Consider the following 55,648-nt stretch of genomic DNA (forward strand, 5'->3'; position numbering starts at 1 on the left):
ACGGGCCGCACGGGCGTCGCCCGCCGACTCGGCACAGCCGGCCCGCCTGCGGGCGGCCGTGGGCGGCCGTCCTCGGCAGGCACGGCACTCCGGCCGGTCGGGCACGGGCGCGCCCACGCAAGAAGACCGCCGAAGCCGGTAGACGTACTCACCAGCTCTCGGCGGTCACATTCACAGGCACTCGCTAAGCGGGCGCTGATCACGACGCTCACGGTGGCCTGAGGGGCTGCCTCACCCCGCTAGGGCATCATGGGGGAGACCGGCCCGCGCACCACGCGTCAAGGGCGCCTACGGCGTCGCTACGCGATCGAGCGAGCTCGACCCTTGACCCGTGCCACTCGGGCCTGAGGGCGGCACCTATCGGGGTGAGGCAGCAGTGTGGTCGGACAGTCGCCGCTCCTACCAGGCTGGCCGGATTCTGGCCGTACGGCACCATCAGACGACACCAAACAACCGCCGCCGTCAGACACAACATGCCCAGCTCACACCGGATAGCACTAGGCCACCGAACGCCCCGGCGCATGCTTGTAAACAGAAGGTCGTCGGTTCGAGCCCGACTGGCGGCTCCACACCACAAGAGGCTCCTCACCAGCGTAATCGCCGGTGAAGAGCCTCTCTTGTGTCGTTACTGGATACGGGTCATGGTGGACTTGTAGCCCCCGCCGCCCGGATAGACCCATTCGCTGTCCATGGAGTTGCCGTCGGCGTCGAAGGTGCCGCGCATGTAGGCCGGTGAACCTTTCTCGCCTCCCCAGATGGTGAGGGTGTCGCCGTCGATCTCGTAGACGTAGTCGAGGGTGTTGCCGTGGTTGTCGTAGAACCGGGACCATACGTCCTCGCTGGGTTGCTCGCGGGACACACCCAACCACATGGTGTCCTCGTACCCATCGACGAAGAGCAGACCAACGGGGCCCGTCACCGCGCAGACCGGGGACGCTACCCAGCAACGTCGCGCAGTCACCGCCATAGACCAACGGGAAACGGCCACCAGCTACCGCCCCGGAAACACGTGACCCAAGGGCCCCGACCATGGCAAACAGCGCCGCCTCATCGACCAGTGAAATCCTCAACCCGCGGCCGGCGCCCGGACCAGGCAACACCAAATCATCACCCAACACCACCGGGTGCGCACCAAAAACCTCAACCACGCCAGCATCACGCAACACTCTCGCCGCCAAGAGCGCGCGCCGTTCTCGGGTGGTGCGGCCAACCGCGCGACGCGGTTCCGGCAGCTCTTGAGCATTACTCAATAGGCTGCCTAGTGCGTTATTTGCTGGACTCGCATTGACCGTCAAGGGGTTTACCTGACAGGGGGCGAGAGTTAGGTTTGTCAGGGGACACACTGGTACGTGCCTCCCAAGGAAGACCGGCTCTCGGCTGCGCCGATCGCTGATGTGTCATGGAAGCTTGGGGCCTTCCAGGGCGTAGGTCACGCGGGGAGGCGCGCCGCACATCCGCTGGGTGCGGTCGAGGGCACCAGGTACGGGGGTGCCTATGGTGTTGTTGGCTTTTGCGCTTACGCCGCTACTGCTGCTGATGTTGCTCGGCATGGGATGGCTCGAACAGCACCTCCTCGGTGACGACCAGACGCGACATTGACGAGGTGTGAGCCAGCTCAGGTGCCGGCGGGAACGCTTGTGCGTAGGTCGAGAAGTTGTTGGGTGTGCTCGGGTACGTGGTTCTCGGCGAGACCATCGATGAGGCCGGCTAGGGGGACCGGCTGGTCCAGCGCGAGCGTGTTGTTGGACAGGAGGAGTGTGGGCACCAGGACCGAGGCTGCCTTGTCGTTCAGCTGATCGGCGATGTCGCAGAGGATAGCGGCTTGGCTCCGGACGTGTTCGATCAGGTCCGCTCTGGCGGAGTGCTCGGCGATGATCCGGTCGAGGTTCCAGGTGTCGAGGGCGATCCGGTTGTCGAACGTGGGGCGCGAGCCCAAGACGACCCCCAGTGCAGTCGCGGCGATCGCGGCGTCGACGCTGAGGATGTGGGCCAGGATCTGATCGGCGTTCCATCCTCCGTCGGCGGCGTCGCCGAGGTCGGGGGTCGCGGCCGCATCGAGCAGTCGCTCGTAGGCAGCGCGGAGTGCTGTCGTCTCCACTGTGTGCGTCCTTGTCAGTCGTGTCGTGTCGAGCGGGAGTCTCGGTCTGCTGCCTCGGCGACGCGTTTGATCTTCGCCAGGCGTCGATCCCAGTCGGCCGCGAGCGCGGCCATCCACCGCGCGGTCGCGTCGAGTGCCGCGGGTTGCACCGCGTACCGGGCCTCGCGTCCGACCCGGCTCGCGGAGGCCAGCCCAGCAGCGTCGAGGACGGCGAGGTGCTTGACCACGGCCTGTCGCGAGATGGGCAGGCGTTCGGCGAGCGTCGTCGCGGTGGCCTCGCCCTGTGCGGCGAGCAGGTCGAGCACCTTGCGCCGCGTGGGGTCCGCCAGTGCGGCGAGGACGTGGTCGACCTCCTCGCCGGCACTGCGAGGTTCTTCGGTCATGCGGCCAGCTGTTCGGCGCGCGTCTTGAGCGCGTCGAAGCACTGCGGCCAGCCGGCGGTGTGGTCCTTGATCACGTTGCGACGGTTCTCGTCGGACGTGGGCAGGGCTGCGAACCCGCTCTCCACGACGCGGAGCCGCGTCTTGTCGCCTTCGCGGCTCAACGTGAACTCCACGAGGGTGCTGTTGTCCTCGCGCAGCTCCTCGCCAGGGAACGCGCTGACCCAGCGGTACGCCACGTACGTCGGCGGCTCCACCTTCTCCACCCGTACGGGGAAGTCGCCGTGCTCGGTGTGCCTCGCCACCGCCGACTCACCTTCCTTGGCCACCGCGCCGGACGGGTTCGTCTCGTCGGTCGCCCAGAACCCGGGTTCGGCCACCAGTGACCAGACCCGCTCGAGTGGTGCCGCTATCAGCGTGTCGCGTTCGATCCGATCTACGTCCATGAGGACTCCTTCATTCAGCGTCCGATGTGCAACTCCATAGTTGCACCTCGCATAGCGATGTGCAACCCCAGGGTTGCACTGGCCGGCAAGGCGGGACCTTCGGCCCTATGGCAGGAAGGCGGTACGGCGGGACGATGCGTGCGCCTCTGGTCGGAAGGGCTCTGGTAGATGCGCGATTCAGCTGGGTTCGAAGTCCTCGGGTCCGATGAGTGCTTGCGACTGCTCGGCTCCGTCCCGGTCGGCCGTGTCGTCTTCACCGAGAACGCTCTGCCTGCGGTGCACCCGGTGAACTTCCTCGTCCACGCAGGTGCCGTGATCATCCGCTCCGGTAACGACCGGAGCATCACAGCGGGTGTCGACGGGGCCGTGGTGGCGTTCGAGGTCGACGACATCGACGTCGACAACCGCACGGGATGGAACGTCACCGCGGTGGGGCGGGCGAGCGTGGTGAGCGACAGCGCAATGATCGGTGAGCTCTCGTCACTCCCCTTTCATCCCTGGGCTCCCGACTGCGCATGCTTCATTCGCATCCAGATAGAACGTGTCACCGGCCGGCGTATCGACGAGGCGACGGAATGATCTACCAGTTCTCGAACTGCCGGGCGTGCGGGAATATCGCACAGCTGACTGGGTAGCTGTGCTCCCGGACGCAACTCCACGAGTGAGGGTGAATAGCCGTGGGCAAGAATATGACGGATACGATCCGCCCGAAGGTGCGGCAACCAAGTGTTCAGCCGTTGCGCGCCAGCCAGCTTGCACAGCGACGGACCAAGCAGGCTGTACGGGTGATGCAGGGGAAGTCACCGAAGCCGTGGACTCGTTGGAGCGCCGGGATGACCTTGGGCATCGGGCTCCTGCTCGGCTTCGTGCTGGGTCGCTACATCGTGCGGATGTCGGACCGCTCGGCGGACGCCGAGTGAAGGTGGGACGTACGAGGCAACCGACGAACGCTACGAGAACGCCAGCTTGTCCGGCGTGATCGGGAGGTCGCGTACTCGCACTCCGGTGGCGTGCCGTACGGCGTTGCCGATCGCCGCCGCGGTGCCGACGATGCCGATCTTGCCGATGCCCTTGGTGCCCGTGGCGTTCACGAACTCGTCTTCCTCGTCGAGCCAGTCGATCTCGATCGACTCGACGTCCGCACAGGTCGGAATGTGGCCATGGAGAGGCCCATGGTCGGTCGCGTAGCACGCGCGCTGGCTCGACGACGGCCGAGCCCCAGGAGCTGATGCCGGACGAACCGCCGGCGACTGTGGGCGTTCGTCGAGGAGCAGCGTGCAGGCGCCGCACTGCCCATGATCACAGCCCCTTCTTCGCCGACGTGACGTCCAGGTGGTGGCGTAGCGTATCGAGCAATGTCGTCCTGGTGTCCACAGCCAGCTCGTGCGGCCGCCCGTCGACCCGCAATGTGATGCTGCGTCTCACCTGGCCTCCCGAGACAGCTCAGCGATGCGGCTTCCCTCGGCGGCCGGGCCCAAACGTGCGCCCAACTGGTCGCGCTCGCCGCGATCATCGGCGGTGCGCGCATGTTCGTCATGGTGATGGAGCACCTCGCGGGCCGGGAGCGATCGAATCCGTTTGACGGGGTCCCTGGCGGGTAACCCGAACGTCGAGAAGGCGTGTTTGGGAACGCTCACCACATTCGTCGGAGAAGGGGTAGGACATGACCGTTCAGCCGGGTTCGGCAGGCGCGGTGGAGCGCAGCCAGGAGAGCTCGCTCGCCGACGTCGTCACGACCATTCTCGACAAGGGTGTGGTCGTCGACGTCTTCGCCCGCGTCTCGCTCGTCGGTATCGAGCTGCTGCGCGTCGACGCACGGGTCGTCGTCGCGAGCGTGGATACGTACCTGCGCTTCGCCGAGGCGGCCAACCGTCTCGAGCTCGGGCAGGACGAACCTCGAGATCTGCCGGACGTCGTGGAAGACGTGGCGGAGTCCGGCTCGAAAGGCAAGAGCCGGGGCGCGATCGAGGCCGGTGCCGAGAAGCTGGACGACTGGTTGCGGTCGGACGGACAGCAAGAGCGCAGTGCCGACCGTGGGAGGAGGTCGCAATGAGTGCCGAAGCGCAGACCTTGTGGGTGTACGGCGTCGTGCCTGTCCCGGTGGATGCCTCGCTCGATGATCTCGAGAGGCACGACGATCTTCCCGATGTGCGACTGGTCGAGTCCGGTGAGTTGGCCGCCATCGTGGGTGACGCCCCCGACGATGACGCGAAGGCGACGCGGAACCAGGCACTCGCTCACGCCCGAGTGCTCGAGACGGCCGTACGCGATGCGCCTGTGGTGCCCTTCCGGTTCGGCATGATGGCATCCGGCGGCGAGCAGCAGGTGAGCAGCGAGCTACTCGATGCCCGTCACGACGAGCTGGCACAGCTCCTCGAACGGGTCGAAGACCGGCTGCAGATGACGTTGAAGGTGTACTACCACGAGGATGCCGTCCTCCGCGAGATCGTTGCCAACGAGCCGGAGATCGCGCGGCTCCGGGAGGCTGCACAGCAGGGCTCGGAGGAGGCGACGAAGGACGTGCGGATACGTCTGGGCGAGATCGTGAACACCGCCGTCGAGCAGCGCCGCGAGCGCGACAGTGCCGAGCTGCTCGAACACCTCAAACCCGTGTCGCTCGCGGGCGTGGTCGAACCGCTCGAGCTGGAGTTCATGGTGCTCAACGCTCCATTCCTCGTGGAGCGCGACCGGCTGAGTGAGTTCGAGGCCGCCGTCGAGGAGGCAGCCGAGGAACGTCGGGAACGCATGCGCTTCCGGCTGCTCGGTCCGATGCCGGCGTACAACTTCATCGACGTGGAGCGACCGGCGTGGGTCTGATCAAGGAGATCGTGTTGCTGCCCGTCGCACCGGTGCGCTTCACCCTGTGGGTCTCGGAGAAGGTCGCGGACCAGGTCGATCAGGAGCGGCTCAGTGCAGGTGCGGGCGCGGAGCAACTCCACGCGATCGAGGAAGCACGCGCGCAGGGCGAGCTGGACGACGAGCGGGCCGAAGAGCTCGAGGGCAAGGTGATCGAGGAGCAGATCGGCGGGTTACCGGCCACCGAGCAGGACGAGGGAGCCGACCGTGGCTGAGAAGAGGCAGGGACAGCGTACGTCGCAGAAGCGGCAACAGGAGTCTGGCGGCGAGAAGAACCGGACGTCCGAACGCCGCTCGACCCGGCGGCCGTCCGGCGCACAGCTCGCGAAGAGCGCGCGTGACGAGTTGGCCGAGATCACCGGGTTCAGTGCGGAGTCCGTGACGTCGCTCGAGCAGGTCGACGACGACACCTGGAAGGTGCGGGTCGAGCTGCTCGAGGTCGAGCGGGTGCCCGATACCGACGACGTGCTCGGCAGCTACGAGGTGCAGCTCGACGGGGACGGCGGTCTCCTCGGGTACCGAAGGGTCCGCCGTTACCCCAGGAGCCACGCGGGTGAGGACGACGCGGTTGGAGGCACTCCATGACGAGCACGGGGCCCGCCGATGCAGCTGGTGCCGGACAACTGACGCCCGCAGGATCGGCGTCGGCACCGAGCAGGTCGGAGAACGGCACCAACCTGGCCGACGTGCTCGAGCGGGTACTCGACAAGGGCGTTGTCATCGTCGGTGACATCCGGGTGAACCTGCTCGACATCGAGCTGCTGACCATCAAGCTGCGTCTGGTCGTCGCCGGCGTGGACACCGCACGGCGGATGGGCATCGACTGGTGGGAGACCGATCCGTGGTTGGCCGGACGCGATGACGACGACGACCGCAGGTCGTTGAGGGAACGCGTCGGGCAGCTCGAACGCCAGCTGGAGTCGGCGGGCCGCGGCGGCGACCGTGCCCTCGAGGAAGAGGAGGCGACGGGTGACCGCTGACACCGAGGTCGACACGGACAGGGACGTCGCACTCGTCGAGGTACTCGACCGCGCGCTCGGCGCAGGCGTGGTGATCACCGGCGACGTCACACTGTCGCTCGCCGACATCGACCTGGTGTACGTGAGTCTCCGCCTACTGGTCGGCTCCGTGCCGACGGTACGCGGCCAGATGGAGCCACCGTGATCTACGTCTACGGTATCGGCGAGTCGTCGAGCGGAGCTCCTGCGCTACCGGGCCTCGACGACGCACCGCTGCAGGTTCTCGACCGTGCGGGCGTCGCCGCCGTCTACAGCCGTCATGCCGCTCTGCACCTGAGCGTCGCGGCCGAGCTCGTGTTCGCGCACGAACGCGTCGTCGAGGCGATGCTGGCGCGTGGGTCGGTGCTGCCGCTGCGCTTCGGGACCCGGCTCGACAGCGAGGAGCGCCTCGCGCGCGAGCTCGCCCAGCGGCGGGACGAGCTGGTAGACGGACTGCGCCGGGTGCGCGGACGTGTGGAGGTCGGTGTGCGCATCCTCCGCGAGCGATCGCACCCGGCCGACGCCGAGGACCGGGTGCGGAGTGGCCGCGATTACCTGCTCTCCCGTGCGGCCGAACAGCGTCGCGCGAGCGAGGTGACGCGCGATCTCCACGAACCGCTCGCCGAGCGCGCGGACGCCAGTGTGCTGCGGGAGTATCCCGCGCCGCCGGACGTCATGGTCGGCACCTATCTGCTGCCTGCGGACCGTGCCACTGACTTCTCGGCGTACGCGGAGGCGCTCGGTACGCGCCACGCGGACATGCGTGCTCACGTCACCGGGCCGTGGCCGCCGTACAACTTCGTCAGTGAGGGGACCCGATGAGAGTGGACGCGAATGGAGAGGACACCGCACGCGGCCTCGCACAGCTCGTGCTTACGCTGATCGAGCTGCTGCGACAACTGATGGAACGACAGGCGATCCGCAGAGTCGAAGCGGGTGGTCTGAGCGACGAGCAGATCGAGCGGCTCGGTCAGGCACTGATGGGACTCGAAGAGCGGGTGGACGACCTCAAGGAGGAGTTCGGTCTCGACGACGAGGACCTGAACCTCAACCTCGGTCCGCTCGGGAACCTCCTCTGACGGATACGAGCAGGAGTCGACGATGGAACGGACGGGTACGTACATCTACGGTGTGGGCAAGGTGATCCCTTCCGGATCGCTCCACGGGTTGCGCGGGGTTGCAGGTGCCGAGGTGCGGACGCTCGAGCACCGTGGGCTCGCGGCCGCCGTGAGCGACGTAGACCTGGACGAGTTCGGCGCGGAGGGTCTGCGGCGGAACCTGGAGAACCTCGACTGGGTCGCCAACGTCGCGTGGGCACACGACGAGGTCGTCAAGGCGGTAGCGGCGCGCGCGGCCGTGGCACCGCTGCGCATGGTGATCGTCTGCCTCGGCGACGACAGCGTTCGCGCCAAGCTGGACGAGATGTACGACGACATCCAGGCGATCCTGTCCCGGATCGAACATCGAGTCGAGTGGGGCGTCAAGGCGTTCCTCGACGACGGACCGAGGCGTGCCGATCGTACGCAGGTCGAGTCCGGCGCTGCCTATCTGCGGAGGCGTAGCACCGAGCTCGAGTCGCACGGGACGACAGAAACAGCGGCCGCGGAGGTGGCCGACGGGTTGCATGCCGCGCTCGACGTGGAGGCGTTCGCGAGTCGGCGGCATCCGCCGCAAGACAAGACGCTGAGCAGACACCGGGGGCGGATGATCCTCAACGGCTCATACCTCGCCGGTACGGGCGAGGGCGGTGCGTGGGAGGACAGGATCGAGTACCTGCGTCAGCAACACCCCGACGTGCGGCTCCGACTCACCGGTCCCTGGCCGCCGTACTCGTTCGCCGAGCTGGACTAGCCGGTGGCAGCCTGGGCACTGGCCGCCGGAGGTGTATGCATTACGGGCCCTGGGTAGAAGCGGATCCCATGGGACGGCGAGATGGTGACGGCGAGCTGAAGGTCGGTCGGCGCCGGGTCGGCATCGGCAACCCGGGGAAGGTGCTGTTCCGCGACGTCGGTGTCACCAAGCGCGACCTCGCTGCCTACTACCGTGACGTCGCCGCGGTGATGCTGCCGCATATCCGCGGGAAGCCGTTGGCACTGCACAGGTTCCCCGACGGGATCGATGCAGACGGGTTCTTCCAGAAGCAGCTGCCCGCGAGTGCACCCGAGTGGCTCGGCCGGGTCACCGTACCCCGCGAACGTGGCGGCGAGATCACCATGACCCTGTGCGAGGACGCGGCGTCGCTCGTCTACCTTGCCGATCAGGCCGTGGTGGCCATTCACCCGTGGCTGACGACGACGGAGGACCTGTGGCTGCCGGACCGCATGGTCTTCGACCTCGATCCTCCAGGCGACGACTTCGTTGTGGTGCAGCGCGCCGCGCTCGAACTGCGTGACCTGCTCGACGACCTCGGGCTGCCGTCGTTCGTCATGACGACGGGGTCGCGCGGTCTGCACGTCGTCGTACCGTTGCGCCTTGTGGAGGACATCGACGACGTGCGCGACTTCGCCAGGCAGGTCGCGGACCTGCTGGCGGGACGTCATCCCGAGCAGCTGACCACGGAGGTGCGCAAGGAGAAGCGAGCCGGTCGGCTGTTCTTGGACGTGCTGCGTAACGCGTACGGACAACACGCTGTGGCGCCCTACTCGGTGCGTGCGCTGGTAGGTGCTCCAGTGGCCATGCCGCTGCGCTGGAACGAGGTGGCGGACGACCAGCTGACACCGCGGCGATGGGGCGTCCGCGACGTCGAGAAGCGATTGGCCGACGATGGTGCTCCGTGGCACGGCATGCGAAGGCGTGCACACACGCTCGGACCGGCCCGTAGCCGGTTGGCAGCCGTCAGGGACTGAGGGAGGACGCCTGCTCCGGCAGCACCTCGTTCGCGTAGAAGTCGAAGAATGCTTCTTGTTCGTTGCCGATCTGCTGTACGTAGAGCTCGTCGAAGCCGGCGTCGGCGTACTGCCGGATCGCATCCAGGTGTTCCTTCGGGTCAGGGCCGCACGGCATCGCCTGCCTGGCCATCTCGGGCGTGACGAGGCTGGCGGCTTGCTGGAAGTGTCGCGGGTCGGGTAGTTCCTGCCCGAGCTCTCCCGGCAGCAGGGCGTTCTGCCGTTGCGCCGAGGCAGACGAGCACCGTCGGCTGCAACAAGGCGAACTCGGCGAGCGGCCAGGGCCGGCATGCCGTGACCTCACTCGTGTCGGGGCGCGCTCGTGGATTCGGCGTTTGCCCACGTGTCTCGCCGAACTTGAAGGGCTTCACCACGTTCGTGCGGTACGTGCGCGCAGGGTCGATGCCTGCCTCGGCGAGTCCTCGCACCAACAACCCACCCGCGGACCGGCGCGCTCGTGCAGAGCGCAGCCCTTGCAGTCCTGGGCGGCGTCGCGGAGCTCACGGAGTCCCGCACCGGACGGTACGTACTCGCTGGCATCACGCATGGCTGCCCGATTCCGTGCGCTAGCTCAGACCTGGCGGGGACGGTCGGGAGCGGCCGGATGCGGCCGGGTAGGTGCCATTGTCTTCGCCGCGGTGAGCTTCGCACCCAGGTCGAGCAGCTCGTCCCTGCTGCACCGTTGTCGCAGTCGGCGGAAGAGATCGCCTTCCTCCTCCTCGATGTGGTGCCGTACGTCGCTGAACACTGAGTCGAGCAACGAGTCGAACTCAGGGTCGGTGGCTGCCACACCCTCCAGCTGCTTCAGCAGCCTCTCGGCGTTCGCGTGTTCCTCGATCTCGTGGTCGGCGATCTTGTTGCCGTCGTCGAGCACCGCTCGCGCCGTGGGGTAGAGGTGCTCTTCCTCCGCGACGGAGTGCCGGATCAGCTCTGCGGTCATCAGGTTTGCGAGCTGTCGCCGTTGCTCAGGGGTTCCCTCCCCTGACTCCAGGCGGCCGAAGATGGCCTCGATCTCGCGATGGTCCTCGATCAGCAGGTTCACCATGTCCTTGCCCTCGGTGCCCATCGACGTTCCTTCCTCCCGTCGAGTACGTCCATGTCGCTGCTGTGGTCGAGCAAGTCCGGGTCATCAGCCTGGTAGGTGGTGCCGCATCGGGGGCACCACACTCTCGCGGGGCCGCCACAGCACACCTCGTTGTGGCAGGGGCTACATAGCCGTCCCCTCATCGTGTCGCCTCCTCGTCGAGAACGAGCACGTCAGGGCCGATGAGTGGGTGAGTGCCGTGCACTGCTGCGTGCCACGCCGCCGCGCTCGTCACCTTCCGGCTCCTGCGGTGTGGCATCGATGACCTGGTCCATGCTCCGGTACGTCAGCTCAGGCAGTTGCCTCAATGCTTCGAGTGCCTTCGAGTTCGCGCCACGCGCCTCGGCGTAGGCCACCAACGAGTCGCGGTCCGCGGGAAAGTCGATGCCTTGCAGGACCTTCGCAACACGTCCCTCGTCCTGATCCGTCAACCTCGTCACCCCCTGGTGCGACGCTTCATGTCGAATGGTTACCCGAGCCGGTCGGGTGGAAACGTTTGGCTGCCGGGCGTGGCGCAAGACGTGGAGGTAGGGCTGGCATAGGGAGGTCAGCATGCGCATCCTCATGGTGCTCGCGCTCATCGGGCTGGCCGTGGTCTTCGTCGTGAGCTTCGTGCGTCCACGGGAGTCGCGGGAGGTGCAGGAACGGCTCAAGAGATACACAAAAGAGTGGGCGGAGAAGGCGCGCGGACGCGGAGACAGGGCCGGCGAGCGGACGGCGGAGACGATCGAGAAGATGGGGCACACGACGCAACGCGTGGAGCATGCCGGCCGCAAGGCGCACGACAAGGTCTTCAGGTCGTCGGCGGGCGCGGGCCAGGAGCGTGCGCTCGAACGTCGCTACGGGGAGGGCGCCGAGCGCGGCGAGGAGTAGCACCCCGGGCCCGGATGGGGACTACTGACCGGTCCGTGCACCATAATGGCACCGTACGTGCGCGAGCTGCGCGGAGAGGCGGTGCCAGGTGGCTTCCCGGGTGTCGGCGAAGCAGCGGCGGCGGCTGAAGATCGTCGACGTCGCCACCGAGCTCCTCGACGAGAGGGGCTACGGCCGCACCACGATGGACGACATCGCGGCCGCGGCCGGGATCACCAAGCGCACCCTCTACCGTTACGTGCCGAGCAAGCCGGTCATCCTGCCGATGATCCACGAACGGTTCGTCGAGGCCGCGGACGAGCTGATTCCACCCGACGCCCAGCATGACGACCCGGCCGAGCACATGGCCGCCTTCATCGAGTCGTACGTCACGGTCGTCGTCCGGCACCAGGGCGCGATCCGGGTGTTCTTCGAGGAGGAGTACAACCTCACCGCCGAGGCGCGGGAACAGATCGTCGGCCGGCGCGATACGTTCGAGGCGCGCTTCCGCAAGCTCGTGCGCAAGGGCCAGGAGTCCGGCCAGTTCCGCGGCTGCGACGTCGAGGTCGTGTCCGCCGGGGTGTTCGGCGCGCTGGCGAGCATCTACCGCTGGTACTCGCCTTCCGGGCGGTTCGGCATCGGTGACCTGGCCTCGTTGATGTCCAGGCTCCTGCTCGTCGGTCTCACCGAGACCGACGACACGTCGCCCCGAGCCGACGACGTCATGCCACCGCGGACGGCCACCGGGTCGGACGCCGAGCAGGAGCCGCCGACCGCGGTGCCGGCCGCGGTCCTCTCCGCTGCGACCAGGCTCTTCGCCACCCAGGGGTACCTGGAGACCAACACCCGCGAGATCGCGGAGGCAGCGGGGGTCACGAAGAGCGGGCTCTTCTACCACATCGGGTCGAAGGAAGAGCTCCTCTACGCCATTCACCACCGGTTCGGGATGGAGAACCTCGAGAACCTGGCGAGGTGGACAGCCGAGGCGGGACCGGCTGCCGATGCCGCGGCGAGGCTACGCAAGCTGGTCGTAGAACACAGTCGGGTGATGGGCGACCGGCCGTACCACGTAAGGGTTTTCACCGACCAGGCGCGCTACCTGAGTGCGGCGAAGCGCCCTCATATCGAGGCGCTGCGGGCACGTTACGTCGACGGTTTCGAGGACGTCGTACGGGCGGGGATCGCCGACGGCGTGTTCAAGAACCTGCACCCGCGCATCACGACGCTCGCCGTGCTCGGCATGTTGAACTCGATGTCCCGGTGGTTCCGGCAGGACGGCCGGCTGTCGGCTGACCGCATCGGTGCCGTCTTCGCCGACCTCGTCCTCACCGGGCTGGCGGCGCGCGACGGGCGCGGTCAAACCACCTCGTAGTCGTCGAGCCGTGGTGCCCTGGTCATCTGCCAGAGGTCGATCAGCCGCCACGGTGAGTTCGTCACCACCCGGCCACGGTCGTTGCGGTACCAGGTCTGCATGCCCGGATGGCTCCAGATCAGGCCGGCGTGCGCCTGGTCGATCTCGTCGTTGTGCCGGTCGCGTAGGTCCTGCCTGCACTCCAGGCTGGTGCCGCCACGTTGGATCAGCTGCTCGATCAGCCCCATGATGTAGCGCACGTGGCATTCGGTGATGAACAACAGGCTGCCGCCGTGCCCGAGGTTGGTGTTGGGGCCGTAGAGGAAGAACATGTTCGGGAACCCGTGCTCGGTCATGCCGAGATACGCACGCGCGTCGTCGTCGCCCCACTGGTCCCGCAGCGCGACCCCGTCGCGTCCGCGGACGTCGAAGGAACCGAGCAGCCGTAGGCTGTCGAAGCCGGTGGCGTAGACGATGACGTCGACCTCGTGGTCGACACCGTCCTTCGTGCGGATCGCGTCGGTGCCGATCGACTCGATCGGCGTGGTCTCGAGCGAGACGTGCGGCAGCCGCAGTGCACGGAACCAGCCGCTGTCGAGCAGCATCCGCTTGCCGAACGGCGGGTAGTCGGGCAGTGCCTTCTCGAGCAGGTCCGGCCGGCCTTCCAGCTCGCTCCGGATGTACGACGTGAAGTACCTCCGGTACCCGTCGTTGATCGAGTTGACGGCGGTGTCGGTGCACGACCAGTCGGGGTCGATGACGAGGTTGTCGTAGACCTTGTCGCCGAACACCCAGGCCTGCCGCATGCGGTACCAGGCGGCGTAGAAGGGCACGTGCGCCATCAGGTAGCGGGTGTCGTCCGAGACCTCGCGCGTGTACTCGGGGTTCGGCGCGATCCACTGCGGTGAACGCTGGAACACCGTCAGCTCGGCGACCTCGTCGGCGATCGCCGGCACCAGCTGCATGGCACTCGCTCCGGTGCCGACGACCGCGACCCGCTTGCCGCGCAGCGAGAGGTCGGCCGGCCACCGCGCGGAGTGGAACTGGTCGTGCGCGAACGTCTCCTGGCCGGGGATCGACGGGATCTTCGGTTGGTTGAGCTGGCCGACGGCCGTCACGAGGAACCTCGCGTCCAGCTCCACCTGGGTGTCGTCGGGGCCGGTGGCGCGGACGTGCCAGGTGTCGGTCGCCGCGTCGTAGCTGGCCGCGTCGACGCAGGTGTCGAAGAGGATGTGCTCGCGGAGCCCGAACCTGTCGACCGTCGCGTCGAGGTACGCTTGTACGTCGTCGCGCTTGGAGTAGTAGTGCGACCAGGAGACCGGGTTGAAGGAGAACGAGTACCAGTAGCTCGGCGTGTCCACGCCGCAGTCCGGGTAGCGGTTCTCGTACCAGGTGCCGCCCACGGTCGGGTTCTTCTCGACGATGGTGAACGGGATGTTGGCCTGCTTCAGCTGCACCGCCATGCAGATGCCGGACGCACCGGCGCCGACGATGACGGCGGAGTACTCCTCGTCAGGACGCAGCCGCGCGAGCCGCTCGTTGTCGAAGCGCGGGCGCATCCCCATCTCCTCGGCCATCATGCCGACGTACTTGGGGGCGACCGGCTCGCCCATGCAGAGCTCCATGATGCGGCCGAGCGCACCCTCGTCGAGCGCTCGGATCCCGTCCGGGTCATCGGCCCACCGCAGCACAGCCGCCAGCGCCGCGGCCCTGACGGCGGCCCGGGCCTGCTCGGTGAGGCCGCCCGAGGTGTGGTCAGAGAGCCCCTTCGTCCGGGTCGGCGTGTACGGCGGGTGGAACCAGCGTTCCTCGCCGGTGAGGTGGGTAAGCACGGCGACGAGCGTGGGGACGTTCGCGTCGCCGAGCGCGCGTGCCAGGCGGTCGGCGTCGAGTGGCTCCGCGGCGGCGTCGCCCAGCGTGACGATCGGTCGGAATGGTGCACGGCATGACGTCGCCGGACGTGGCACAGGATCACCCCTTGGCGATAAAGTATCCTGGTTGGTCAGTATACATTTTGCCGGCGGGTATGGTCGCGACACGGGTACACCCGAGGGCGGGAGGTGTGGCGGATGCTCGAGGTGGCACGGAGGCTCGGCTCGTACGGCGACGTCGAGGCACTCGTGACCGACGACGAGCGGTTGACGTACCAGGAGCTGGACGAGCGGGTCACGCAGGTCGTGCGCCGGCTGAGCGGACTCGGTGTACGGCGCGGCGGCCGGGTCGGGCTGCTGATGCCGAACACCGCGAGCATGATCTGCCACCTGTTGGCCGCGTGGGACATCGGCGCGGTCGTCGTGCCGCTGAACACCCGGTACCGGTCGCACGAGCTGCAGTACGTGGTCGGTCACTCCGACATCGAGGTACTCGTGACCGGACAGTTCGGCGGTGGCTTCCCTGACCTGGGGGAGCGGCTGCTGGCCGCCTTCCCCGCACTGCGTACGCAGGCCGACCCGCTCGCACTGTCCGTGCCGGACGCGCCGGCGCTGCGCAGCATCGTCATGCTGGGCGCGGCGCCCGTCGAACCGGCGTTCGTCACCGCCGAGCAGTGCGATGCGCTCGCGGCGGACCTGCCGGCGGACCGCGCGGCCGACGACGAGCTGCTGCTGATCTACACATCCGGCACGACAGCGCACCCCAAGGGCGTCGTGCACTCGCTCGGCGCCTTCGTGCAGACAGCCCGCCACACTGCCGCGTCGATGGGGGTGCAGGTGGGTGACGTGGTGTGGGACCCGCTGCCGCTGTTCCACACCGGCGGCCTGCTGCCGTTGCTCGGCACGCTCGACCTGGGCGCCACCTTCGTGACGTCCGCGCACTTCGACCCGGGCACCGGGCTCGAGCTGCTCGCCAGGGAGCGGGTGACCGCCGCGTACGTCGCGTTCTCCACCTTGGTCACGTCGCTGCTCGACCACCCGGACTTCGCGACCACCGACGTGTCGGCGCTGCGGTGGATCCTCGCCATCGGTCCCGAGGGTCTGCTCGACCGCGTACAACGGAGCCTGCCGGGTGCTGTGCAGGTCTCCTGTTACGGGTGCACGGAAGCCGGCGGCGTCGTCGTGTACAACGATGTGACAGACCCCGCGGCGGCACGCGCCACGACGGCGGGGAACCCGTTCCCCGGCGTGCAGATCCGCATCGTCGACCCGGTGCAGGGACGGCAGGTGAACGCCGGCGGTACGGGGGAGATCCAGGTGCGCAGCGACGCGGTGCTACGCCGCTACCACCGCGAGCCAGCGTCACCCGTGGACGGCGAGGGGTGGTTCGCCACCGGCGACCTCGGTCGGTTCGACGACGACGGCAGGCTGGTCTTCCTCGGCCGGCTGAAGGACATGTTCAAGATCGGCGGCGAGAACGTGGCTGCGTCGGAGATCGAGTTCGTGCTGGCCGCACACCAGGCGGTGACCTTCGCGCAGGTCGTCTCCGTGCCTGACGAGCGGCTGTCCGAGGTGGCCGCGGCGTTCGTCGAGCTGAAACCAGGCGCGGCGGTGACCGCGGACGAGCTGCGCGAGTTCTGTGCGCAGCGGCTGGCCTCGTTCAAGGTGCCACGGCACGTACGGATGGTGGAGGAGTGGCCGATGTCGGCGACGAAGGTGCAGAAGTTCAAGCTCCGCGACCAGCTCCTCGACGAGCTCGCTGTCGGCGCATGAGTGACGGCGTGAGCGAGCTCGCGGACGACGGCCGGCTGAACCCGTCCGTCGTCGGTCTGGTGCGTGCGCTGCGGCGGCACGCGCCGCAGCCGGACTGGCCGATCACCGAGCACCACCGACGGTTCGAGGATGCGGCCGCGGGCAGGCAGCTCGCGCCGGGCGTGGACCTGCGGTCGGTCGCGACGCCCGGCGGGCAGGCGGAGTGGGCGGTACCCAGTGGCGCCGAGCACGGCGATGCCGTGCTCTACCTGCACGGCGGCGGGTTCATCATGGGGTCGCTGGCCACCAGCCGCCCGTTCGCCACCCACCTCGCGGCCGCCGTCGGCCGGCCGGTGCTGACGCTCGGCTACTCGCTGGCGCCTCAGGTGCGGTTCCCCACCCAGCTGGACGAGGTGCTGCGCTGCCACGCCTGGCTGCTGGACGAGGGGTTCGCGCCCGAGCGGCTGGTGCTCGTCGGTGACTCGGCCGGTGCCTGGCTCGTGTTGGCCGCGCTGCTGCGGCTGCGCGCGAGCGGCGCCACGCTGCCGGGTCGGGCCGTGCTGCTCTCGCCGTTGCTCGACCTCGCGCTCGCCTCGCCGTCGATCGACGAGTTCGCCGGTTACGACCCGCAGACGCCGCGCTGGCTGCTCGAGACGATGTGCGACGCGTTCCTCGGCGACGTCTCGGCCACCAGCCCGGCCGTGGCGCCGCTGCATGCCGACCTGCGCGGCCTGCCGCCCACGCTCGTCCAGGCCGCCGAGCTCGAGGGGCTGCGCGGCGACGCGGAACGCTTCCACGCGGCGGCCGTAGCGGCTGGCACCGACTGCGAGCTGGAGACCTGGCCGGGCTTGATCCACGTCTGGCACGCGTTCGCGCCACGGCTGCCCGAGGCGGTCGACGCACTGCAGCGGATCGGGGCCTGGCTGGACGCTAGGCAGCCCTGAGTACGGTGGCGGTGCCGAGACCACCGCCGCAGCACATGGTGACGAGCGCGCGCTGCTTGCCGCGCAGCCGCAGCTCGTGCGCCGCCGTAAGCAGCAGCCTGGTGCCGGTAGCGCCGACCGGATGCCCGAGCGCGATCGCGCCGCCGTTGACGTTCACCGCTTCGAGCGGGACGTCGATGTCCGCGAGCCACGCGCCGAGCACGCTGGCGAACGCCTCGTTGACCTCGAACGTGTCGATGCCCGACACGGGGATGTCCGCGCGCTTCAGGATGCGCTGGGTGGCGGGGATCGGGCCGGTCAGCTTGAGTACCGGGTCGACGCCGACGAGCTGCTGGTGCTCGATCTCCGCCAGCGGCGCGAGCCCGTGCGTCCTGACGTACGCGTCCGACGCCACGACGACACAGGATGCGCCGTCGGAGATCTGCGAAGAGTTGCCCGGGGTCAGCACGCCTTCGGGACGGAACACCGGCTGCAGCCGGCCGAGCGACTCCAGCGTGGACGGGCGGGGTCCCTGGTCGGTCTCGACGCCGCCTACGGGGCTGATCTCGCAGTCGAACCGGCCGGTGGCGACGGCAGCCGCGGCGCGTTCCTGCGAGGCCACGGCGATCTGGTCGCAGCGGGCGCGGTCGAGCCCCCACAGGTCGGCGATGCGCTCGGCAGCCTCGCCCTGGCTGGTGACCTCGTAGTGCGACCGGTAGGCCGGGGAGTAGGCATCGCCCATCCCGTCGCCGATGTCCTCGCCCAGCGGGTGGCGTGACATGTGCTCGATGCCACCGCAGAGCACGACGTCCACCGCGCCGCTGGTCACCAGTGCCGCCGCGTAGTGCACGGCCTGCTGGCTCGAGCCGCACTTGGCGTCCACGGTGACACCGGGCACCTCCTGTGGCAGGCCCGCGCTGAGCCAGGCGGTGCGCGCGACGTTGTTCGCCTGGTCGCCGGTCTTCGTCACGCAGCCCACGATGACCTGGTCGACGTCGGCCGGTTCGACCCCGGCCGCGTCCACTGCGGTGACCATGGTGCCGGCGAGGAGGTCGCCGACGTGCTCGTCGGCGAGTACGCCGCCGCGCCTGCCGATCGGAGTTCGGCGGCCCGCGAGCAGGAAGGCAGCGGTCATCGTGGTCCTCGCATCCAGTCCGACGGGCCGGGTAGACAAAAACTAACCCTGTCCGATCAGTATACATATTGCCGTCGGCCGGCTATCTTCGTGCGAAGGCGGGGCACTGGTGGCGTCCGTACACCCGAGAGGATGAACCGGCCATGGGGTCAATGGAGATCGACGGAGCGCGACGCGTCCGTCGTGGCCTGGACAAGTCGCAGCGGGGCGCGTTCCTCGGTGCCCTGATCGGATGGATCTTCGACTACTACGAGGTCTTCCTGCTCACGCTGTTGGTCATCCCGCTCGCGGACGAGTTCGGTCTGAGCTCGGGCCAGGTCGGGCTGATCCTGTCCATGCAGCTGCTGTTCATGGGCCTGGGCGGCATCCTGTTCGGGAACCTCGCGGACCGCATCGGGCGCAAGAGAGTGCTCGTGCTGACCGTGTTGATCTTCTCCGTGTTCACACTCGCCCGCGCCGCCTCGCCCAGCTACGAGGTGCTGCTCGTGCTCACCATCTTCGCGGCGCTCGGCATCGGCGGTGAGTTCGGCGTCGGCCAGACGCTGGTGTCGGAGACGGTGCCCTCGGAGAGGCGCGGCTGGTACAGCGGCCTGCTCTACGGCGGCATCTACATCGGCATCGTGCTCGGTGCCTTGGTCGGTGGTCAGCTGATGCCGGTGATCGGCTGGCGGTGGACGTTCGTGGTGTCCGGTCTGCCGGTGCTGTTCGCGCTGTGGGTGCGGCGGCACACGCCGGAGTCTGACGTCTGGCGGCACCACCGCGAGCGGGGCGAGCAGCGTAAGCAGCGCACGCAGGTCACGCCGCAGATCGTGCGGCTCTGGCTGCTCTGCCTGCTGGCTGCGTGCCTGCAGTTCTTCGCGTACTACGGTCTCGCCTCGTTCTTCCCCACCTACCTGGTCGAGCAGGGCTCGGACGTCACTGGCGCGTCGACGTGGCTGCTGTTCACCGCGGTCGCGGGCGGCGTGGGCTGCCTGATCGGTTCCTTCCTGAGCGACCGGCTCGGGCGCCGGCTGACGTTGAGCCTGCTCGCCGCGACCGCGTTCGTCAGCGGCTGCGTGCTCGCGCTCACCTGGGAGCACCTGCTCACCAGCACCTGGGTGCTGATCCCGTTCTTCGGGTTCTTCATCGGTGCGAACGGTCCCTCGGTCTTCGGCGCGCTGTTCAGTGAGAGCTTCCCGGCGCCGATCCGGGCGACCGCGGTGTCGTCGGCACTGCAGGTGGGCAGGAGCATGTCGTTCTTCCCGCCCCTGGTCGCCGCGGCGCTCGTACCGACCTTCGGCTACCTGGGAATCGTCTGGGCCAGCGCGGGACTGTTCGGTGCGCTGGCACTCGTGGCCTGGGCCTTCAAGGAGACCCGCGGCAGCGACCTGGCGGTCGACGAGCAGGCCGCGGCCACCAGCTCGGCGTGATTGGACATCAACTCCGGTTGAGGTCGTAGCGTTCCTGGCATGTCTACAGCGACCTTCGGACGGCAGGGATTCGGCGCGATGCGGTTGAGCGAGGAGACCGTAGGGGACCCCGATCGTGACCCGGTGGCCGTGGTGCACGCCGCCCTCGACGCGGGAGTCACCATGGTGGATACCGCCGACGCGTACCAGAACGAGGAGTTGGTCGGTCGGGCGATCCGCGGGCGCCGTGACGAGGTGCTGTTGGCCAGCAAGTTCGGGCTGGTCCGGCACGACGACGTCGCCGGCGGTTTCGACGTACGGGCCGACCCGGCGTACGTAAGGCAGGCGTGCGAGGCCAGCCTGCGACGTCTCGGCGTGGACGTGCTCGACCTGTACTACCTGCACCACCGCAGCGAGAAGACGCCGATCGAGGAGACCGTCGGAGCGCTGGCCGAGCTGGTCGACGAGGGCAAGGTGCGCGCGGTCGGCCTCTCCAACGTGACGGCGGCCGACCTGCGCCGGGCACACGCCGTGCATCCGGTGGCCGCGTTGCAGGAACAGTGGTCGTTGACACAGCGCGACATCGAGCGGGAGCTGCTGCCCACGGCGGCGGACCTCGGTGTGGTCGTCGTCGCGCACTCGCCGACGGGTCACGGGCTCCTGCACCGCGCCGAAGGCAACGCCTCGTCGGTCCTGGACGAGATCGCCGCGATCCACGGCGTCACGGCGGGACAGGTCGCGCTGGCCTGGGTCCACCACCGGCAGCAGGCACACGGGGTGCCGGTCGTGCCGCTGCCGGGCACGACCCGCGTCAGCCACCTGCACGCCAACGTCGCAGCGGCCGACCTGGAGCTCACCGAGGAGGAGCTGCGTCGCCTGACCGTCACTTGACTTCGAGTACGCTCCAACTCCTAGCGTTCCTGGCATGGAACTCGGTACTCATATCTGGTCGTTCACCGGCGCAACACAGACCGAAGGCGGTGTCGCGGAAGAGCTGGCGCGTACCGCGAAGGCCGCGGAGGACGCAGGCGTCGCCCACCTCACCGTCATGGACCACTTCTTCCAGCTCGGGCACCTGGCCCCGCCCGAGGACTCGATGCTCGAGGGGTACAGCGCGCTGAGCTACCTCGCCGCGCACACCGAACGCGCGCGGCTCGGGTTGCTCGTCGGCGGTGTGACGTACCGGCATCCCGGCGTGCTGGCGAAGACGATGACGACGCTCGACGTGCTGTCCGGCGGTCGGGCGACGTTCGGCATCGGCGCCGCCTGGTACGAGCGGGAGCACGATGCGCTCGGCGTGCCGTTCCCGCCGGTGGCGGAGTGCTTCGAGCGGCTGGAGGAGACGTTGCGCATCTGCCTGCAGATGTGGGACCAGGACGACGACGGCCCGTTCGAAGGCAAGCACTACCAGCTCGCAGAGACGATGTGCCGCCCACGACCGCTGGCCGAGCCGCACCCGCCGATCATGGTCGGCGGCGGTGGCGAGCGGAAGACGCTGCGACTGGTCGCGAAGTACGCAGACGCGTGCAACGTCGGCACCGACACCCGCTCTCCTGAGCAGGTTGCGCACAAGCTCGACGTGCTGCGCAAGCACTGCGCGGACATAGGCCGCGACTACGACGAGATCGAGAAGACCCTGCTCTACACCGGCCCCGAGCTGGGTGCCGGCGACTTCGACGGGTTCGTGGACACCATGTCGCGCTACGCCGACGTCGGTATCACGAAGGTGTTCGTGATGGCGCCCGACGGCCTGGTCGCGGACTGGGTAGAGCGACACTGCGCCCCGGTCGTGCCCCGGCTTGGGCAGCTCTAGGCGTTCTGCGAGGCACCGCCCGTTGTTGGGTAAACGTTGTGTAACGGGCGAGTTGTTAGCCTCGGGGAATGTCGCGAACACCGGTTGCCTGGCACCCGCGGGGAGAGCTGCGGGTCCGGCTGACGATCGACACGGATCGTCGTGTGCTGTGTGCGAACCGGGAGTTCCTGGAACGTAACCCTGCGCTGCTCGAGCATGCGCGCAACGCGCTCGCCGACGGCACCCCAGCGGTTCGCTACTACTGGGTGGCCGCGGACGGGCAACCGGCGCGGGTGACGATCGAGACGTCGGACACCGAGCGTGGGCGGGTCGCGACGCTGCAGGCGGTCGCGGAGCCGCCGCCGTGGGGTCTGACGGTGCGTGAGCACGAGGTGCTGACGTGCGTGGCGACCGGGATGACCAACCCGGAGATCGCGGAGTTCCTCAACTGCGCGCGGCGTACGGTCGCGACGCACGTCGAGCACATCCTCAGCAAGCTGGGGGTGCGGTCGCGTGGCACGGCCGCCGCGTACGCGATGGTCGAGGACGCGTTGCTTGCGCCGCTGCCGCCGATGGTGCAACCGGAGATCACGCCGGTCGGGCGGGTGACGTGTGCGCGGGCACGCGCAGCACGTGCCGCCGTCGCGTCCGGGATCGTCGGCAAGCAGGCGAAGGAGAAGCGGGCGATCAGGCTCGGCGGGATCTACCCGATGCGCGGTGGCCGGCGGCTGGACGCGCTGGCCATGCGGCGCGGCGCGGCGATGGCCATCGAGATGATCAACGAGCGCGGCGGCATCGGCGGGCGGCGGGTCGAGCACGTGATCGCCGAGGTCACCGGCGACAGCGCGGACGATCTCGTGCCGGCCGTGGAGCGCCTGCAGGCGCACGACGTGGACGCCATCACGTTCGGCAACGTGAACCCGCACCACAGCCTGCAGGCGATCAGGCTCGCCGCGCAGTACCGGGCGCCGGTGCTGCACGGCATGGTGTCGCCGAACATCGTCGAGCACGTGCACGACAACCCGGGCACGCTCGGCCAGACGTTCCAGGTGTGCGCGACCGAGACCACGTACGTCTCCGGGTTCTTCCGCGCGCTCGACCTGCTGGTGCGTTCGGGGCAGTGGACGCCGCGCAACCGCAGGCTCGCGGTAGTGGTCAGGCAGGCGTCGTACGAGCCGTACCTGAACGAGCTGGAACGCCTCGGCGCCGCCTACGGCTGGGAGATCCACACCTGCATACCGATCGACGAGGTGGGCACGTCGTGGCCGGACGTCGTGAACGCCGTCGAGCGCGACGATCCTGCCGCCGTTTTCGTGTGCAGCTACATCGAGGCGGAGCTGCGCAAGTTCCTCGAGGAGATGTACCGCCGTCGGCCGCTGCCGTTGATCTACACCGTCTGGACGCCGTCCATCCCGGCGTTCGTGTCGCGGATGGGCGGGCTGGCCGAGGGTCTGCTGTGGTCGACGGTCATCGGCACGTACGAAGACCCGATCAGCCGCCAGTTCCACCGCGACTTCGCCCGGCGGTTCGGTGAGGACCCTGGCAGCGGCAGCACGGCCATCCATTACGACATGGTCAACATGCTTGCGGGTGCCTGGTCGCGGCTGGACCGGCCGTGGGACTTCGACGGCGTGGTGCGCTCGCTACGCGAGTCCGTGTACCGCGGCGTCGCCGGCCCGTACTACTTCGGCGGCAAGGGTCAGCGCGCACTGGCCTATCCGGACGACACCCGCGACGCCTCGCTCGCGCACGTGCACCTCGTGCACCAGATCCAGGACGGGCGCAGCAGGGTGATCGCGCCGGTCGAGGTGGCCGAGAGCAGCTACCGCGCGATCCAGGACGGCGTCGAGGGCGAACCGAGGCTCGCGCCGCCGTCCACGACGAGGACCTGACCCGTCACCCACGACGAGCTTGGATGGCTCAGCCACATCAGGTTCGGCACGATGTCGGCGGCCTTCCCCACCCGCCCCATCGGTACCGCCGCGCCGACCGCGTCCACGTACTCACGCGGCATCGGGTTGAGCGTCGACCCGACGTCGACGAAGCCGGGTGCTACCGCGTTCACCCGGACGTTCGACTCGGCCAGCTCGAGCGCCAGCCCGCGCGTGATGGCTTCGAGCGCGGCCTTGGAGGCGCTGTACGCGACGGTGCCCGGCCGCGGTCGGTGCGCCGCGCCCGAGCTGGTGAACACCACGGTGGCGGCACGCCCGGCTGCCGCGCAGAGTTCGGCCAGCTTGGTGGTGGCAGCGAGCGCCGACCGCGCGTTGACGGCGAGCACCGTGTCGAACAGCTCCTCGGTCGTCGCGAGTGCGGGCTGCGCCGGGTACAGGCCGGCGACGTGCGCCAGTACGTCCAGCGGGCCGTACGTCTGCCACGCCCGTTCCACCACCGCTGCCGCAGCGCCCCGCTGGCTGAGGTCGGCTTCCAGGTGCCGGTCGGACGCCTGTGCCGCAGGCGCGTCCGCAGCGACCACCTCGGCGCCGGCTTCGGTCAGCGCCGCGCACAACGCCGACCCGAGCCCGCCGCCGGCGCCGAGCACGAGGACCCGCTGGCCGGTGAAGGAGAGCGTCACGCCGACTGCTCCGCTGCCCGGAACCGCCGTGCCACGTCGAGGCAGGTGCGGAACGCCACGTCGCGCTCGCGGCACGCGTCGAGGAATCGCTCCAGCCCGAGCATCCGGTGGCCGCGGCCGATCACCTGCGGGTGGAACGTCAGCACGCAGACGCCGCCGGGTTCCTCGCGCAGCATGTAGTCGACGTCGTCGAGGAAGTTCCCGAACACCTCGTCCGGACGGCGCAGGCCGGGCATGACCGACGTGCCGGTGCGGAAGTACTCGAACTGCGGGTAGTCGTCGAGCGACCAGGTGACGGGCAGCTCGATCAGCGGCGTCGGTTCGCCGAAGACGTACGGCCCGTCGGGGCTGGCGACGTCGCCGTGCCTGGCGTAGAAGGGCGTGTAGTCGGTGCACATCAGGCTGGAGTCGTACTCGCAGCCGGCCTCGAGCAGGATGTCCACCGTGGCGTCGGTGAAGTCCCAGCTCGGGGTGCGGTTCCCCTTCGGGTCGTAGCCGGTCGCCTTGCGGATCGCATCCCGGCCGCGCTGCACGATCTCCGTCTCGCCGGCTCGGTCGAGGTTGGAAACCTGCTCGTGCAGGTAGCCGTGCATGGCGATCTCGTGCCCGGCCTCGGCGATGGCGGCGCACTGCGCGGGGTAGGTGTCCGCGGTGTGGCCAGGGATGAAGAACGTCGCAGGGAGCTCCCGCTCGCGCAGCATCTCGAGGATCCGCGGGATGACGTGTGCGCCGAACTCGCCGCGCGACAACGGACCCGGCGAGTTGAAGCCGCGCATCAGCCACAGCGATATCGCGTCGAAGTCGAAGGTGAGGCAGATACTGGACTCGCTCTGTGTGTCAGGCATGCTTCCCTACTCGTTGTCCGGTAAAAAATGGGGTTCTGTGCCGGCGTCCGACTTGAACACGTCGGCCAGGTCCCATCGCGCGTACGCGTTCGTACAGGCCGGGTGGTTGGCGATGTACAGCTCGCGGGCGTCCAGGTCCATGACGATCGAGTAGACCGACATGATCGCCTCGTTCTTCGGCACCTCGGGATCGACGTGCCGGCAGATGCTGTCCGGGTACGAGTAGTGGTCGCGCAGGGTGTGCACGATGTCGGTCATCCGCGCCGTTCGTGCGTCGACCGTGTCCTGCAGCAGGTGTCGCGCTCTGGTCGGCCGCAACAGCGTCAGCGCCGACGTTGCGGCCTTGCGGTCGACGACGGGGATGTCGCTGGCGAAGTGGTTCGAATGGGTGAGCATCCCGTTCTCCGGCAACAGGTGCCCGAAGATGTCGGGTGCCACCTCGAAGTTGATGGCCTCGCCGCCGGCGTCGGCGATCAGCAGGTTGCCGGACGAGATGCGCGGTACGTCGAGCACCTTGCGGTGGGCACGTCCCATCCGCTGCGCCTGTAGCACCCCGCGGAGCAGGTAGTGGTACGGCACGCCGACGCCGCCAGCGTCGCGGTCGGAGACCAGCAGGTTGGCGCAGACGCCGATGCCGGCGGAGTTGAGCCCGCTCTTGGCGAGCATGCCAGCCTCCGCCAGCGTCAGCACGGTGAAGCCCTCGGTGTCGCGGGTGGCCAGCAGGAAGGTGATCGGTCCCTGTTCCGGGTTCCAGTCCCAGTTCTGCGCGAGCAGCGTGTGCCCGTCCGCCGTGTGCCTGCCGAGGATCGCCACCGACGTACACCCCTCGTCGCGGTAGCCGGTGCCGAAGAGCATCTCCGTTCTCGCGTTGAGCGCGGTGATGTGCTCGACGGGTTGGTCGGCGCCCTGGGCGAGTCCTTCGAGCATCTCCGCGATGGCCGGGTCGTAGTCCCGTGCGACCTGTCGGTACGTCGCCCCCCACCGCATCACGTCGGCGTCAGACAGCCCGGCCTCGTCGCGGAACCTGCGCAGGTAGATCTGCAGGTTCGCCTCGACCGGCTCCTTCGTGCGGGTGCCGAGCTCGGCGCCCATCTCCCGGTAGCTGCCCTCGACGGCGATCAGCGGTGGGCCGGCCGGCGAATTCGCTTGACCGTAGCTGGTCATGCGCACCTCCTCGTTCGGTTCGTCAGCGCAGGGCGCGGTGTGCGCTCTCGCGGATGGTGAGGATCACTATCAGCGTGATCACTGCGGCCGCGGTCGGCAAGGCGGCGGCGGACAGCGGCGACTTGGTCAGCCCGATGATCCCGGTCGCGACGAACGGCGCAGTGCCACCGAACGCCATTACGGAGAAGTTGTAGCCGATGGACATCGTCGAGTAGCGCAGCTTCGTCGGGAAGAGCTCTGCGAGTGCGGCCGGTCCAGGGCCGGAGAACATCGCGAGTATGACGGCGATCATCAGCTGGCCGATGAAGACGGCGGCCGTGTTGCCGCTGTACAGCATGGCGATCACGGGGAAGCTCAGTACGAGGAAGCCGATCGTCGCGGCGAGCAGCAGCGGTTTGCGGCCGATGCGGTCGGAGAGCAGGCCGAAGCCGGCGATGAGCACGGTGAAGACGGCCAGTGCGACGAGGTTCGACGTGCGTGCGATACCCGGGTCGACGTCCGCGTTCTGGGTGAGGAACGTCGGCACGTAGGTGAGGAAGAAGAAGTACGCGACCGTCCACAGCACGGTGAAGCCGAACCCGCGGAGCACGGCGGGGAACTCGTTGCGCAGGCTGTCCCACAGGGGGTTCTTCGCGGTGGTGCCCTTCGCCTGCTCCTCCTTGAACGCCGGTGTCTCGCCGAGCCCCCACCGCAGCCACAGCGCGACCACTGCGGTGACCAGCGAGAGCAGGAACGGGAACCGCCATGCCCAGGCGAGCACCTGCTCCTCGGTGAAGATGCTGGAGTTCAGCGCCACCACGCCGGCGGCGAGCAGGAAGCCCGCAGCAGTCGACACCTGGTTGAAGCTGCCGAAGAACCCGCGCTTGCGCGGCGGTGCGTACTCCACCAACAGCGCGGTCGAGCCGGCCCATTCGCCACCTACAGAGAAGCCCTGCAGCAACCGCATAAGCACCAGCAGGATCGGTGCGGCGATGCCGATGGACGCGTACGAGGGCAGCAGCCCGATCGCCGTGGTCGCCAGGCCCATCATCATCACGCTGACGACGAGTGCGCCTCTACGGCCGAACTTGTCGCCGAAGTGCCCGAACGTCAATGCGCCGAGCGGACGGATCAGGAAGCCCACCGCGAACACCGCGAACGTGTAGAGCGTGCCGGCAAGCTCGCTCGACTCGGGGAAGAACAAACTGCCGATGGTCACCGCCGAGTAGGCGTAGACCAGGTTGTCGTAGTTCTCCATCAGGTTGCCGCAGCTGCCCGCTACGACGGCCCGTACCGAGTTGGGCTCGCGGTCGGGGCCCGTAGCCGTCGGTTTCGGCTCGGTGGCGTCTGTGTGCATGTCTGCTTTCTCCATCGTGTTTGCCCCGTGTGGACGAAAGGAACCGGCGTCGGTCAGCCGGCCAGGTAGCCGCCGTCGACGGGTAGGAGCGCACCGGTCACGTAGGAGGCGCGGTCGGAGGCGAGGTAGGTGACCGCATCGGCGAGCTCGTCGAACTCGCCGGGCCGGCCCATGGGGGTCGGCCCGACCCGGGTCTGCAGCTGCTCCTCGGTGAGGTCCTGCAGCAGGGTGGTGACGAAGACGCCGGGCAGTACGGCGTTGACCCTGATGCCGCGGCCGGCGAGCTCGACTGCGGCCGACTTGGTCATCATGTGCAGCCCGGCCTTGCTGACTTGGTACGCGATCGACGACGGTGGCGCCGGTGGGCCTGGCGGCGGTGCCTGGCCGTAGATCGAGCCGATGTTGACGACACTGGCGTGCCGGCTCGCCGCGAGCTCGTCGACGAAGGTGCGGATGCCCGTCCACGGCGCCCAGAGGTTGGTTCGCAGCACGCGGTCCCAGTCCTCGTCCGAGGTCTCGAGGAACCCCCGCCGTGCGCTGGTGCCGGCGTTGTTGACCAGGATGTCGAGCCGGCCGTACGTGGCGCGTACGTGGTTGGCGAGCGCGTCCCAGGACGCCCGGTCGCACACGTCGAGCGGGTGGTAGGCTGGGGCGTCGGTGTCCCCGGTGTCGTGGGTGTGCAGGTCACCGTAGACCACCCGCGCGCCCGCCGCGTGCAACCGGTCGACGATTGCGGCGCCCAGACCACGGGCGCCGCCGGTGACCACCGCGACCAGACCGGTCAGTCCCATGGCGGCATCCTCGTGCCGCGCGCGGCGGCGGGCATCGGTCAGATGACCGATGGTTGACACGGTATGAGGCGAACCGTAATCTTCAGACCGTCCTAAATGGATCATCGGTGCTCCGTGGCCGCGCGGACCTCACACGGAGGTGGGCATGTCCGCTCCTCGACCTGCCGCCCAGCCCAGGAAGGCGGTCTTCTTCGCCGCGTTCGCCTCGGTCGCCGGGTGGGCGTTCGACCTCTTCGACCTGTTCATCCTGCTGTACGTCGCCAGCACCGTCGGCAAGCTGATCTTCTCGGCGTCCAGCCCGACCCTGAGCCTGGTCGCGGTCTACGCCTCGTTCGCGGTGAGCGTGCTGATGCGTCCCGCGGGTGCCGCCATCTTCGGTGGCGTCGCGGACAAGCACGGCCGGAAGAAGACCATGGTGATCGTGCTCGCCGGCGTGGGCCTGTCCACGGCCGCGATGGGGGCCGTGCCGACGTGCGCCACCGCCGGCCTGGTCGCCCCGTTGATCTTCCTGCTGCTCCGGCTGGTGCAGGGCGTGTTCGTCGGCGGTGTCGTCGCTGCCACGCACACCCTCGGCACGGAGAGCATCGGACCGCGCTGGCGCGGCCTGCTCTCCGGACTGATCGGCGGCGGTGGCGCCGGCTTCGGCGCCGCGCTGGCCAGCGGTCTGTTCATCGCCGTGAGCCAGGTGTTCCCCGGCGCGCAGTTCGACGTGTGGGGCTGGCGGGTGATGTTCTTCGCCGGCCTGGCGGCCGCGATCCTCAGCTACCTGGTGCTGCGCGGTGTGGAGGAGTCACCGCTGTGGCGGGCGCAGCAGCAGGCCGGACCGCCGCCGAAGGTGCGGCTGGTCGACCTGGTCCGACGTGGCCGGGCACCGCTGTTCGTGCTGAACGTGGTGCTGGTGGCCGGTGCGGCGTCGCAGTACTACCTGACGTCCGGGTACCTGCCGACGCTGCTCGGTGAGATCACGGAGGTGCCGCAGGGCGCGCAGGGCCCGATCCTGCTGGCGTCCAGCATGGGCGTGGTCGTGGCGTGTATCGCGGCCGGCGAGCTCAGCGAGCACATCGGCCGCAGGCGGACGATGCTGCTCATCGGCGCGGTCAACCTGGTCGCGCTGCCGACGCTCGCCTGGGTGTTGGCCCATGCGGACCCTGGCAACACTGGTCTGGTGCTCGCGTACTCGATGGCGATCGGGTTCTTCGCCAACGCCGCGTACGCGCCGGTGCTGGTGTTCCTCAACGAGCGCTACCCGACCGCCTTGCGGTCGCGGGGCACCGCGGTCAGCTGGAACACCGGGTTCATGATCGGCGGCCTGATGCCGACGTTCGTGAACCTGGTCAGCCCGGAGACCCGCGGTGCCATGGAACGCGAGCACGCCGACGCCGAGGAGCAGGCGCAACCGGCAACCGTCCAGGGAGGAACGCGATGACCACAGCGACCATGCAGGGCCGGGTGGTGCTGCTCACCGGTGCCACCGGCGACATCGGGGCGACGTACGTGCGGGAGCTGGTCGCCGCGGGCGCGGCCGTCGTCGTCGCCGACCTGCCGCAGCTGGCGGCCGAGGGCGAGCAGGCGGTCGAGCAGGCGGTCGCGGACGGCGTGGGGCAGGCGGTCTTCGCCCCGTGCGACATCACCGACCAGGACGCCGTGGATGCAGCGGTGGCCACGGCCGTGGACCGGTTCGGTCGGCTGGACGCGGTGGTGAACAACGCGGCCATCTACCGCACCATCGGCGCGAAGCGCCCGCTGACCGAGCTCACCGCCGCCGACTGGGACACCATGCTCACGGTGAACGTGCGGGGCACCTGGCAGGTCATCAAGGCCGCGGTGCCCGCGCTGCGGGCCCGTGGCGGCGGCAGGATCGTGAACGTGGCCTCGGTGGTCACCCGCACCGGCGCCGCCGGCTTCGCGCACTACGTCGCGTCGAAGGGCGCGGTCGAAGGGCTCACCAGGGCCGCGGCGCGCGAGCTCGGCCAGTACGGGATCGGCGTGAACGCGGTGTCGCCCGGCCTCGTCGACGACGCCGCGACGCGGGCGATCAACGACGCCGCGTACCTGGACAAGATGGCGCAGACCCGTTGCCTGGCACGGGGAATGACACCCGACGACCTGGTGGGTGCCGTGCTCTGGCTGGCCGGGCCGCACAGCAGCTTCGTCACCGGTCAGACCCTCGTGGTCGACGGCGGCGGAGTGTTCGTATGACGGCAGGGTGGCCGGTGCTGCAGGACGCGGCACCCGTCGACCCGACCTCGCTGCGGCCGCTTGAGACGGTTGCCGCTACGACGCCGGCGGAGCTGGACGAGGCGGCGAAGGCGGCCGCCGGCGGGCAGCGCGGCGACTGGCCGGTGGACGCGAAGCGTCGGCAGGCGGTGCTGTGGCGCTGGGCGAACCTACTCGGCGAGCACGCCGACGAGCTGGCCCTGGCGCTCGTCAGGGAGAGCGGGAAACCCGTCCGCGAGGCGCGGACCGAGGTCGCGGGCGCGGTCGAGGCGCTGCGCTACAACGCCGGACTGGCCAGGTGGATGGGTGGCCGCGCCGGTACGTTGCCGGACGGCTCGCAGGCGCACCTGGTGCGGGAGCCAGTGGGCGTGACGGCGTTCATCGTGCCGTGGAACTGGCCGGTGCTGCTGCTGTTCCGCGATCTCGCACCCGCGCTCGCCGCGGGTGTCACGGCCGTGGTGAAACCCGCGCCGCAGACGACGTTGGTCACCCGGCGGGTGATCGAGATCGGCCGGGCGGCCGGCGCCGACGCGGACGTCGTTCAGCTCGTGGTCGGCGACGCGGCGGTGGGCGAGGCGCTTGTGACGCACCCCGAGGTGCGTGCGGTCGCGTTCACCGGTTCGACGGCCGTCGGGGCCGCCATCAGGCGGGCGGCGGCCGGTGACATGACGCGCGCCCTGTTGGAGCTCGGCGGCAAGGCGAGCATGGTGGTGTTCGCCGACGCGGACGTGGAACGCGCGGCCGAGGCCGCCGCGCGGGCGTCGGTCATCACCACCGGGCAGATGTGCATGGCCTGCACCAGGTTGCTCGTGCAGCGCCCGGCGGTCGAGCGCGCAAAGGACCGCGTGGTGGACGTCCTGCGGTCGCTGCGGGTCGGCGATCCAGGCAGCGAGAGCACCGACGCCGGGCCGCTGATCTCCGCGAGCGCCGCCGACCGGTTCGTCGGCTTCGCCGACCAGGCGCGGCGCGAGGGCACGTTGCTGACCGGCGGCGAACGCGCCGCGGCGGACGGGCTGCCCGGCCACTTCGTCACGCCCGCGGCGGCGACCGGCGTCCCCGTCGTCTCGCCGCTCGTGCAGGAGGACCTGTTCGGCCCGCTGCTGTTGATCGAGCCGTTCGGCGGCGAGCCGGACGCGGTCGCGGCGGCCAACGCCACGCCTTACGGCCTGGCCGCCTCGGTGTGGACGGCGGACGGTTCGCGGGCGTGGCGGGTCGCGCGAGCGCTTCGAGCTGGCACGGTATGGGTGAACGGTTATAACCGCTCCTACCCGGAGATGCCGAGCGGCGGCTACGGGTCGTCCGGCATCGGCCGTACCCGCGGGGTGGAGGGACTGGAGCAGTTCACCGAGCTCAAGCATGTCCACTTCGATGTCGAGGAGCGATGATGGCCGAGATCTGGCCGGCGGCAGCCGACCTGCGTGGCTGGTTGGGGCTGCTCGCCGAGCGCGGCGAGCTGCGTCGGCTGGGCAGCGAGATCGACCCGGAGTACGACGTCGCGGCCGTGCTCGAACACGCCGACGGGCAGTACGCGGTCGCGTTCGACGACGTGCGTGGGGCGGCCTTCCCGCTCGCCGGCAACACCATGACGTCGCGTTCGCACTTCGCCGTCGCCATGGGATGTGCGGACATCGAGGTGGTCGGCAGGATCCAGCAGGCGCTGCGGGAGCCGCGGCCGTGTGCGTTCGTCGAGCCCGGCGACGCGCCGGTGCTCGCGAACCACGACGCCGGCGGCGACCTGCTCGGTGACCTGCCGCTGCCGGTGCAGCACGAGCTCGACGCCGGCAGGTACTTCACGTCCGCGCTCGTGGTCGCGCGCGACACGCGTACGGGCAGGACCAACCTGTCGATCAACCGGCTGCAGGTGACGGGCCCGCGCGAGGTGCGTGCGCTGTTGCTGCCTGGCCGGCTGCGGTCGATCCTCGCCGAGCACGAGGCGTCCGGGTCGGATCTCCAGGTGGCGTTGTGCGTGGGCGTGGACCCGTTGCTGGCTTCGCAGTCCCCGGCACGGCCCGACCTGGACGACCTGGAGGTCGTAAGCGCCCTGCATCCGGGCGCACTGCCGGTGGTGCGGATCGGCGCGCTGCCGGTGCCCGCGGGCGCGGAGATGGTGCTCGTCGGCAGCTTCCAGGCGGGCCGGCGCGAGGAGGAGGGCCCGTTCGGCGAGTACCCGCTGACCTACGGTCCCGCCGGGCCGGCGCCGGTACTACAGCTGACCGACCGCTACTACCGCGACGACGCGCGGCTGCAGACCGTGCTCTCCGGCGGGCGGGAACACTTCTGGCTCGGTGGGCTGCCGCGGGAGGCGCGGCTGCTCGAGGCGTTGCGTGGCAACGGTGTGGACGTCGCGGGCGTGCGGCTCACCGAAGGCAGCTCGTGCCGGATGCACGCGGTGATCTCGTTGCCGACGCGCCGCGAAGGCACGCCGCGGCACGCGATCATGACCGCATGTACGGCGATCCCCACGGTGAAGCTCGTGACCGTCGTGGACGACGACGTGGACGTGTTCGACGACGAGCAGGTGGAGTGGGCGGTGGCGACCCGGATGCAGGCCGACCGCGACCTGCTCGTCATCCCACACACTATCGGCAGCAGCCTGGACCCGTCCGCGGACGGCAGCACGTCGGCGAAGCTCGGCATCGACGCGACCAAGCCGCTCACCGACAACGAGCGGTTCGCGAAGATGCGCACCCTCTCGGCGAAGCTCGACAGCTACGTCGCCGAGCTGGAGGACTGACCGGGGACGCCGCCGCGTAGCCGGTCGGCCGTCCGTCGCAGCCGGTCGAGCAGCTCCGCGGGCGCCTCGTGCACGGTGAAGTCGGCGTCGAGCGCCACCAGGTGCTGCAGCAACGGGTCCAACGTATCCGCGCCGAGCCGGATCCGGCAGGTGTGCTCGTCGACCGGTTCGACGCGTCCGGGCAGCGCGCTGCGTAGCCGGGAGCGGACCACGTCCGCCGCCGCCTGCACGGTGGCGGTGACCGAGTAGCGGTACGGCGCGGTGGTGAGGCTCTCGGTGACGTACGTGGCGTACGTCGTCGTACGGCAGCCGGCGCGGCGCGAAGCGGGTGCGGGTGGCGGTGGGCTCGGTGACCCGGTCCACCCGGAAGGTGCGCCAGTCGCCGCGGTGCGGCCGTGGTCGACGGGCGGGCAGCTCGTGAACTTCCTGTTCGGCGCCAACGCCACGCCCGACCGGGTCCGTGCCGCGTACGAGCCGGACACGTACCGCAGGCTCGTCGGGCTGAAGGCCGAGTACGACCCGGCCAACCTGTTCCGCCACAACCACAACATCCCGCCGGGCTGACGGCGGTCAGTCGGCTCCGCAGATGGCGCCGAAGGCGGCCGCCAGCTCGGCGCGGTCTGGTGCGCCGGGGGAGACCAGCACCCGGATGGCGAAGCCGTCGACCGCCGCGCTCAGGGCGACGGCGGTCGGCCGGTCGACCAGGGTGCACAGCGTCTCCACGGTGCTCGCGGTGTAGCGCTCGGCCAGCTCCTGCAGGTGCGGCCGGTCCATCGCGGCCAGGCACAGCTGGTACTCGACCCGGGCCCGGCCGCGGTCGCTCGCGTAGTCGGTGACCAGTTCCACCAACGCCGGCACCAACTGCTGCGGCGCGCTGTCGGCCAGCGGCGCCGCCCACTCGCGCAGGTACTCCGCGTACTCGTCGACGAGCTTCGCCAGCACCCCGGCGAGCAGGTCGTCCAGCGAGTCGAAGTAGTACGTCGTGGACCCCAGGGGTACGTCCGCGGCCGCCGCGACGGTGCGGTGCGTGACGCCGCCCAGCCCGTTCTTCGCGACCAGGTCGTAGGCGGCCGCGACGATGCGCTCGCGGCGGCCGGGATCCGCTGGGCCGCGTGGCGTTCTCGACATCCCGTCAGTGTGCCCCGGACAGGTTGAGCACCACGACGCCCCCGATGATCAACGCGATGCCGGCGACCTTGAGCACGGTGAGCGGCTCGGCGAAGACCACCAGTCCGACCACGGCGACAAGCGCGGTGCCCAGCCCGGCCCACAGGGCGTACGCGGTGCCCACCTGCATGGTCTTCAGGCAGAGCGTGAGCAGGCCGAACGCGGCGAGGTAGCCGACGACCATGCCGACGCTCGGCCACAGCCGGGTGAAGCCTTCGGACATCTTCATCATGGTGGTCGCGAACACCTCGACCACGATCGCGCTGACCAGGAACACCCAGGCCACTTCTCACCCCATCACCGTTCTTGTACGTGCGTACATAAATAAGTGTACGCTCGTACATGAACGGTGTCACGCGTCGAGGGCGTCGCGGACCTCGGTGCGGGTGGCGACGCCGAGCTTGTGCAGGATGCTCGAGACGTGCACGGCGACGGTCTTCGGCGAGATGTACAGCCGCCTGGCCAGCTCGGCGTTGGTCAGCCCGTCGGCGACCAGCAGCGCCACCTCGCGCTCCCTGCGGGTGAACGCCGCGACGCCGCGCACCTCCCGCTGCCCGTCGTCGGGTTCCAGGCCGAGCAGCTCGCGTACGTGCGTCAGCTGCCGTACCCGCCAACCGCCCCACTTGGCCAGCAGCTCGCCGCCGAGAGCGGCGTACTCGGACGCGCGGTCGTAGGAGCCAGCGGCGAGCAGGCAGCGCGCCGCACCGACCGCGCCGGTGCCGCGCAGCGTGGCGGGCAGCGCCGTGGCCGCGGCCGCCGACCGGTAGCCGTCGACCGCGCGCTCGCCGTCGCCGTGTGCCTCGATCAGCTGCGCGTCGACCAGCGGCCTGAGACCGTCCCAGACGTGCGGGTCGAGCAGCTCCTCGTGCATCCGGTCCAGCCGGGCAAGCGGCAGCCCGGCGTGGAGCGCGGCGGCGATCAGGTCGTGTGCCTGCGAGCCGCTGCGCCATGACTGCATCGCCAGTGCGGCGAAGACCTCGTCGAGCGTGCGTTCTGCGGTCTCGACGTCGCCGCGCCTGCAGGCCAGGTGGAAGGCGATGGCGGGCACGGTGAGAGCGCCGAGGCTGGCGACGCCGAGCAGCTCGTCGAGCAGGTCCGCGGCCCGGTCCAGCTCGTCCGCCTCCAGGTAGAGGCCGCAGAGGAACACCGCGTGCCGGTCGGTACGGCTGCCGCGCCGCTGGTAGCTGCGGTCGCGGTCCCGGCCGTGCTCCAGTGCGGCGATGGCGGCGTCCAGGTCGCCGTCGCGCAGGGCTATCCGTGCCATGCCCTCGAAGTACGCGGAGACCGCGAGCGACTCGAAACCCGCGCGTTCGGCGTCCACGCGCATCCGTTCGAGCAGCGCCGTGTGTTCGGCGCTCGAGGCCGGCGGTGACTCGCGCACCACGTCGTCGAGCGCGCGGGCGGCGAGCACCCACTCGCCGAGCTGCTCGGCCTCGCCGGCCAGGCCGAGCAGCAGCACCTGGCCCTCCCGGTTCGTCGACCACCGCTCGGTGAGTGCGAGTCCCTTCTCCAGCTGCGCCGCCAGCCGCAGCTGCGGCTGCTCCAGCTGTTCCGCCAGCGCCTGGGCGCGCTCCGCCCAGCGGATCGCGTCGGCGAGGTCGTCGCGGTACTGCGCGGCGTGCGCGAGCGCCGTCATCGCCCAGCCCTGCTCGGCGCCGGCAGGCAGCTCGTCGACGAGGGTCTCCAGCTCCTTGGTCAGCGCCGCCGCCCGGTCGTGGGCCGCGGTGTGCAGGGCCACCTGCAGCAGCATCGCCAACGCCTCGGCGCGGTCGGCGGGTGTCGCCGCGAGCGCGAGCCAGCGCCGCCCGTACTCCGTGGCGTCCGCGCCGAGCTCGGTCAGCCAGGCGGCCCTGGCGGCCGTCGCGAGCAGCGTGGTGTCGTCGGCCGCCTCGTCGAGTCCCAGCTCGGCCAGCTGGAGTGCCTGGTACGGCGAGCCGATCGACAGGTACGAGACGGCGCCGCGTCGCGCCGCGTCGACCATGTCGTCGTACCTGCCAGCCGCATGCGCGTGGTGCGCGACCATCGCGGGGTCGGGGCTGCCGGCGGACAGCAGCGCGTCCAGGGCGGCCTCGTGCAGCCGCCGGCGCTGGCGGCCGAGCAGGCACTCCTGCACCGCCTCGCGGACGAGGGCGTGCCGGAAGCTGAACTCGTCGTCGCCGCTCTCCACCAGCACGCCACGGTCGACCAGCACCCGCAACGCGGTGATCAGACCGTCCTCGTCGACCTCGGTCACCGCGGCAAGCAGGTCGAACGGGATGCGGTAACCCAACACGGCGGCGGCTTCCACGATCCGGCGGACCTGCGGCTCGAGGTCGTCCACGTGCCGGCGCAGTGCCTCCGCCAGGCTCCACGGCAGCGGGTGGTCGTCGAGCGCCTCCAGGTCACCGCCCTCATGGGTGCGGAGCAGCTCCTCGAGGAAGAACGGGTTGCCGCCGGTGCGCTGGTGCAGTGCCGCCACCGCGCGGTACGGGGCGGGCGCGCCCGTCACGGCGGCGAGGAAGGCCGCCGTGTCCGGCTCGGCGAAGCGCTCCAGCCGCAGGTGCGAGACCGAGTGCCTGCGGTCCAGCCGGTCGAGCAGGCCGGTGACCGGGTGCCGGCTGGTGACCTCGTCGGGACGGAAGGTGCCGACGAGCAGCAGCGGCCCGTCGTGGTCGGCCAGCCGCTCGAACAACGCCGCACTTTCCGAGTCGATCCAGTGCAGGTCTTCGAAGACCACGACGGCGGGCGCATCGCCCACCAGCCGGTCGGCGATGGTGACGCCGGCGTGCAGCCGTTCGACCGGGCTCAGGTCGGCGTCGGTGAGCTGGTGGCGGAGGTCCTCGTCCACGCCGGAGTGCGCGTCGATCGCGTCGAGCAGCACCTCGTACGGCCGGGCGAGCGAGCCGGGCTCCGCGCGCCCGACGAGCACCGCGGGCTGGCCGGGCAGTGCGGCGAGCAGCTCGTGCACGAGGCGGGTCTTGCCGATGCCGGGTTCCCCGGCGACGATCGCGACCTGCGGACGGTGCGCCGCCGCGAGCTGCTCCAGCCTGCGCAGCTCGCGGTCTCGCCCGACCATCACCGAACTGGCGCCGGCACGTGTTCCCCGCACGCAGGTAGCGTACCTTCGCCGCGGCGCCCGCCCGCCTGTTCTGCGGCGGCCCTGCGTAGCCTCTTGCGGTGCCGCTTGGCCAGCGCGACCAGGCGGCCGCGTTCCGCAGCGGCGAGCAGGTCGTCGTGGTGTTGTCTGGCGAACGCCAGCAGTACGTCTGGGTGTGCGTACACGGTGGTCTCCTTGCTCTCGCGGACGTTCTCCATCGTCGTCCGGTAAGAGCCGGCTGCCATCGGGAGCGGTTACCTATCTTTGCGCGCCTGACCGGGTACGAACTGCCTACGCATACCTAGGCGGTTGTGCGGCGAGGCGCCGCTTGCGCCTACCCTTGAGCGACTCCCCCGACCGGGTGCAAGGACGGTGACCAATGGCGGTCGTGGCCATCGACGCGGGTACGACGATGATCAAGGCGGTTGCCTACGACGCCGAAGGCACCGAGCTCGCCATGACCCGCCGCCCGACCGCGGTGACCAGGCCGCGTCCCGGCCACGCGGAGCAGGACATGGGGGAGGTGTGGGACGCCGTCATGTCCTGCATCCGCTCGGTGCTCGCCGAGCTGGCCGAGCCGGTCGACGCGCTCGCGTTGACGGCACAGGGCGACGGCTGCTGGCTGGTTGATTCCGACCTCAGGCCGACCGGGCCCGCTGTGCTGTGGAACGACGGCAGGAGCGAGGACATCGTCGCCGGCTGGCGGGCCGGCGGCGTGCTCGACGAGGCGTTCAGGCGTACCGGGTGCATGGGTTTCTCCGGTCTGCCCAACGCGGTGCTCACCTGGCTGGCCGAGCAGGACCAGGACCGGCTGCAACGCTCCGCCGCGGCGTTGACCTGTGGCGGCTGGCTGTTCGCCAACCTCACCGGTGAGCTGGCGATGGACCACTCCGAGGCGGCGGCGCCGTGGCTGGACGTGCTGCAGGGTACGTACGCCGACGAGCTGCTCGACCTGTACGGCATGCCGTGGGCGCGCCGGCTGTTGCCGCCGCTGCGGCACGACGACGACCGCGTCGCGCCGGTGCGGCCGGAGGCCGCAACCGCACTGGGGATCGCGCCTGACACCCCGGTCGTGCTTTCGTCGTACGACATCGCCTCGACGGCGATCGGCGTCGGCGTCGTCGACGACCGGCAGGCGTGCAGCGTGCTCGGCACCACGTTGTGCACGGAAGCGGTCACCAGCCAACCGGACCTGCGCGCCCGGCCGGTAGGCCTGACCATCCCGCTCGGCGCGCCAGGCAGGTACCTGCGGGCGTTCCCCACGCTCGCCGGGTGCGACGTGCTCGACTGGAGCGCCGAGCTGCTCGGGCTGGCCGACGCCGCCGAGCTGTGTACGTTGGCCGCGACCGCGCCCGCCGGCGCCAGGGGCCTCAGCTTCCTGCCGTACCTGTCGCCGGCCGGCGAGCGCGTGCCGTTCCTCGACGCCGCTGCGCGCGGCTCGTTCGCCGGGTTGTCGTTCGACCACGACCGGGCCTGCGTGGCGCGGGCGATCGTGGAGGGGTTGACGTTCGTGATCCGCGACTGCCTGGCCGAGTGTCCCGTGGCACCCGTCGAGCTGCGGCTGTGCGGTGGCGGCGCGAACAGCGCCGAGTGGGGCCAGCTGATCGCCGACCTGACCGGCGTGCCGACGCTACGTCCCGCCGACGCCGAGGTCGGCGCGAAGGGCGCGTTCCTGATGGCACAGGTGGCCACCGGGCGGGCCACCGACCTGCCGTCAGCCGTCGCCGCGTACGTGCGGCCGGCCGGTTCGTACGAGCCCGCGCCAGACACGGTTGCCAGGTACGACGAGCTGTTCGCCGCGTTCCGTGCCGCACGCGCGCATGCCGCGGCCGACTGGCACCGGTTGCGCGAGGTGGGCGCATGACGGTGGCGGGGAGCGCGCCGCTGTACGTCGGTGTCGACCTGGGCACGCAGAGCGTGCGCGCGTTGTGCGTGGACGGCGCCGGCGTCGTGCACGGCGCGGGCAGTGCCGCCCTGACCAGCCGGCGCGACGAGGAGCGGCACGAACAGGACCCGCGGTCGTGGTGGCAGGCCGTCGGTGCCGCCTGCCGGCAGGCCGTCGCCGGCGTGCCGGCGGACGCGGTCGCGGCGGTCGCGGTCGACGGCACCTCGGGCACCGTGGTGCTGACCGACGCCGCCGGCGAACCGCTGTCGCCCGGCGTGATGTACGACGACACCAGGGCAGCCGACGAGGTCGCCGAGATCAACGAGGTCGGCGCGCCGTTGTGGCAGGCGCTTGGCTACGGGCGGGTGCAGGCCGCGTGGGCGCTGCCCAAGCTGCGCAAGCTGTTGCGCGACGCCACGGGTGCGCGGGTCGCACACCAGGCCGACTTCGTCGCCGCGCGCCTGGCGGGCCGTCCGGTGGCCGCCGATACCAGCAACGCGTTGAAGAGCGGATGCGACCTGCGTGCCGTCGCGTGGCCGGCGGAGGTGTTCGACCGGCTCGGCATACCGCTCGAAGCGTTGCCCGACCTCGTCCTGCCTGGCACCGAGGTGGCCACCGTCGGTGCCGCCGCGGCCGCCGAGACCGGGCTGCCGGAGGGCGCGTCGATCATCGCCGGCATGACCGACGGGTGTGCCGCGCAGCTCGGCGCCGGCGCGCTCGACGTCGGTTCGTGGAACGCCGTCCTGGGCACCACGCTCGTGCTGAAGGGCGTGACCGGTGAGCTCGTGCACGACCCGCTGGGTGCCGTCTACTCGCACCGCGCGCCCGACGGCGGTTGGCTACCCGGTGGCGCGTCGAGCACCGGCGCCGGTGCGCTCACCGCCCGGCTGGCCGGCTGCGACCTGGACGCCCTGGCCGACCGTGCCGGCGGGTACGAGCCGAGCTCCGCGCTGGCGTACCCGCTGGCCGCCAGCCGCGGCGAGCGGTTCCCTTTCGTCGCACCGGAAGCCACCGGGTTCGTAATCGGCGACGCTGTGGACGACGTCGACCTGTACGCCGCGCTTGTGCAGGGCATCGCCTACGTGGAACGGCTGTGCTTCGACTACCTCGACCTGCTGCAGGCACCGACATGCGGCCGGCTGGTGCTCACCGGCGGGGCCGCGCGCAGCCGCTACTTCTGCCAGTTGCGCGCAGACGTGCTCGGTCGGCCGGTGACGCTGGTGGACAACGCGGAACCCGCGCTCGGCATGGCCGTGCTCGCCGCGTACGGCGTGGGCGCGGGCTCGCTGCCGGAGTGCGCGTCGCGCATGGTGCGGGTGACCGAGACACTCGAACCGTCCGACCGTCGTGGTGAGGTGTTCAAGGAACCGTACGCACGACTGGTGGACGAGCTTCGCGTACGTGGTTGGCTCGATGCGCGCACGGCCGCGCACGCGTTGGAAAGGGCATCGGCTCGATGACTTGCGTAGTCCTCGTCAGGCACGGCGAGACCGTATGGCACGCGGAGAACAGGTACACGGGCAGCACCGACGTCGCGCTGACCGACGAGGGCAGGGCGCAGGCCCAGGCGCTCGGCCGGTGGGCGAAGCACGCCGAGCTGGCCGCCGTGTACTGCTCCGACCTGTCGCGTTCCCGCGACACCGCGCTGCCCGCCGCGGAGGCGACCGTCCTGCCGCTGCGCGAGGAGCCGCGGCTGCGGGAGCTCGACTTCGGTTCGGGCGAGGGGCTCACGGCCGACGAGATGCGGGAGCGGTTCCCCGCGGCGCTGCAGGCGTTCCGCGCCGACCCGGCAGGCAACCCGCTGCCAGGCGGCGAACCTCCGGCCGCCGCGGTGGAGCGCGGCCTGGCCGCGTTGCGGGAGATCTGCAAACGGTGGCCGGACGACCGGGTCCTCGTGGTTGTGCACTCGACCTTGATCCGGCTGCTGCTGTGCGAGCTGCTCGGCCGGTCGATCAGCGACTACCGGCGGCTGTTCCCCTCCGTACGCAACTGCGCCATCACCGAGCTGTCGTTCGACGGCGAGCAGGTGGCGCTGCTCCAGTACAACGTGCCGACCGACGCTGAGAGGACCACCCGATGACCCGGATCCTGGCCGCGGGCGACCACTTCGTGCTGCCGTCCATGCTGCGGTCGGCGCTCGTCGAGGAGCTCGGTGCCGACGCCGACATCGCCGAGCTGACGCTGCCGTGGCCGGTCGAGCCGTTCGGCCGGGTCGCCGAGGTCGACGAGGCATCCGGGAGCGAGGACGAGCTCATCGAGGCGTTGTCCGGTGTCACCGTGTGCGTCACCCAGATGGGGCCGATCACCGAGCGCGTGCTCGCCGCCAGCCCGGACCTGCGGCTGTGCTGCGTCGGCCGCGGTGGCCCGGTGAACGTGAACCTGGCCGCCGCGTCCGAGCGTGGCGTGGCCGTCTGCAACGCGCCCGGCCGCAACGCCACCGCGACCGCGGAGCACACGGTCGCCCTGATCATGGCCGCGTTGCGGCAGGTGCCGCAGCGGCAGGCGGAGCTGCTCGCCGGCGAGTGGCGCAGCGACTACTACCGCTACTGCCAGGTCGGCCCTGAGCTGGCCGGCAGCACCGTGGGCCTGGTCGGCTACGGGGCGATCGGCCGGAAGGTGACCGACATCTTGCGCGGCTTCGGCGCCGAGGTACTCGTCTACGACCCGTACGCCGACCCGTCCGCGGTGCAGGACGTGGCGGAGCTCGTCGCGGACCTCGGCGAGCTGCTCAACCGCTCGCTCGTCGTCACGTTGCACGCAAGAGCCACCCCGGAGACCACCGGCCTGATCGGGCACGACCAGATCGCCGCGATGCCCGCCGGCTCGGTGCTCGTGAACGCCGCACGCGGCGCGCTGCTCGACTACGACGCGGTGTGCGACGCGCTGCACAGCGGCCAGCTGTTCGCCGCCGCGTTCGACGTCTTCCCGGAAGAGCCGCTGCCCGCCGACTCCCCACTGCGCACCGCACCGCGCGTGGTCATGACCCCGCACCTCGCGGGCGCGAGCAGGGACACCGCCCACAACGCGGCGACCATCGTGGCCGCCGAGGTAGGCAGGTTCACCCGCGGCGAACCCCTGCGCTACCAGGTCAACGGCTAGCCGTGTGGCCGGAACCACACGTCTACGCGGAACCACCGCCACCAGCTTCCGGTCGGAGGTGTGCGCGTACTCGAAGGGGGAGCGGTGAGGAACGACCAGCCGGATTTCAAGTGGTTGAGGAAGGGCGTGGCCAAGGCCAACGAGGGCATCGCCGACCGACTCAACTCCTCGGACTCGATCTACGAAGGCAACAATCGGCGCGGCAGCAGCGGCCGCGGGTCGCGCGACCGACGCGGCGACGACACCGAAGGGCGGTCGCGGTCAGAGCGGTGACAGCAGCACCGGCCCCCGACCTGGCTACGGATACGGGTGGTTCGGCTCGCGGGCGGCGAGGGCGAGCGCTACGACCGCGGCGTCCGGTGGTGAGGTGACGTCGCGGCCGGTGGCTGCCGTAAACTTGTGCAACCGGTTCAGCACGGTGTTCCTGTGGCAGTATAGCTCGCGCGCGGTGTCCGCGAGTGAGCCGGTACGCAGATAGCTGACGACGGCGGCGAGCACCTCGTCGCCGTTGGCCAGCGTGTCGAGGCCACCGAGCGTGTCGTCGGTGAGGTCGGCGGCGAACTCGCCGAGCTGGGTCGCGGCGACCCTCACCCAGAGGTCGGCCGTGGTGTGCGGCGCCGGCGTGTCCGCAGGCAGCACGTGCAGTGTGGTCTCCGCCAGCCGCAGTGCTCGCGGCACCTGCCGCAAACCCCGTACGACCGGGCCGACCGCGCACCTGACGCCCTTGAACCACTGCGTCGCGCCGGTGGTGTGACGTGGCGGCAGCTGCACGATCACCGCAGTGGAGCTGGCCCGCTCGTGCATGTGCAGCCGCACACCGCGGGAGCTGAGTCGTTGCTGGGCCTTACGCAACGGCGTGAGTTGGTCCGGCGGCAGCGCCACTACGGCGAACCGCGCGTCCTCGTCGAAGTCGAGCACAGTGGCGACCTGCCGGCACACGTCGGCGTGCCGGCCGTCGGAGTCGAGCAGGCGTGCGAACCAGCGTGCCCGTTCGTCCTGCTCCGCCCGCGCCATCTCGAGCACCCGCTGCTGGTACGCCGCGAGCACGCCCATGGAGTGCTGCTCGACGGCTTCCCAGACCCGCGGTCCCTCCACGACGAGACTGGCCATGTCCGCCGGCTGGGCCCGGTTGTACAACGCCTGCCAGACCACGCGGAAGTCTAGCCGCACGGCGTGGAGCAGCGCGTCGAGCGGCACGCCGGCCTCCGCTCGCGTCCTACCGACGTCGCTGGAGACCGCGGCGATCCGGTCCGGCACGGGGGTGCCTGTGATGAGCCGCAGGATCAGCAGGAAGCTGCGTCGCGCGTCCGCCCGAATGACATGTCTGGGGACCGTCTCTGCGGCGTACGGCTCGACCGCGCGGAGCTCCTCGACGAAGTCCTCGACCAACTCCTCGACCTGGTCGAGCAGGGTGCGGGCGAGGCGGGTCAGGGCCTCGGAAGCTGGTGCTGCGCCTGTCATCGTGCCTCCAATGTGCAGATGCACATGTTAGGCGACCAAGATCGGTGCGAACTGCGATTGTCCGGCGCCGCCGGGTGGAGGACAGTAGCCAGATGTCGACGAGCCGTACGTCCACCGCACAGAGAGCACGACGAACCCACGTACGGTCGCGGTCTGCGCGTTCACCGGCACCGCACTCGAGTGGTACGACTACTACGTCTACGGCTCGGCCGCGGCGCTGGTATTCGGACACCAGTTCTTCCCCGACCTGAGCCCGCTCGCAGGCACCATGGCGTCGTTCTCGACGTTCGCCGTGGGGTTCGTCGCCCGACCGCTCGGCGCTGCGCTCTTCGGTCACCTCGGCGACAGGTATGGCAGGCGGCGGATGCTGCTGATCACCGTCGTCCTGATCGGCGTGGTGACCGGATGCATCGGCCTGCTGCCGGCGTACGCGCAGATCGGCGTGGCCGCGCCCATCCTGCTCGCGGTGCTGCGGGTGCTGCAGGGCATCTCGGTGGGCGGCGAGTGGAGCGGTGCCGCCACGCTGGCCGTCGAGCACGCGCCGCCGGAAAAGCGCGGTCGGTACGGCGTCATGCCGCAGCTCGGCTCGCCGGTGGGTTCGCTGGCCGCCACCGGAGTGTTCGCGCTGGTGAGTCTGCTGCCCGATGCCCAGTTCGAGGCGTGGGGATGGCGCATACCGTTCGTGCTCGCGTTCCCGCTCCTGCTGCTCGCCCTGTGGGTACGGAGCAAGGTCGACGAGTCGCCGGTGTTCCAGGACATGCTCGCGGAGCAGCGGGAGCACAAGCTGCCGGTGGTCGAGCTGTTCCGTACCAGCAGCGTGCGGCTGGTCGTGGGCATCGCCGTGTCGTTGCTCGGCATCGGCGGCTACTACCTGTGCGGCACGTTCCTCATCAACTACGGGGCGGACACCGCACATATCGACCGCACCTGGTTGTTGAACGCGGCGGTGTGCGGCTCCGCCGTCAACCTGTGTATCTATCCGCTCTTCGGCCGGCTGGCCGACCGGATCGGCGCCGCACCGATCGCCGTCGGCGGCGCGCTCGTGTCGGCGGTGGCGGCGTTCCCGCTGTTCTGGCTGGTCGGCATCGGCAGCCCCTGGACGGTCGGCTTCGCGATCGCCGCCGGCGTCGTCGTGGTGTCGGTGAGCTACGCCGCCTGCGGCCAGCTGCTCAGCGAGACCTTCACCGGCGCCGTGCGGTACTCGGGAGTCGGCCTGTCGTACAACCTCTCTGGCACGCTGAGCGGGTTCGTACCGCTCGGGGCGACGGCGCTGCTCGCCGCCACCGAAGGCAGTCTGTGGGTCGTGGCCGGGTTCCTCTTCGTGCTCTCGTTGGTGACCGCAGGCGCCGCCGTCGCGGCACGCAGACTGAAGGTGGTCGAACTGTGAACGGAGCTGATGTGAACGCCAGCGATGTCGACGACGGAGCGCAACCGGAGCACTTCTACCACCGGCTGGTGGGTCCCGAGCCCACTCCCGAGTTCCACGACCCGAGCGAGCTCGAGACGTACTGGGGTCGTCGCTGGGGTGCCGCCGACGAGGTGGGCGCGCTGCGGACGGTCCTCATGCGGCGGCCGAGCAAGGGCCTCGCGGACATCACCGCGGACGCCTGGGACCCACGTGCCGGCGCCCTGGTCGACCCGGCCGGACGGTGGTACTGGCGCGGCGCAGAACCGCCGGACCTGGAGCGCGTCGACGAACAGCACGCCGGCCTCGTCGCCGCGCTGCGCGCGGAGCAGGTGGAGGTCGTCGAGGCGCCCAGGTACACCACGGGCTACCCGAAGTCGGTGTTCACCCGCGACCCGTTGCTGACCGTGCCTGGTGGTGCGGTGATCACCAGGCTGGCGCCGCGGATGCGGCGCGGCGAGGAGGCGTCGGTGACGAAGGCCGTCGCCGAGCTCGGCATGCCGATCCTCGGCACGGTGGTCGGGCACGGGCTCGCTGAGGGCGGCACGTTCGTCAAGCTGCGCCGCGACCTCGCGGTGTTCGGGCTGTCCATCCGCTGCAACACCGAGGGCGCACGGCAGCTCGCGAGCCTGCTGGAACCGTTGGGGATCGAGCTGACGACGATCACCCTGCCCGGCTACACCATCCACGTCGACGGCCAGTTCCACATGGTCGCCGAGGACCTCGCCCTGGCCAACACGCACCGGCTGCCGTACGAGTTCCTGGCACGGGTGGAGGCGTTGGGCATAAAGGTGATCACGCCGCACCCGGACGAGCAGAGCGCCTGCAACTCGCTGACCGTACGGCCGCGCCGGCTGCTGTTCCCCGCGCACTGCCCGCGGACCGCCGACCGGTTGACCACCGACGGCGTGGAGGTCGTGCCGGTGGCGTACGACGAGATCCTGAAGAACGGCGGCGGTATCCACTGTTCCACCATGGAACTCGTGCGGGACTGGTAGACCTGGTTCATGCGACTCACACCTGCGGAACAAGACCGGCTCACCGTCTTCACGGTGGCGGAGCTGGCGCGGCGCCGGCGCGCCCGTGGCACCTTGCTCTCCGCGCCCGAGGTCACCGCGCTGGTGACGGACGCGGTGCTCGAGGCCGCGTGGGACGGCGCGAGCATGGCGGAGGTGATCGCGGCCGGGAGGTCCGCCGTACGGCCGGACGAGGTGCTGCCAGGCGTGACCGCGTTGGTGCGGTACGTCGAGGTCGACGCGCTCTTCCCCGCCGGCACGGCGCTCGTCGCGATCGACGACCCGCTCGGCACCGAGAGGGGTGACGACGATCCCGGTGCCGTGTTGGTGGCGGACGCCGAGCGGGAGCCGTACGCCGGGCGCGAGCGGGTCGACGTCGAGGTGACCAACACGGCGGACGTCGACGTGCACGTGTCGTCGCATTACCCGTTCTGGCAAGCGAATGCGGCACTGTCGTTCGACCGCGGCCGTGCCCGCGGGTACCACCTGGACATCCCTGCCGGCAGCAACCTCTGCTTCCCGGCGGGCGCGACGGTGGTGGCGCGGCTGGTGGCGTCGGCCGGCACCGGGCAGGTGCCCGAGCTCGGTCTCGAGCGGGAAGGAGGCGCGTGATGACGTTCGACCGCAGGACCTACGCCTCGGTGTACGGCCCGACCGTCGGCGACCAGGTGCGGCTGGCCGACACCGGCCTGGTGGTGGAGGTGACGGCCGACGACACCGAAACCGGCGACGAGGCGCTCGGCGGTTGCGGCAAGACGCTGCGGGAGGGCCTGCTCTCGACGAGCGGTGGCCGGTCGTCGGAGCTCGACCTGATCGTCACCAACGCCTTGCTGCTCGATCCGCTGCTCGGTGTGCGCAAGACGAACATCGGTGTGAAGGACGGCCGGATCGTGGGTATCGGCCGTGCCGGCTCACCGGACGTGCTCGACGGCGTCGACCTCGCCGTAGGCCCGCACACGGCCATCGTGCCGGCGGAAGGGCTGATCGCGACGCCGGGCGTGATCGACTCGCACGTGCACCTGTCCAGCCCGGCCATCCTCGACGTCGCGCTGTCTTCCGGTGTGACGACCGTCGTCGGGATGGGCCTCGGTGGCGTCTGGGACGTGGGCGTCAACCCGAAGCGCAACCTGGACCTGATGATCGAGGCCTGGCGGCAGGTGCCGGTGAACGTAGCGTTCCTCGCGCGCGGCTCGTCGGTGCGCAGGGCGCCGCTCGAGGCGGCAGTGCTCGGTGGCGCCGGCGGGTTCAAGGTGCACGAGGACTTCGGTGCGCAGCCGGCGGTCGTGGACACGTGCCTCGCCGTCGCCGACGCGGGCGACCTGCCGGTCGCGTTGCACACCGACTCGCTGAACGAGTCCGGGCTGCTGCGCGACACCCTCGACGCCACCCGCGGCCGCACCGTGCACGCGTACCACGTGGAAGGCGGCGGCGGGCATCCCGACCTGCTCGAGATCCTCGCGCAACCGCACGTGTTGGCGTCGTCGACGACGCCGACACTGCCATACACCGTGAACACGGTCGACGAGCTGTTCCCCATGACGATGACCGTGCACCGGCAGAACGCGCTGCTGCCCGGCGATATCGACGTCACCCGCAGCCGGATCAGAGCGCACGCGATCGCCGCGGAGAACGCGCTGCACGATCTCGGTGCGGTGAGCATCGTGAACTCCGACTCGATGGGCATGGGCAGGATCGGCGAGACCATGCGCCGCACCTGGCAGCTTGCCGGGCACGCGAAGGCCAGCGATGCCGACCACCCCGGTGGGCACGACAACGAGCGGGTATTGCGCTACCTCGCGAAGGTCACCATCAACCCGGCGATCGCCCACGGCATGGCGGCGCAGATCGGCAGCATCGAAGTTGGCAAGCTCGCCGACCTCGTGCTCTGGCACCCGGGGTGGTTCGGCGCGAAACCCGAGCTGGTGGTGAAGTCGGGCTTCGTGGCGTGGGGCCTCAGCGGTTCAGGCGCGGCCTCGACCAGGCTCGGCCAACCGCGCCGTTACCGCGCCTTCTTCGGCGGGATGGGCGGCGCGCCCGCACGGCTGGCGCACGTGTTCGTCGCGGCCGCTGCGCTCGACGACAGCCGGGCGCGCGGCCAGCTACCGGCCGGCGTGCAGTACCTACCGGTCACCGCGGCCAGACAGCTCACCAGGAGCGCCATGCGGCACAACACCTACGTGCCACGCGTCGAGGTGCCGAGGGACGGCAGCGCGGTACTCGTCGACGGCGTACCGACCGGCCTGCCGGCCGCGGAGTCGCTGCCGCTGACCCGCCTACACCACTTCGCCTGACGCGCGGCGTAGCTGTTCGCGTGCGTCGGCGACCCGCTGTTTGGCATCCGGCAAGGTGTCGTGCGCGTAGGTGCGGACGAGCTGCTCGAACCTGGCACGCGCCTCGTCGGTGTCACCGGTTTGGGACAATGTGAGTCCTCTGTCGTACAGCGCGGTCGCCACGTACCCACGCATCTTCGGTGTCGGGTCGTCACCGTAGGTGGAGATCACCCGGTCGAAGGTGGCCAGCGCCTCCGGCCAGTTCCCGCATCGAAGCTCGCGATGCCTTCGTGTACGTCGGCCAACGCAGCCGCCAGCCGGCTGCGTTCGCGGCGCTGCTGGCGGCGCATGGTGGCATAGGTGACGCCAGTCCACCGTGCGTTCCCACCGGTGCTCCTCGAGCGTGTGGTGGCGCCAACGCGCGGGCATGGCGCTGACGCGCTCGCGCTGGGGAACCATGACCTGACCGTGGCCGAGCAGCAGCACCAGCCATAGGGCGACGGATGTCACAAGCCACTGCCAGTGCCCGGTCGCCACCCACAGCCCGACGCCGACGCCGGCTGCGGCGATGCCGGCGAGCCGCAGCAAGGTCGCTGTCCGGCGTACGTCCACGGGGCGATCCCTCTTTCGGCTCGGGCAGTGGCTCGGCGTGAGGTTATCGTGCTGCCCGGGAGGTATCCAGTGCTATCGCGCCGGTCGCTTCCGCCGCGGCAGCGCGTACATCCGTGCCCACAGTGCTTCGAGCGGGCCCTTGTCGAAGAACCGTAGCCACAGGTGGGCAGCGGCGCCGACCACCGCACAGAGCACGGCGAAGAGTGCGAGCGTGCCCCACGGCCGCACCGGCCACAGCGTGCTCGCCAGGCCCAGGCCCCAGCCGTAGCACAGCGCCGAGGCGACGACGTTCTGCAGCACGTAGCACGACAGCGCCATCCGCCCGATCTCCGTCAGCCGGCGCTGGGTGAACCCCGGCTGCCGCCGCCGCTCGACGAGCATGGCGACCGCGCCGAGCAGGCCGAGTGCGACCAACGGAGCTGTGCCGTAACGCGTCAGCAGGAACGTCGCCGTCGTGCCGACGGTGGAGGCGGCCAGGTCGAAGGCTAGCGCGACGGCGCCGACGACCAGCAGGGTGCGCCTGATCCGCGTCCCGTGTGGTTCGAACAGACCGGCGCGGAAGAGCTTCGCGCCGAGCAGGAACAGCACGATCGACAGCGGCAGGATGAGTAGTGGTTCCGCGCGCAGCAGGCCGGGGTTCTCCAGCCGGAACAGCACCTGCTGCCACCAGCTGCCATCGGTGTAGAGGGTCACAGAACCGACGTCGCGAGCGGTGGACTCCCCGGAGACGGCGACGCCGGCGACGAGCGCGGCGAGCAGCACGACGTGCACCACACCCTGGGACCACAGCCAGATCCGTTGCGCACGCGGTGCTCTGGCCAGGATGACGGCCACGATCATGCCGGTGACCGCGTAGCCCATGAGCACGTCGAACTCGACCACGAGTACGTAGTGCAGCACGCCGTCGAGCAGCAGCAGGGTCGCGCGCCACGGGTAGCGACCCGGCCAGCTCCCGCCGCGGCGCGGGGTCGACCGATGCGGATGGCCAGGCCGATGCCGAACATCAGCGTGAGCATGCCGAGGAACTTGCCGTTCGCCAGCTCGCGGAAGAGCCACTCTGCGACTGCTCCGGTGTCTGCGGCGAGCGCCGGCGGCTGTCTGAGGAGCATGCCGACCATGCCGGCCGGGTCGGCGAAGATCCAGATGTTCGTGGCGAGCGTGCCGAGGATGGCGACGCCGCGCGCCACGTCGAGCACGGCGATCCGGGTGGTGCCCAGGGATGCGGGTGTGGCTGCCTGGTCGGCTGCCGCGGGCGCCGGTGACATGCTCGGCACGGTACCATACGGACGTAATGTTTGGTCGACCCGAGGGATCGCTCGGTGGTCGAGGTACGAGGATGGGGCGATGACCGCACACGACCCGCAGCGCCGCGCCGCGCTGGTGCGTGCGCTCGTCGAGATCGTGGCCGAGCGCGGCCTGGACGCGGTGAGCGTACGCGAGGTCGCGGCGCACGCCGACGTGTCGATCGGTGCCGTGCAGCACCATTTCCGCACGAAGTCGGCGATGTTGCAGGCGGCGATGGAGGACGTCGTCACGCGCTGGGCCGCCGAGCTCGACCGCGAAATCTCCGACGACCCGCCCAAGGCGTTGCGGCTGATCGCGCACCGGCTCGTCCCCGACCGGTCGGACGACGCGGACTCCCGGGTCTGGTTGGCGTTCGTCGCACGTGCCGCGGTCGAGGAGGAGCTCGCCGCGGTGCACGCCGACAGCATGCGCAAGCTGGAGGACTCGCTGGTGGCCGGCGCCATGACCGGACGGAGTGCGCCCGCGCGCCAGCGCCGGACGATCGCGGACGAGATGGCCGCGCTGATGGCGCTGGTGGACGGCCTCACCGTCGCCGTCCTGGTCGAACCGGATCGGATGTCACCGCGCCGCGCCCGGACGATCCTCGACCGGCACCTCGACCACATGCTTGCCGGCGGTTGAGCCGGTTGTTGGCTGCTGAGGCCTGTGGCAGACGCAACGCCGTGCGGCGGGTCGGAGGCAGATCAGCGGCCCCGGCCGGTCAGGTCTCCGGGGTGCCGTAGCCGCCGCCGCCCGGGGTTTCGATCACCAGGATGTCGCCGGCGCGGAGGTCGGTGGTGTCGGCGCCGGACATCTCCGTGACGGTGCCGTCGGTGCGTTCCACCCGGTTGCGGCCGAGCGCGCCGGGTGAGCCGCCGGCCATGCCGTACGGGGGCACCCGCCGGTGGCCCGACAAGGTGCTTGCGGTCATCGGCTCGGTGAACCGCAGCCGCCGCACTGCGCCGTCGCCGCCGTGCCACTTGCCGGCACCACCGCTGCCGCGCCTGATGGCGTAGCTCTCCAGCACGATGGGGAACCGCCACTCCAGCACCTCGGGGTCGGTCAGGCGGGAGTTCGTCATGTGTGTCTGCACCACCGAGGTGCCGTGGAACCCTTCGCCTGCACCGGATCCGCCGGACAGCGTCTCGTAGTACTGGTAGCGCTCGTTGCCGAACGTCACGTTGTTCATGGTGCCGATGCCCTCGGCCTGAACGCGCAGCGCGGCGTACAGTGCGCCGGTGATCGCCTGGGACGTCTCGACGTTGCCCGCGACGACCGCCGCCGGGTACTCAGGCGCAAGCATCGAGCCTTCGGGCACGACGATCTGCAGCGGCCGCAGGCAGCCGTCGTTCAGCGGGATGTCGTCGCCGACCAGGGTGCGGAAGACGTACAGCACCGCGGCGGTGGCCACCGAGCTCGGCGCGTTGAAGTTCGTGGCGAGCTGTGCCGACGTGCCGGTGAAGTCGATCGTCGCGCCCCTGCTGGCCCGGTCGACGGTCACCCGCACATGGATCTGCGCGCCGGAGTCCATCTCGTAGACGTGCTCGCCGTCGTCGAGCGAGTCGATCACCCGGCGGACGGCTTCCTCCGCGTTGTCCTGCACGTGCTTCATGTAGGCCTGCACGACGTCGAGACCGAAGTGCTCGATCATCGCGTCGACCTCTTCGATGCCCTTCTCGCTGGCGGAGACCTGCGCGCGCAGGTCGGCGAGGTTGGTCTGCGGGTCGCGCGACGGGTAGGTCGCGCCGGCGAGCAGCTCCACCGTCTCCTCCTCGCGGAACCTGCCGGCGGAGACGAGCAGCCAGTTGTCGAACAGCACGCCCTCCTCGTCCAGCGAGCTGCTGAACGCCGGCATCGAGCCCGGGGTCAGCCCGCCGACCTCGGCGTGGTGCCCGCGCGAGGCCACGTAGAACAGCACCTGGGTGCGCGTGCTGTCGTAGACCGGCGTCACGATGGTGATGTCCGGCAGGTGCGTGCCGCCGTGGTACGGGTCGTTGATGGCGTAGACGTCGCCCGGCTGCATGGTGTCGGCGTTGCGGTCGATCACCTCACGGACGGTCGAGCCCATCGAGCCGAGGTGTACGGGCATGTGTGGTGCGTTCGCGATCAGGTTGCCGTCCGGGTCGAAGATCGCGCAGGAGAAGTCCAGCCGCTCCTTGATGTTCACCGACTGGGCGGTGGCCTCCAGCCGCACGCCCATCTGCTCCGCGATGGACATGAACAGGTTGTTGAAGACCTCCAGCATCACGGGGTCGACCTCGGTGCTGACCGCGGACGTCTCGCCCGCCGCGCGCACCCGTTGTACGAGCAGGTGTCCCTGTGCGGTGGCGGCGGCCGCCCAGCCGTCGTCGACGACCGTGGTGGCGTTGTCCTCCGTGATGATCGCGGGACCTGTGACCGTGTCGCCGGGGCGCAGCGCTGTGCGGCGGTGCAGCGGCACGTCGCGCCAGCCGCCGCTGGCGTGCATGCGCACCGTGTGTGCGCTCGCCGCCGCCTCGCCGGCGGGGTCACCGAGCCGGCTCAGGTCGGGTTGCTCGGTGACGCCGATCGCCTCCACGAACACCGCCTCGGCGATCAGCGGCCGGTCCATGAGGAACGAGAACAGCCGGCGGTACGTGGCCTCGAACCCCGCAGTCATCGACGCCGGGTCGGCAAGATCGACGGGCACAGCGGTGTCGGTGCCGTCGTAACGTACGTGCACCCGCCGGACGACCCTGAGGCGTTCCTCAGGCACGTCCTCGTCGAGCAGCTCGCGGCGGGCGTCCTGTTCGAGCGCGTCGGCCACCTCGGTCAGCCGCTGCATGGCGGACGCGTCGAGCTGGGTCTCCACCGACTGCTCGCGGGTGGTCGTGGTGTCGGCGAGCCCGATGCCGAGCGCGGACAGCACGCCGGCCATCGGCGGCACGAGGACGGTGGTGATGCCGAGCGCGTCGGCGACGGCGCACGCGTGCTGGCCGCCCGCGCCGCCGAACGTGGTCAGCGCGTAGCGGGTGACGTCGTGGCCCTTCTGTACGGAGATCTTCCGCACGGCCTCCGCCATGTTCGTGACGGCTATGTGCAGGTAGCCCTCGGCGACCTGTTCCGGGGTGCGGTCGTCGCCCGTGCTCTCGGTGATCTCGGCGGCGAGCTGGCCGAACTTCTGGCTCACCAGGTCGGCGTCGAGCGGCTGGTCGCCCGACGGCCCGAAGACGTAAGGGAAGTGCGACGGCTGGATCCGGCCGAGCATTACGTTCGCGTCGGTGACGGTCAGCGGCCCGCTGCCCCGGTAGCAGGCGGGGCCGGGGATGGCGCCCGCGCTGTCCGGTCCGACGCGGTACCTGCTGCCGTCGAAGTGCAGGATCGACCCGCCGCCGGCGGCCACCGTGTGGATGTCGAGCATCGGCGCGCGCAGCCGCACACCGGCCACCGTGGTGTGGAAGACGCGCTCGTACTCGCCGGCGTAGTGCGACACGTCGGTCGACGTACCGCCCATGTCGAAGCCGATCACCTTGTCGTACCCGGCGAGCGTGGAGAGCTGGGTCATGCCGACGATGCCGCCCGCGGGTCCGGAGAGGATGGCGTCCTTGCCGCGGAAGTGCCCGGCCTCGGCCAGGCCGCCGCCGGACTGCATGAACATCAGCCGTACGCCGGCGAGCTCGCTGGCGACCTGGTCGACGTACCGGCGCAGCACGGGGGAGAGGTACGCGTCGACGACCGTGGTGTCGCCGCGCGGCACGATCTTCGTGAGCGGACTCGTCGCGCTGGACAGCGACACCTGGGTGAAGCCGAGCTCGCGGACCACCTCGCCGATCTGCTGCTCGTGTGCGGGGTACAAATGGCCGTGCATGCAGACCACGGCGACGGCACGGATGCCGTCCGCGTACACCGGCTTGAGGTCGGCGGCGAGCTGCTCCAGGTCCGGCTGGCGGAGCACGGTGCCGTCCGCAAGCACCCGCTCGTCGACCTCGACCACCCGTTCGTAGAGCAGCTCGGGCAGCACGATCTGGCGGTCGAAGATACGCGGGCGCTCCTGGTAGCCGATCCGCAGCGCGTCGCGGAAGCCGCGGGTGATCACAAGCGCGGTGCGCTCGCCGCGACGTTCGAGCAGCGCGTTGGTGGCCACCGTGGTGCCCATCCGGATGCTCTCGATGCGGTCCGCGGGCACCGGTTCTTCCGGTGCGAGGTCGAGCAACGTACGGACGGCGGCGACGGCCGCGTCGCGGTACCTGGCGGGGTCGTCCGACAGCAACTTGCGGGCGACCAGCCCGCCGTCGGGACGGCGGGCGACGACGTCGGTGAACGTGCCGCCGCGGTCGATCCAGAACTGCCAGCGGCGGGCGGTGGGGCTGCTGCTACTCACCCCGGCAAGGTAACACAGGCCCACCTGGATTGTTCAACAATCGATTCAGGCGGTGAGTGCGGCTGCCAGGGTGTCCCGCTGTCCGGTCAGCTCGGCCAGGCTCACCGGGTTCATGTAGTCGCGGTAGTGCGTGATCTTGCCGTCGCGCACCCGGATGATCCCGAGCGCGGTGACCCGGTACGGCCCGTCCATCACGTGCGACGTGCCGTGGTGCTCGATCTCGACGATCACGACCATCCGGGTCGGTGGTCTCGTACACGGCCATCTCGACGCCGGCGATCTCGAACGTCTCGCGCACCTTCGCCACCTGCGAGTGGTACGCCCTGATCTCGTCCTGCCCGGTCAGCCGGTCGGGCAGGCCCGCGACGGCGAACGGGTACTCGAGCACGCCGTCGGCGGCGAACAGGTCGGCGAAGTCGATGCCGTGCGTGCCCTCGACCATCTTGCGTACCAGCTCCACGACCTCCCGCGGGGTCTTCGTGGTGGACATGGTTGCCTCCCTGGCTAGCATCGGAACGATGGACCCGCTTAAAACATACGGAACGCACGCCCCGGTTGTCGACG

Annotated in this window: 53 protein-coding genes and 9 pseudogenes; 35 read left to right on the top strand and 27 right to left on the bottom strand. The window is 70.1% G+C overall.

The window, feature by feature from the left end; translation table 11 throughout:
- Nucleotides 1-625 precede the first annotated feature (625 nt).
- The 4 genes and pseudogenes from GEV07_10625 to GEV07_10640 form a co-directional block, all read right to left on the bottom strand.
- Nucleotides 626-835, bottom strand: a pseudogene (locus GEV07_10625) (hypothetical protein).
- 780 nt (nt 836-1,615) lie between these two features.
- Nucleotides 1,616-2,098, bottom strand: a complete 483-nt coding sequence (locus tag GEV07_10630; protein ID MQA03152.1) for a hypothetical protein — start codon at nt 2,096-2,098, stop codon at nt 1,616-1,618.
- 14 nt (nt 2,099-2,112) lie between these two features.
- Nucleotides 2,113-2,481 (bottom strand): metalloregulator ArsR/SmtB family transcription factor, encoded by a 369-nt coding sequence (locus GEV07_10635; GenBank protein ID MQA03153.1) that lies wholly within the window; start codon nt 2,479-2,481, stop codon nt 2,113-2,115.
- Nucleotides 2,478-2,924 (bottom strand): polyketide cyclase, encoded by a 447-nt coding sequence (locus GEV07_10640; GenBank protein ID MQA03154.1) that lies wholly within the window; start codon nt 2,922-2,924, stop codon nt 2,478-2,480. The genes GEV07_10635 and GEV07_10640 overlap by 4 nt, the downstream gene beginning before the upstream one ends.
- 168 nt (nt 2,925-3,092) lie before the next feature.
- On the opposite strand from GEV07_10640, the gene GEV07_10645 reads away from it, so the two are divergent.
- Together GEV07_10645 and GEV07_10650 are read left to right on the top strand one after the other, a co-directional pair.
- The gene (locus tag GEV07_10645; GenBank protein MQA03155.1) at nt 3,093-3,503 is read left to right on the top strand and encodes a pyridoxamine 5'-phosphate oxidase family protein; all 411 of its coding nucleotides are present in this window, start codon (nt 3,093-3,095) and stop codon (nt 3,501-3,503) included.
- A 98-nt stretch (nt 3,504-3,601) separates the two neighbouring features.
- Nucleotides 3,602-3,844 carry a hypothetical protein gene (locus tag GEV07_10650; protein MQA03156.1) on the top strand — a complete coding sequence of 81 codons (243 nt, stop codon included), beginning with the start codon at nt 3,602-3,604 and terminating at the stop codon, nt 3,842-3,844.
- Nucleotides 3,845-3,874: 30 nt separating this feature from the next.
- On the opposite strand, the pseudogene GEV07_10655 reads toward GEV07_10650, so the two are convergent.
- Together GEV07_10655 and GEV07_10660 are read right to left on the bottom strand one after the other, a co-directional pair.
- Nucleotides 3,875-4,081 (bottom strand): annotated as a pseudogene (locus tag GEV07_10655) (xanthine dehydrogenase family protein molybdopterin-binding subunit).
- Nucleotides 4,082-4,180: 99 nt separating this feature from the next.
- Nucleotides 4,181-4,349: pseudogene (locus tag GEV07_10660) on the bottom strand (2Fe-2S iron-sulfur cluster binding domain-containing protein).
- 238 nt (nt 4,350-4,587) lie between these two features.
- Between GEV07_10660 and GEV07_10665 the strand changes: the two are divergent.
- From GEV07_10665 to GEV07_10710, 10 genes are all read left to right on the top strand, one after another.
- Nucleotides 4,588-4,977, top strand: coding sequence for a gas vesicle protein (locus tag GEV07_10665; protein MQA03157.1), 390 nt, complete (start codon nt 4,588-4,590; stop codon nt 4,975-4,977).
- Nucleotides 4,974-5,741, top strand: coding sequence for a gas vesicle protein (locus tag GEV07_10670; GenBank protein ID MQA03158.1), 768 nt, complete (start codon nt 4,974-4,976; stop codon nt 5,739-5,741). Before GEV07_10665 ends, GEV07_10670 begins: the two co-directional genes overlap by 4 nt.
- Nucleotides 5,732-5,995 carry a gas vesicle protein G gene (locus GEV07_10675; GenBank protein ID MQA03159.1) on the top strand — a complete coding sequence of 88 codons (264 nt, stop codon included), beginning with the start codon at nt 5,732-5,734 and terminating at the stop codon, nt 5,993-5,995. The genes GEV07_10670 and GEV07_10675 overlap by 10 nt, the downstream gene beginning before the upstream one ends.
- A complete protein-coding gene (locus tag GEV07_10680; protein ID MQA03160.1) occupies nt 5,988-6,365 on the top strand; it encodes a gas vesicle protein in 378 nt (125 codons plus the stop codon). The genes GEV07_10675 and GEV07_10680 overlap by 8 nt, the downstream gene beginning before the upstream one ends.
- Nucleotides 6,362-6,760: a gas vesicle protein gene (locus GEV07_10685; protein ID MQA03161.1), complete on the top strand. Its 399-nt coding sequence runs from the start codon at nt 6,362-6,364 to the stop codon at nt 6,758-6,760. Before GEV07_10680 ends, GEV07_10685 begins: the two co-directional genes overlap by 4 nt.
- Complete coding sequence (locus GEV07_10690; GenBank protein MQA03162.1) at nt 6,750-6,944, top strand: gas vesicle protein; 195 nt, start codon at nt 6,750-6,752, stop codon at nt 6,942-6,944. Before GEV07_10685 ends, GEV07_10690 begins: the two co-directional genes overlap by 11 nt.
- Nucleotides 6,941-7,600 carry a hypothetical protein gene (locus tag GEV07_10695; GenBank protein MQA03163.1) on the top strand — a complete coding sequence of 220 codons (660 nt, stop codon included), beginning with the start codon at nt 6,941-6,943 and terminating at the stop codon, nt 7,598-7,600. The genes GEV07_10690 and GEV07_10695 overlap by 4 nt, the downstream gene beginning before the upstream one ends.
- On the top strand, nt 7,597-7,857 hold the full coding sequence (locus GEV07_10700; protein ID MQA03164.1) for a gas vesicle protein K: 261 nt from the start codon (nt 7,597-7,599) through the stop codon (nt 7,855-7,857). The genes GEV07_10695 and GEV07_10700 overlap by 4 nt, the downstream gene beginning before the upstream one ends.
- 22 nt (nt 7,858-7,879) lie before the next feature.
- Nucleotides 7,880-8,629 (top strand): gas vesicle protein GvpFL, encoded by a 750-nt coding sequence (locus GEV07_10705; GenBank protein MQA03165.1) that lies wholly within the window; start codon nt 7,880-7,882, stop codon nt 8,627-8,629.
- A gap of 68 nt (nt 8,630-8,697) precedes the next feature.
- The gene (locus GEV07_10710) at nt 8,698-9,624 is read left to right on the top strand and encodes an ATP-dependent DNA ligase (GenBank protein MQA03166.1); all 927 of its coding nucleotides are present in this window, start codon (nt 8,698-8,700) and stop codon (nt 9,622-9,624) included.
- On the opposite strand, the gene GEV07_10715 is transcribed toward GEV07_10710, so the two are convergent.
- The 4 genes and pseudogenes from GEV07_10715 to GEV07_10730 all read right to left on the bottom strand — a co-directional run bounded on the left by GEV07_10715 (nt 9,614) and on the right by GEV07_10730 (nt 11,178).
- On the bottom strand, nt 9,614-10,006 hold the full coding sequence (locus GEV07_10715; protein ID MQA03167.1) for an LLM class flavin-dependent oxidoreductase: 393 nt from the start codon (nt 10,004-10,006) through the stop codon (nt 9,614-9,616). The genes GEV07_10710 and GEV07_10715 overlap by 11 nt on opposite strands.
- Nucleotides 9,927-10,142 (bottom strand): annotated as a pseudogene (locus GEV07_10720) (hypothetical protein). Before GEV07_10720 ends, GEV07_10715 begins: the two are co-directional and overlap by 80 nt.
- Nucleotides 10,143-10,234: 92 nt before the next feature.
- Nucleotides 10,235-10,729 carry a hemerythrin domain-containing protein gene (locus GEV07_10725; GenBank protein MQA03168.1) on the bottom strand — a complete coding sequence of 165 codons (495 nt, stop codon included), beginning with the start codon at nt 10,727-10,729 and terminating at the stop codon, nt 10,235-10,237.
- Nucleotides 10,730-10,920: 191 nt separating this feature from the next.
- Complete coding sequence (locus tag GEV07_10730) at nt 10,921-11,178, bottom strand: DUF2795 domain-containing protein (protein MQA03169.1); 258 nt, start codon at nt 11,176-11,178, stop codon at nt 10,921-10,923.
- Between the two features lie 121 nt (nt 11,179-11,299).
- Here GEV07_10730 and GEV07_10735 point away from each other — a divergent pair, with 121 nt between their 5' ends.
- Both GEV07_10735 and GEV07_10740 read left to right on the top strand, forming a co-directional pair.
- On the top strand, nt 11,300-11,620 hold the full coding sequence (locus GEV07_10735; protein MQA03170.1) for a hypothetical protein: 321 nt from the start codon (nt 11,300-11,302) through the stop codon (nt 11,618-11,620).
- A gap of 88 nt (nt 11,621-11,708) precedes the next feature.
- Nucleotides 11,709-12,971 carry a TetR family transcriptional regulator gene (locus GEV07_10740; GenBank protein ID MQA03171.1) on the top strand — a complete coding sequence of 421 codons (1,263 nt, stop codon included), beginning with the start codon at nt 11,709-11,711 and terminating at the stop codon, nt 12,969-12,971.
- Here the strand turns inward: GEV07_10740 and GEV07_10745 are convergent.
- Entirely contained in the window at nt 12,956-14,917 is a 1,962-nt protein-coding gene (locus GEV07_10745; GenBank protein ID MQA03172.1) for a SidA/IucD/PvdA family monooxygenase, read from the bottom strand. The two genes, GEV07_10740 and GEV07_10745, sit on opposite strands and share 16 nt — an antisense overlap.
- A 102-nt stretch (nt 14,918-15,019) precedes the next feature.
- Between GEV07_10745 and GEV07_10750 the strand changes: the two genes are divergently transcribed.
- A complete protein-coding gene (locus GEV07_10750) occupies nt 15,020-16,594 on the top strand; it encodes an AMP-binding protein (GenBank protein ID MQA03173.1) in 1,575 nt (524 codons plus the stop codon).
- Nucleotides 16,591-17,517 carry an alpha/beta hydrolase fold domain-containing protein gene (locus GEV07_10755; protein ID MQA03174.1) on the top strand — a complete coding sequence of 309 codons (927 nt, stop codon included), beginning with the start codon at nt 16,591-16,593 and terminating at the stop codon, nt 17,515-17,517. The genes GEV07_10750 and GEV07_10755 overlap by 4 nt, the downstream gene beginning before the upstream one ends.
- Here GEV07_10755 and GEV07_10760 read toward each other — a convergent pair.
- Nucleotides 17,504-18,631, bottom strand: coding sequence for an acetyl-CoA C-acyltransferase (locus GEV07_10760; protein MQA03175.1), 1,128 nt, complete (start codon nt 18,629-18,631; stop codon nt 17,504-17,506). The two genes, GEV07_10755 and GEV07_10760, sit on opposite strands and share 14 nt — an antisense overlap.
- Before the next feature lie 143 nt (nt 18,632-18,774).
- Between GEV07_10760 and GEV07_10765 the strand changes: the two genes are divergently transcribed.
- From GEV07_10765 to GEV07_10780, 4 genes and pseudogenes are all read left to right on the top strand, one after another.
- On the top strand, nt 18,775-20,040 hold the full coding sequence (locus tag GEV07_10765) for an MFS transporter (GenBank protein MQA03176.1): 1,266 nt from the start codon (nt 18,775-18,777) through the stop codon (nt 20,038-20,040).
- Between the two features lie 39 nt (nt 20,041-20,079).
- A complete protein-coding gene (locus tag GEV07_10770; protein MQA03177.1) occupies nt 20,080-20,910 on the top strand; it encodes an aldo/keto reductase in 831 nt (276 codons plus the stop codon).
- 34 nt (nt 20,911-20,944) lie between these two features.
- The gene (locus tag GEV07_10775) at nt 20,945-21,832 is read left to right on the top strand and encodes a TIGR03560 family F420-dependent LLM class oxidoreductase (GenBank protein MQA03178.1); all 888 of its coding nucleotides are present in this window, start codon (nt 20,945-20,947) and stop codon (nt 21,830-21,832) included.
- A gap of 68 nt (nt 21,833-21,900) precedes the next feature.
- Nucleotides 21,901-22,347, top strand: a pseudogene (locus tag GEV07_10780) (hypothetical protein).
- Nucleotides 22,348-23,633: 1,286 nt separating this feature from the next.
- On the opposite strand, the gene GEV07_10785 reads toward GEV07_10780, so the two are convergent.
- From GEV07_10785 to GEV07_10805, 5 genes are read right to left on the bottom strand one after another with little or no spacing between them, the layout of a single operon-like run.
- Nucleotides 23,634-24,350, bottom strand: coding sequence for an SDR family oxidoreductase (locus GEV07_10785; GenBank protein ID MQA03179.1), 717 nt, complete (start codon nt 24,348-24,350; stop codon nt 23,634-23,636).
- A 29-nt stretch (nt 24,351-24,379) separates the two neighbouring features.
- Complete coding sequence (locus tag GEV07_10790) at nt 24,380-25,228, bottom strand: polysaccharide deacetylase family protein (protein MQA03180.1); 849 nt, start codon at nt 25,226-25,228, stop codon at nt 24,380-24,382.
- Between the two features lie 6 nt (nt 25,229-25,234).
- On the bottom strand, nt 25,235-26,392 hold the full coding sequence (locus GEV07_10795) for a hypothetical protein (protein ID MQA03181.1): 1,158 nt from the start codon (nt 26,390-26,392) through the stop codon (nt 25,235-25,237).
- Nucleotides 26,393-26,414: 22 nt separating this feature from the next.
- Nucleotides 26,415-27,728 (bottom strand): MFS transporter, encoded by a 1,314-nt coding sequence (locus GEV07_10800; protein MQA03182.1) that lies wholly within the window; start codon nt 27,726-27,728, stop codon nt 26,415-26,417.
- A gap of 53 nt (nt 27,729-27,781) precedes the next feature.
- The gene (locus tag GEV07_10805) at nt 27,782-28,519 is read right to left on the bottom strand and encodes an SDR family oxidoreductase (protein ID MQA03183.1); all 738 of its coding nucleotides are present in this window, start codon (nt 28,517-28,519) and stop codon (nt 27,782-27,784) included.
- Between the two features lie 145 nt (nt 28,520-28,664).
- Here GEV07_10805 and GEV07_10810 point away from each other — a divergent pair, with 145 nt between their 5' ends.
- Genes GEV07_10810 through GEV07_10825 form a run of 4 tightly spaced genes read left to right on the top strand, consistent with a single transcriptional unit; the run spans nt 28,665 to nt 33,470 of the window.
- Complete coding sequence (locus GEV07_10810) at nt 28,665-29,945, top strand: MFS transporter (protein MQA03184.1); 1,281 nt, start codon at nt 28,665-28,667, stop codon at nt 29,943-29,945.
- Entirely contained in the window at nt 29,942-30,718 is a 777-nt protein-coding gene (locus tag GEV07_10815) for an SDR family oxidoreductase (protein MQA03185.1), read from the top strand. Before GEV07_10810 ends, GEV07_10815 begins: the two co-directional genes overlap by 4 nt.
- Nucleotides 30,715-32,121 carry an aldehyde dehydrogenase family protein gene (locus GEV07_10820; protein ID MQA03186.1) on the top strand — a complete coding sequence of 469 codons (1,407 nt, stop codon included), beginning with the start codon at nt 30,715-30,717 and terminating at the stop codon, nt 32,119-32,121. The genes GEV07_10815 and GEV07_10820 overlap by 4 nt, the downstream gene beginning before the upstream one ends.
- The gene (locus GEV07_10825) at nt 32,118-33,470 is read left to right on the top strand and encodes a UbiD family decarboxylase (protein MQA03187.1); all 1,353 of its coding nucleotides are present in this window, start codon (nt 32,118-32,120) and stop codon (nt 33,468-33,470) included. Before GEV07_10820 ends, GEV07_10825 begins: the two co-directional genes overlap by 4 nt.
- On the opposite strand, the gene GEV07_10830 is transcribed toward GEV07_10825, so the two are convergent.
- Nucleotides 33,446-33,700 (bottom strand): hypothetical protein, encoded by a 255-nt coding sequence (locus tag GEV07_10830; protein MQA03188.1) that lies wholly within the window; start codon nt 33,698-33,700, stop codon nt 33,446-33,448. The genes GEV07_10825 and GEV07_10830 overlap by 25 nt on opposite strands.
- Before the next feature lie 253 nt (nt 33,701-33,953).
- Here GEV07_10830 and GEV07_10835 point away from each other — a divergent pair.
- Nucleotides 33,954-34,034: pseudogene (locus GEV07_10835) on the top strand (hypothetical protein).
- A gap of 6 nt (nt 34,035-34,040) precedes the next feature.
- On the opposite strand, the gene GEV07_10840 reads toward GEV07_10835, so the two are convergent.
- The 4 genes from GEV07_10840 to GEV07_10855 all read right to left on the bottom strand — a co-directional run bounded on the left by GEV07_10840 (nt 34,041) and on the right by GEV07_10855 (nt 37,958).
- Complete coding sequence (locus GEV07_10840) at nt 34,041-34,598, bottom strand: TetR family transcriptional regulator (protein ID MQA03189.1); 558 nt, start codon at nt 34,596-34,598, stop codon at nt 34,041-34,043.
- Nucleotides 34,599-34,602: 4 nt separating this feature from the next.
- On the bottom strand, nt 34,603-34,923 hold the full coding sequence (locus GEV07_10845; GenBank protein ID MQA03190.1) for a QacE family quaternary ammonium compound efflux SMR transporter: 321 nt from the start codon (nt 34,921-34,923) through the stop codon (nt 34,603-34,605).
- 66 nt (nt 34,924-34,989) lie between these two features.
- Nucleotides 34,990-37,692 carry an AAA family ATPase gene (locus GEV07_10850; GenBank protein MQA03191.1) on the bottom strand — a complete coding sequence of 901 codons (2,703 nt, stop codon included), beginning with the start codon at nt 37,690-37,692 and terminating at the stop codon, nt 34,990-34,992.
- Nucleotides 37,692-37,958 (bottom strand): hypothetical protein, encoded by a 267-nt coding sequence (locus GEV07_10855; protein MQA03192.1) that lies wholly within the window; start codon nt 37,956-37,958, stop codon nt 37,692-37,694. The genes GEV07_10850 and GEV07_10855 overlap by 1 nt, the downstream gene beginning before the upstream one ends.
- Before the next feature lie 134 nt (nt 37,959-38,092).
- On the opposite strand from GEV07_10855, the gene GEV07_10860 reads away from it, so the two are divergent.
- The 5 genes from GEV07_10860 (at nt 38,093) to GEV07_10880 (ending at nt 42,970) form a co-directional block, all read left to right on the top strand.
- On the top strand, nt 38,093-39,577 hold the full coding sequence (locus tag GEV07_10860) for a carbohydrate kinase (protein ID MQA03193.1): 1,485 nt from the start codon (nt 38,093-38,095) through the stop codon (nt 39,575-39,577).
- Nucleotides 39,574-41,058 carry a carbohydrate kinase gene (locus tag GEV07_10865; protein ID MQA03194.1) on the top strand — a complete coding sequence of 495 codons (1,485 nt, stop codon included), beginning with the start codon at nt 39,574-39,576 and terminating at the stop codon, nt 41,056-41,058. The genes GEV07_10860 and GEV07_10865 overlap by 4 nt, the downstream gene beginning before the upstream one ends.
- Complete coding sequence (locus tag GEV07_10870) at nt 41,055-41,678, top strand: histidine phosphatase family protein (GenBank protein MQA03195.1); 624 nt, start codon at nt 41,055-41,057, stop codon at nt 41,676-41,678. The genes GEV07_10865 and GEV07_10870 overlap by 4 nt, the downstream gene beginning before the upstream one ends.
- Entirely contained in the window at nt 41,675-42,697 is a 1,023-nt protein-coding gene (locus GEV07_10875) for a hydroxyacid dehydrogenase (protein MQA03196.1), read from the top strand. Before GEV07_10870 ends, GEV07_10875 begins: the two co-directional genes overlap by 4 nt.
- Nucleotides 42,698-42,781: 84 nt before the next feature.
- Nucleotides 42,782-42,970 (top strand): hypothetical protein, encoded by a 189-nt coding sequence (locus tag GEV07_10880; GenBank protein MQA03197.1) that lies wholly within the window; start codon nt 42,782-42,784, stop codon nt 42,968-42,970.
- A gap of 24 nt (nt 42,971-42,994) precedes the next feature.
- On the opposite strand, the gene GEV07_10885 is transcribed toward GEV07_10880, so the two are convergent.
- Nucleotides 42,995-44,158 (bottom strand): PucR family transcriptional regulator, encoded by a 1,164-nt coding sequence (locus GEV07_10885; GenBank protein ID MQA03198.1) that lies wholly within the window; start codon nt 44,156-44,158, stop codon nt 42,995-42,997.
- 145 nt (nt 44,159-44,303) lie between these two features.
- Here GEV07_10885 and GEV07_10890 point away from each other — a divergent pair.
- From GEV07_10890 to GEV07_10905, 4 genes and pseudogenes are all read left to right on the top strand, one after another.
- Nucleotides 44,304-45,545: pseudogene (locus GEV07_10890) on the top strand (MFS transporter).
- A gap of 65 nt (nt 45,546-45,610) precedes the next feature.
- Nucleotides 45,611-46,561, top strand: coding sequence for an amidinotransferase (locus GEV07_10895; protein ID MQA03199.1), 951 nt, complete (start codon nt 45,611-45,613; stop codon nt 46,559-46,561).
- Nucleotides 46,562-46,570: 9 nt separating this feature from the next.
- Complete coding sequence (gene ureA, locus GEV07_10900) at nt 46,571-47,191, top strand: urease subunit gamma (GenBank protein MQA03200.1); 621 nt, start codon at nt 46,571-46,573, stop codon at nt 47,189-47,191.
- Nucleotides 47,191-48,870 carry an urease subunit alpha gene (locus tag GEV07_10905; GenBank protein MQA03201.1) on the top strand — a complete coding sequence of 560 codons (1,680 nt, stop codon included), beginning with the start codon at nt 47,191-47,193 and terminating at the stop codon, nt 48,868-48,870. Before ureA ends, GEV07_10905 begins: the two co-directional genes overlap by 1 nt.
- On the opposite strand, the gene GEV07_10910 is transcribed toward GEV07_10905, so the two are convergent.
- Nucleotides 48,853-49,335, bottom strand: a complete 483-nt coding sequence (locus GEV07_10910; GenBank protein ID MQA03202.1) for a tetratricopeptide repeat protein — start codon at nt 49,333-49,335, stop codon at nt 48,853-48,855. The genes GEV07_10905 and GEV07_10910 overlap by 18 nt on opposite strands.
- Nucleotides 49,336-49,533: 198 nt before the next feature.
- Nucleotides 49,534-50,726: pseudogene (locus GEV07_10915) on the bottom strand (DUF418 domain-containing protein).
- Between GEV07_10915 and GEV07_10920 the strand changes: the two are divergent.
- Nucleotides 50,629-51,387 carry a TetR family transcriptional regulator gene (locus tag GEV07_10920; GenBank protein MQA03203.1) on the top strand — a complete coding sequence of 253 codons (759 nt, stop codon included), beginning with the start codon at nt 50,629-50,631 and terminating at the stop codon, nt 51,385-51,387. The pseudogene GEV07_10915 and the gene GEV07_10920 overlap by 98 nt on opposite strands.
- A gap of 79 nt (nt 51,388-51,466) precedes the next feature.
- Here the strand turns inward: GEV07_10920 and GEV07_10925 are convergent, their stop codons facing one another.
- Both GEV07_10925 and GEV07_10930 read right to left on the bottom strand, forming a co-directional pair.
- A complete protein-coding gene (locus GEV07_10925; protein ID MQA03204.1) occupies nt 51,467-55,042 on the bottom strand; it encodes a 5-oxoprolinase in 3,576 nt (1,191 codons plus the stop codon).
- Between the two features lie 87 nt (nt 55,043-55,129).
- A pseudogene (locus tag GEV07_10930) lies at nt 55,130-55,574 on the bottom strand (nuclear transport factor 2 family protein).
- Nucleotides 55,575-55,648 lie beyond the last annotated feature (74 nt).

The sequence above is a fragment of the Streptosporangiales bacterium genome, from assembly GCA_009379825.1.
Classification (GTDB): Bacteria; Actinomycetota; Actinomycetes; order Streptosporangiales; family WHST01; genus WHST01.

Bases quoted from the DNA above. Each gene is read 5' to 3' on its own strand.
- GEV07_10635 (MQA03153.1), bottom strand. From the start codon at position 2,481: ATGACCGAAGAACCTCGCAGTGCCGGCGAGGAGGTCGACCACGTCCTC.
- GEV07_10640 (MQA03154.1), bottom strand. From the start codon at position 2,924: ATGGACGTAGATCGGATCGAACGCGACACGCTGATAGCGGCACCACTC.
- GEV07_10645 (MQA03155.1), top strand. From the start codon at position 3,093: ATGCGCGATTCAGCTGGGTTCGAAGTCCTCGGGTCCGATGAGTGCTTG.
- GEV07_10665 (MQA03157.1), top strand. From the start codon at position 4,588: ATGACCGTTCAGCCGGGTTCGGCAGGCGCGGTGGAGCGCAGCCAGGAG.
- GEV07_10670 (MQA03158.1), top strand. From the start codon at position 4,974: ATGAGTGCCGAAGCGCAGACCTTGTGGGTGTACGGCGTCGTGCCTGTC.
- GEV07_10685 (MQA03161.1), top strand. From the start codon at position 6,362: ATGACGAGCACGGGGCCCGCCGATGCAGCTGGTGCCGGACAACTGACG.
- GEV07_10700 (MQA03164.1), top strand. From the start codon at position 7,597: ATGAGAGTGGACGCGAATGGAGAGGACACCGCACGCGGCCTCGCACAG.
- GEV07_10705 (MQA03165.1), top strand. From the start codon at position 7,880: ATGGAACGGACGGGTACGTACATCTACGGTGTGGGCAAGGTGATCCCT.
- GEV07_10710 (MQA03166.1), top strand. From the start codon at position 8,698: ATGGGACGGCGAGATGGTGACGGCGAGCTGAAGGTCGGTCGGCGCCGG.
- GEV07_10725 (MQA03168.1), bottom strand. From the start codon at position 10,729: ATGGGCACCGAGGGCAAGGACATGGTGAACCTGCTGATCGAGGACCAT.
- GEV07_10735 (MQA03170.1), top strand. From the start codon at position 11,300: ATGCGCATCCTCATGGTGCTCGCGCTCATCGGGCTGGCCGTGGTCTTC.
- GEV07_10750 (MQA03173.1), top strand. From the start codon at position 15,020: ATGCTCGAGGTGGCACGGAGGCTCGGCTCGTACGGCGACGTCGAGGCA.
- GEV07_10755 (MQA03174.1), top strand. From the start codon at position 16,591: ATGAGTGACGGCGTGAGCGAGCTCGCGGACGACGGCCGGCTGAACCCG.
- GEV07_10760 (MQA03175.1), bottom strand. From the start codon at position 18,631: ATGACCGCTGCCTTCCTGCTCGCGGGCCGCCGAACTCCGATCGGCAGG.
- GEV07_10765 (MQA03176.1), top strand. From the start codon at position 18,775: ATGGGGTCAATGGAGATCGACGGAGCGCGACGCGTCCGTCGTGGCCTG.
- GEV07_10770 (MQA03177.1), top strand. From the start codon at position 20,080: ATGTCTACAGCGACCTTCGGACGGCAGGGATTCGGCGCGATGCGGTTG.
- GEV07_10775 (MQA03178.1), top strand. From the start codon at position 20,945: ATGGAACTCGGTACTCATATCTGGTCGTTCACCGGCGCAACACAGACC.
- GEV07_10790 (MQA03180.1), bottom strand. From the start codon at position 25,228: ATGCCTGACACACAGAGCGAGTCCAGTATCTGCCTCACCTTCGACTTC.
- GEV07_10795 (MQA03181.1), bottom strand. From the start codon at position 26,392: ATGACCAGCTACGGTCAAGCGAATTCGCCGGCCGGCCCACCGCTGATC.
- GEV07_10800 (MQA03182.1), bottom strand. From the start codon at position 27,728: ATGCACACAGACGCCACCGAGCCGAAACCGACGGCTACGGGCCCCGAC.
- GEV07_10805 (MQA03183.1), bottom strand. From the start codon at position 28,519: ATGGGACTGACCGGTCTGGTCGCGGTGGTCACCGGCGGCGCCCGTGGT.
- GEV07_10810 (MQA03184.1), top strand. From the start codon at position 28,665: ATGTCCGCTCCTCGACCTGCCGCCCAGCCCAGGAAGGCGGTCTTCTTC.
- GEV07_10815 (MQA03185.1), top strand. From the start codon at position 29,942: ATGACCACAGCGACCATGCAGGGCCGGGTGGTGCTGCTCACCGGTGCC.
- GEV07_10820 (MQA03186.1), top strand. From the start codon at position 30,715: ATGACGGCAGGGTGGCCGGTGCTGCAGGACGCGGCACCCGTCGACCCG.
- GEV07_10825 (MQA03187.1), top strand. From the start codon at position 32,118: ATGATGGCCGAGATCTGGCCGGCGGCAGCCGACCTGCGTGGCTGGTTG.
- GEV07_10840 (MQA03189.1), bottom strand. From the start codon at position 34,598: ATGTCGAGAACGCCACGCGGCCCAGCGGATCCCGGCCGCCGCGAGCGC.
- GEV07_10850 (MQA03191.1), bottom strand. From the start codon at position 37,692: ATGGTCGGGCGAGACCGCGAGCTGCGCAGGCTGGAGCAGCTCGCGGCG.
- GEV07_10855 (MQA03192.1), bottom strand. From the start codon at position 37,958: ATGGCAGCCGGCTCTTACCGGACGACGATGGAGAACGTCCGCGAGAGC.
- GEV07_10860 (MQA03193.1), top strand. From the start codon at position 38,093: ATGGCGGTCGTGGCCATCGACGCGGGTACGACGATGATCAAGGCGGTT.
- GEV07_10865 (MQA03194.1), top strand. From the start codon at position 39,574: ATGACGGTGGCGGGGAGCGCGCCGCTGTACGTCGGTGTCGACCTGGGC.
- GEV07_10870 (MQA03195.1), top strand. From the start codon at position 41,055: ATGACTTGCGTAGTCCTCGTCAGGCACGGCGAGACCGTATGGCACGCG.
- GEV07_10875 (MQA03196.1), top strand. From the start codon at position 41,675: ATGACCCGGATCCTGGCCGCGGGCGACCACTTCGTGCTGCCGTCCATG.
- GEV07_10885 (MQA03198.1), bottom strand. From the start codon at position 44,158: ATGACAGGCGCAGCACCAGCTTCCGAGGCCCTGACCCGCCTCGCCCGC.
- ureA (MQA03200.1), top strand. From the start codon at position 46,571: ATGCGACTCACACCTGCGGAACAAGACCGGCTCACCGTCTTCACGGTG.
- GEV07_10905 (MQA03201.1), top strand. From the start codon at position 47,191: ATGACGTTCGACCGCAGGACCTACGCCTCGGTGTACGGCCCGACCGTC.
- GEV07_10920 (MQA03203.1), top strand. From the start codon at position 50,629: ATGGCGACGCCGCGCGCCACGTCGAGCACGGCGATCCGGGTGGTGCCC.